The organism is Desulfosporosinus shakirovi (assembly GCF_020595055.1).
GTDB classification, from domain to species: Bacteria; Bacillota; Desulfitobacteriia; order Desulfitobacteriales; family Desulfitobacteriaceae; genus Desulfosporosinus; species Desulfosporosinus shakirovi.
On the sequence record NZ_JAJDOO010000002.1, the window covers coordinates 1 to 57671 of the forward strand.

The 57671-nt window shown below is 41.4% G+C and carries 51 protein-coding genes; 45 read left to right on the top strand and 6 right to left on the bottom strand.

Translation table 11 applies throughout. The features are described from left to right. The 6 genes from hcp to LJE72_RS02160 form a co-directional block, all read left to right on the top strand. Positions 1 to 633: hydroxylamine reductase (hcp, locus tag LJE72_RS02135; RefSeq protein WP_229245952.1), on the top strand; the 633-nt coding region annotated here is incomplete at its 5' end. A gap of 207 nt (positions 634 to 840) precedes the next feature. Beyond that, positions 841 to 3411, top strand: a complete 2571-nt coding sequence (locus LJE72_RS02140) for a molybdopterin-dependent oxidoreductase (RefSeq protein ID WP_229245954.1) — start codon at positions 841 to 843, stop codon at positions 3409 to 3411. Further along, on the top strand, positions 3408 to 4094 hold the full coding sequence (locus LJE72_RS02145; RefSeq protein ID WP_229245955.1) for a 4Fe-4S dicluster domain-containing protein: 687 nt from the start codon (positions 3408 to 3410) through the stop codon (positions 4092 to 4094). Before LJE72_RS02140 ends, LJE72_RS02145 begins: the two co-directional genes overlap by 4 nt. A gap of 14 nt (positions 4095 to 4108) precedes the next feature. Beyond that, positions 4109 to 5362 carry an NrfD/PsrC family molybdoenzyme membrane anchor subunit gene (nrfD, locus tag LJE72_RS02150; RefSeq protein WP_229245957.1) on the top strand — a complete coding sequence of 418 codons (1254 nt, stop codon included), beginning with the start codon at positions 4109 to 4111 and terminating at the stop codon, positions 5360 to 5362. A gap of 110 nt (positions 5363 to 5472) precedes the next feature. Beyond that, positions 5473 to 6123 (top strand): superoxide dismutase, encoded by a 651-nt coding sequence (locus LJE72_RS02155; RefSeq protein WP_229246222.1) that lies wholly within the window; start codon positions 5473 to 5475, stop codon positions 6121 to 6123. Positions 6124 to 6325: 202 nt separating this feature from the next. Next, positions 6326 to 6505: a hypothetical protein gene (locus LJE72_RS02160; RefSeq protein WP_073030075.1), complete on the top strand. Its 180-nt coding sequence runs from the start codon at positions 6326 to 6328 to the stop codon at positions 6503 to 6505. Between the two features lie 63 nt (positions 6506 to 6568). Here LJE72_RS02160 and LJE72_RS02165 read toward each other — a convergent pair whose 3' ends face one another. Next, positions 6569 to 8320 (bottom strand): aldehyde ferredoxin oxidoreductase N-terminal domain-containing protein, encoded by a 1752-nt coding sequence (locus tag LJE72_RS02165; RefSeq protein ID WP_229245958.1) that lies wholly within the window; start codon positions 8318 to 8320, stop codon positions 6569 to 6571. Further along, positions 8320 to 8730 carry a 4Fe-4S binding protein gene (locus LJE72_RS02170; protein WP_229245960.1) on the bottom strand — a complete coding sequence of 137 codons (411 nt, stop codon included), beginning with the start codon at positions 8728 to 8730 and terminating at the stop codon, positions 8320 to 8322. Before LJE72_RS02170 ends, LJE72_RS02165 begins: the two co-directional genes overlap by 1 nt. Positions 8731 to 8982: 252 nt before the next feature. On the opposite strand from LJE72_RS02170, the gene LJE72_RS02175 reads away from it, so the two are divergent. The 3 genes from LJE72_RS02175 to LJE72_RS02185 all read left to right on the top strand — a co-directional run bounded on the left by LJE72_RS02175 (position 8983) and on the right by LJE72_RS02185 (position 11356). Then, positions 8983 to 9303, top strand: coding sequence for a heavy metal-binding domain-containing protein (locus tag LJE72_RS02175; RefSeq protein WP_229245962.1), 321 nt, complete (start codon positions 8983 to 8985; stop codon positions 9301 to 9303). Positions 9304 to 9427: 124 nt separating this feature from the next. Beyond that, positions 9428 to 10369 (top strand): metallophosphoesterase family protein, encoded by a 942-nt coding sequence (locus LJE72_RS02180; RefSeq protein WP_229245963.1) that lies wholly within the window; start codon positions 9428 to 9430, stop codon positions 10367 to 10369. A gap of 108 nt (positions 10370 to 10477) precedes the next feature. Further along, positions 10478 to 11356 (top strand): Fpg/Nei family DNA glycosylase, encoded by an 879-nt coding sequence (locus tag LJE72_RS02185; protein WP_229245965.1) that lies wholly within the window; start codon positions 10478 to 10480, stop codon positions 11354 to 11356. Positions 11357 to 11710: 354 nt separating this feature from the next. On the opposite strand, the gene LJE72_RS02190 is transcribed toward LJE72_RS02185, so the two are convergent. Beyond that, a complete protein-coding gene (locus tag LJE72_RS02190) occupies positions 11711 to 12016 on the bottom strand; it encodes a LapA family protein (protein ID WP_229245967.1) in 306 nt (101 codons plus the stop codon). A 171-nt stretch (positions 12017 to 12187) separates the two neighbouring features. On the opposite strand from LJE72_RS02190, the gene LJE72_RS02195 reads away from it, so the two are divergent. The 10 genes from LJE72_RS02195 (at position 12188) to LJE72_RS02240 (ending at position 24193) form a co-directional block, all read left to right on the top strand. Then, positions 12188 to 13249, top strand: a complete 1062-nt coding sequence (locus LJE72_RS02195) for a GerMN domain-containing protein (protein ID WP_229245969.1) — start codon at positions 12188 to 12190, stop codon at positions 13247 to 13249. Between the two features lie 34 nt (positions 13250 to 13283). After that, positions 13284 to 14444: a metallophosphoesterase family protein gene (locus LJE72_RS02200; protein ID WP_229245971.1), complete on the top strand. Its 1161-nt coding sequence runs from the start codon at positions 13284 to 13286 to the stop codon at positions 14442 to 14444. Further along, positions 14434 to 16860, top strand: coding sequence for a coiled-coil domain-containing protein (locus LJE72_RS02205; protein WP_229245972.1), 2427 nt, complete (start codon positions 14434 to 14436; stop codon positions 16858 to 16860). Before LJE72_RS02200 ends, LJE72_RS02205 begins: the two co-directional genes overlap by 11 nt. Positions 16861 to 17125: 265 nt before the next feature. Beyond that, on the top strand, positions 17126 to 18553 hold the full coding sequence (locus LJE72_RS02210) for a LysM peptidoglycan-binding domain-containing M23 family metallopeptidase (protein ID WP_229245974.1): 1428 nt from the start codon (positions 17126 to 17128) through the stop codon (positions 18551 to 18553). A 476-nt stretch (positions 18554 to 19029) separates the two neighbouring features. Beyond that, positions 19030 to 19914 carry an ectoine/hydroxyectoine ABC transporter substrate-binding protein EhuB gene (gene ehuB, locus LJE72_RS02215; RefSeq protein WP_229245976.1) on the top strand — a complete coding sequence of 295 codons (885 nt, stop codon included), beginning with the start codon at positions 19030 to 19032 and terminating at the stop codon, positions 19912 to 19914. A gap of 76 nt (positions 19915 to 19990) precedes the next feature. Further along, entirely contained in the window at positions 19991 to 20632 is a 642-nt protein-coding gene (gene ehuC, locus LJE72_RS02220; RefSeq protein WP_229245978.1) for an ectoine/hydroxyectoine ABC transporter permease subunit EhuC, read from the top strand. 2 nt (positions 20633 to 20634) lie between these two features. Further along, on the top strand, positions 20635 to 21285 hold the full coding sequence (gene ehuD / locus LJE72_RS02225) for an ectoine/hydroxyectoine ABC transporter permease subunit EhuD (RefSeq protein ID WP_229245979.1): 651 nt from the start codon (positions 20635 to 20637) through the stop codon (positions 21283 to 21285). A gap of 36 nt (positions 21286 to 21321) precedes the next feature. Then, positions 21322 to 22167: an ectoine/hydroxyectoine ABC transporter ATP-binding protein EhuA gene (gene ehuA, locus LJE72_RS02230; protein WP_248286173.1), complete on the top strand. Its 846-nt coding sequence runs from the start codon at positions 21322 to 21324 to the stop codon at positions 22165 to 22167. A gap of 201 nt (positions 22168 to 22368) precedes the next feature. Further along, a complete protein-coding gene (locus LJE72_RS02235) occupies positions 22369 to 23445 on the top strand; it encodes a 4Fe-4S dicluster domain-containing protein (RefSeq protein WP_229245981.1) in 1077 nt (358 codons plus the stop codon). Continuing rightward, positions 23426 to 24193, top strand: a complete 768-nt coding sequence (locus tag LJE72_RS02240; protein WP_229245982.1) for a formate dehydrogenase subunit gamma — start codon at positions 23426 to 23428, stop codon at positions 24191 to 24193. The genes LJE72_RS02235 and LJE72_RS02240 overlap by 20 nt, the downstream gene beginning before the upstream one ends. 77 nt (positions 24194 to 24270) lie before the next feature. Here LJE72_RS02240 and LJE72_RS02245 read toward each other — a convergent pair whose 3' ends face one another. Continuing rightward, positions 24271 to 25053 (bottom strand): enoyl-CoA hydratase/isomerase family protein, encoded by a 783-nt coding sequence (locus LJE72_RS02245; protein ID WP_229245984.1) that lies wholly within the window; start codon positions 25051 to 25053, stop codon positions 24271 to 24273. Between the two features lie 544 nt (positions 25054 to 25597). Here LJE72_RS02245 and LJE72_RS02250 point away from each other — a divergent pair. Together LJE72_RS02250 and LJE72_RS02255 are read left to right on the top strand one after the other, a co-directional pair. Further along, the gene (locus LJE72_RS02250) at positions 25598 to 25939 is read left to right on the top strand and encodes a toprim domain-containing protein (protein WP_229245986.1); all 342 of its coding nucleotides are present in this window, start codon (positions 25598 to 25600) and stop codon (positions 25937 to 25939) included. Positions 25940 to 26047: 108 nt separating this feature from the next. Further along, positions 26048 to 26512: a C-GCAxxG-C-C family protein gene (locus LJE72_RS02255; protein ID WP_229245987.1), complete on the top strand. Its 465-nt coding sequence runs from the start codon at positions 26048 to 26050 to the stop codon at positions 26510 to 26512. 96 nt (positions 26513 to 26608) lie between these two features. On the opposite strand, the gene LJE72_RS02260 is transcribed toward LJE72_RS02255, so the two are convergent. Beyond that, positions 26609 to 26995, bottom strand: coding sequence for a YtxH domain-containing protein (locus LJE72_RS02260; protein WP_229245989.1), 387 nt, complete (start codon positions 26993 to 26995; stop codon positions 26609 to 26611). 165 nt (positions 26996 to 27160) lie between these two features. Next, entirely contained in the window at positions 27161 to 27634 is a 474-nt protein-coding gene (locus tag LJE72_RS02265; protein ID WP_229245990.1) for an NfeD family protein, read from the bottom strand. Positions 27635 to 27840: 206 nt separating this feature from the next. Here LJE72_RS02265 and LJE72_RS02270 point away from each other — a divergent pair, with 206 nt between their 5' ends. The 24 genes from LJE72_RS02270 (at position 27841) to LJE72_RS02385 (ending at position 57478) form a co-directional block, all read left to right on the top strand. Further along, positions 27841 to 28554 carry a nickel/cobalt transporter gene (locus LJE72_RS02270; protein WP_229246224.1) on the top strand — a complete coding sequence of 238 codons (714 nt, stop codon included), beginning with the start codon at positions 27841 to 27843 and terminating at the stop codon, positions 28552 to 28554. Between the two features lie 548 nt (positions 28555 to 29102). After that, on the top strand, positions 29103 to 29861 hold the full coding sequence (locus tag LJE72_RS02275) for a carbonic anhydrase (protein ID WP_229245992.1): 759 nt from the start codon (positions 29103 to 29105) through the stop codon (positions 29859 to 29861). Between the two features lie 289 nt (positions 29862 to 30150). After that, positions 30151 to 30789, top strand: coding sequence for a DedA family protein (locus tag LJE72_RS02280; protein WP_229245994.1), 639 nt, complete (start codon positions 30151 to 30153; stop codon positions 30787 to 30789). A 188-nt stretch (positions 30790 to 30977) separates the two neighbouring features. Continuing rightward, positions 30978 to 31436, top strand: a complete 459-nt coding sequence (locus LJE72_RS02285; RefSeq protein ID WP_229245995.1) for a helix-turn-helix transcriptional regulator — start codon at positions 30978 to 30980, stop codon at positions 31434 to 31436. A 6-nt stretch (positions 31437 to 31442) separates the two neighbouring features. Beyond that, positions 31443 to 32423, top strand: a complete 981-nt coding sequence (locus LJE72_RS02290) for a UbiA family prenyltransferase (RefSeq protein ID WP_229245997.1) — start codon at positions 31443 to 31445, stop codon at positions 32421 to 32423. A 155-nt stretch (positions 32424 to 32578) separates the two neighbouring features. Further along, on the top strand, positions 32579 to 33784 hold the full coding sequence (locus LJE72_RS02295) for an NADH:flavin oxidoreductase (protein WP_229245999.1): 1206 nt from the start codon (positions 32579 to 32581) through the stop codon (positions 33782 to 33784). 66 nt (positions 33785 to 33850) lie between these two features. Then, on the top strand, positions 33851 to 34099 hold the full coding sequence (locus tag LJE72_RS02300) for an acyl carrier protein (RefSeq protein ID WP_229246001.1): 249 nt from the start codon (positions 33851 to 33853) through the stop codon (positions 34097 to 34099). Between the two features lie 49 nt (positions 34100 to 34148). After that, on the top strand, positions 34149 to 35324 hold the full coding sequence (locus LJE72_RS02305) for an aminotransferase class I/II-fold pyridoxal phosphate-dependent enzyme (protein WP_229246002.1): 1176 nt from the start codon (positions 34149 to 34151) through the stop codon (positions 35322 to 35324). After that, the gene (locus LJE72_RS02310; RefSeq protein WP_229246003.1) at positions 35321 to 36286 is read left to right on the top strand and encodes a diacylglycerol/lipid kinase family protein; all 966 of its coding nucleotides are present in this window, start codon (positions 35321 to 35323) and stop codon (positions 36284 to 36286) included. Before LJE72_RS02305 ends, LJE72_RS02310 begins: the two co-directional genes overlap by 4 nt. Positions 36287 to 36306: 20 nt before the next feature. Further along, positions 36307 to 37308 carry a thiamine-phosphate kinase gene (locus LJE72_RS02315; RefSeq protein ID WP_229246005.1) on the top strand — a complete coding sequence of 334 codons (1002 nt, stop codon included), beginning with the start codon at positions 36307 to 36309 and terminating at the stop codon, positions 37306 to 37308. Between the two features lie 129 nt (positions 37309 to 37437). Beyond that, the gene (locus LJE72_RS02320; protein WP_229246007.1) at positions 37438 to 38778 is read left to right on the top strand and encodes a beta-ketoacyl-[acyl-carrier-protein] synthase family protein; all 1341 of its coding nucleotides are present in this window, start codon (positions 37438 to 37440) and stop codon (positions 38776 to 38778) included. Further along, positions 38771 to 39814 carry an NAD-dependent epimerase/dehydratase family protein gene (locus LJE72_RS02325; RefSeq protein WP_229246009.1) on the top strand — a complete coding sequence of 348 codons (1044 nt, stop codon included), beginning with the start codon at positions 38771 to 38773 and terminating at the stop codon, positions 39812 to 39814. The genes LJE72_RS02320 and LJE72_RS02325 overlap by 8 nt, the downstream gene beginning before the upstream one ends. 30 nt (positions 39815 to 39844) lie before the next feature. Continuing rightward, a complete protein-coding gene (locus LJE72_RS02330) occupies positions 39845 to 41137 on the top strand; it encodes a radical SAM/SPASM domain-containing protein (RefSeq protein ID WP_229246011.1) in 1293 nt (430 codons plus the stop codon). A gap of 126 nt (positions 41138 to 41263) precedes the next feature. Further along, positions 41264 to 42055: a lipid II flippase Amj family protein gene (locus tag LJE72_RS02335; RefSeq protein WP_229246013.1), complete on the top strand. Its 792-nt coding sequence runs from the start codon at positions 41264 to 41266 to the stop codon at positions 42053 to 42055. Between the two features lie 907 nt (positions 42056 to 42962). After that, positions 42963 to 43790, top strand: coding sequence for an amino acid ABC transporter substrate-binding protein (locus LJE72_RS02340; RefSeq protein ID WP_229246014.1), 828 nt, complete (start codon positions 42963 to 42965; stop codon positions 43788 to 43790). A 213-nt stretch (positions 43791 to 44003) separates the two neighbouring features. Further along, on the top strand, positions 44004 to 44645 hold the full coding sequence (locus LJE72_RS02345) for an amino acid ABC transporter permease (protein ID WP_229246016.1): 642 nt from the start codon (positions 44004 to 44006) through the stop codon (positions 44643 to 44645). Between the two features lie 77 nt (positions 44646 to 44722). Next, positions 44723 to 45373: an amino acid ABC transporter permease gene (locus tag LJE72_RS02350; protein WP_229246018.1), complete on the top strand. Its 651-nt coding sequence runs from the start codon at positions 44723 to 44725 to the stop codon at positions 45371 to 45373. Positions 45374 to 45384: 11 nt separating this feature from the next. Beyond that, positions 45385 to 46143: an amino acid ABC transporter ATP-binding protein gene (locus LJE72_RS02355; protein ID WP_282437816.1), complete on the top strand. Its 759-nt coding sequence runs from the start codon at positions 45385 to 45387 to the stop codon at positions 46141 to 46143. 514 nt (positions 46144 to 46657) lie between these two features. Next, a complete protein-coding gene (locus tag LJE72_RS02360) occupies positions 46658 to 47236 on the top strand; it encodes a glycerol-3-phosphate acyltransferase (protein WP_229246020.1) in 579 nt (192 codons plus the stop codon). 4 nt (positions 47237 to 47240) lie between these two features. Then, a complete protein-coding gene (locus LJE72_RS02365; RefSeq protein ID WP_229246022.1) occupies positions 47241 to 48860 on the top strand; it encodes an aminotransferase class V-fold PLP-dependent enzyme in 1620 nt (539 codons plus the stop codon). 339 nt (positions 48861 to 49199) lie between these two features. Then, positions 49200 to 53015, top strand: coding sequence for a phosphoribosylformylglycinamidine synthase (locus LJE72_RS02370; RefSeq protein ID WP_229246023.1), 3816 nt, complete (start codon positions 49200 to 49202; stop codon positions 53013 to 53015). A gap of 118 nt (positions 53016 to 53133) precedes the next feature. Then, complete coding sequence (locus LJE72_RS02375) at positions 53134 to 53448, top strand: hypothetical protein (protein ID WP_229246025.1); 315 nt, start codon at positions 53134 to 53136, stop codon at positions 53446 to 53448. Positions 53449 to 53466: 18 nt separating this feature from the next. Further along, positions 53467 to 54633, top strand: coding sequence for a DNA polymerase IV (dinB, locus tag LJE72_RS02380; protein ID WP_229246026.1), 1167 nt, complete (start codon positions 53467 to 53469; stop codon positions 54631 to 54633). A 607-nt stretch (positions 54634 to 55240) separates the two neighbouring features. Further along, positions 55241 to 57478, top strand: coding sequence for a YcdB/YcdC domain-containing protein (locus LJE72_RS02385; RefSeq protein ID WP_229246028.1), 2238 nt, complete (start codon positions 55241 to 55243; stop codon positions 57476 to 57478). Positions 57479 to 57671: the final 193 nt, after the last annotated feature.

The window sequence follows — 57671 nt, forward strand, 5'->3', positions numbered from 1 at the left end:
GACCGGGCAGACGGAAAGGCCAAAGATTTCTCCGCCTTGATTGCCCATGCCAAGAGCTGTCCAGCACCGACGGAAATTGAAACCGGCGAAATCGTTGGAGGATTTGCCCACAATCAAGTTATGGCATTGGCTGACAAAGTTGTAGCAGCCGTGAAATCTGGAGCGATTAAGCGTTTCTTCGTTATGGCAGGCTGTGACGGCCGCATGAAGAGCCGTGACTACTACACAGATTTTGCCAAAGCTCTGCCTCAGGACACCGTGATCCTAACAGCAGGATGTGCTAAATATAAATACAATAAACTGAACCTAGGGGACATCGGCGGTATTCCAAGAGTGCTCGATGCAGGACAATGTAATGATTCCTATTCCTTAGCTGTGATTGCCTTAAAACTCAAAGAAGTCTTCGGACTCGATGATATTAACCAACTTCCTATCTCCTATAACATTGCCTGGTATGAGCAAAAGGCAGTCATCGTGTTACTGGCCTTGCTCCACTTAGGAGTAAAGAACATTCACTTAGGACCAACCCTTCCGGGTTTCTTGTCCCCGAATGTGGTCAATGTTTTAGTCGAAAACTTCGGCATTGCTGGTATCTCCACAGTTGAAGATGATGTCAAAATGTTCATGGCATAAAGAAAACTTGGCTGGTGCCAAGAGGACAAGTTTTAGTTAAAATGAGTATGATGGGACTGCCTTCCACCGTGAAGGCAGTCGTTTTACTAACATGTAAGTTTCTTATACTGCTTTTGGAGAAAAGTTTCACATGATTATATTCCTAAGTTTCTCTCAGAGCAAATGATGAGTAGTTAAGAAGGGAAATATCAAGTGGAGGTGCCCTTAATGGAAAAAAAGAATCTAAAGCTTTCTCGCAGGCAATTTCTTAAAGTAACAGCGGCTACAGGAATCTTGGCAGGGACAGTAGGAACAGCATCATTTATTCGACAAACCGTGGCCGCGCCTAAACAGGTTGACCCTAATATAAACTATGTACGTACCACATGTTCTCCAAACTGCACTGGGGCATGCGGGATGAAGGCCCTGGTAGAGAATGGCCAAATTAAGTCAATTATCCAAGCTGCAGATTATCCGGAAGCTGAGTATAATCCTCGCGGTTGTCTGAAAGGACTTTCCATGACCAACCTGATCTATGGTCCTGATCGTTTGCAAAAACCCCTTATTTTAAACGGAGTGCCAGGCTCAGGTGATTTTAAAGAGGCTTCTTGGAATGAGACGTTGGATTATACTGCCCGTCGATTAAAAGAAATAGCTGATAAATACGGACCGGAATCTATTGGAGTACTCTTCCAAGTAGGGGGAACCGGATACGTTCAAAAAGGGGCAGTGAGCCGGTTAGCTACTTTAGCAGGCTGGACTATGCATCACGCTTATGATCAAAACGGAGACTTACCGATGTTTTGGCCCATGACCTTTGGGGTTCAAAGTGAAGAGCTCGAGCCACGGGAATGGAATAATTCACGTTATATTATGATTTTTGGTTCCAATATTTTAGCAACTCGGATTCCCGATGCTCACTTTCTTCTTGAAGCGAGAAATCGTGGTGCTAAGATCTTAACATTTGACCCTAACTTTAGCCCTACTGCAGCCAAAGCAGATGAATGGGTCCCGATTAAAGCAAGCAGTGACGCAGCCGTTGCCTTAGGCTTAGCTCGAGTGCTGATCGAAGAAACGCTGTATGACTCTGACTTCATCAAAACCTTTACAGACCTGCCGCTCCTCGTTCGCGTCGATAATGGCAAACGACTAAAAGCGGAGGAGGTCAATGGTCTGGAAAAATTGTCTGATGTTCCAGCCTATCGAGAAGCCTATGTTGCCTATAATGGTCAGTTTATCGCTGTACACCCGGAAAAACTCGATCTTCCTTTAGATGTAATGATCGAAGGTGAAGTGAATGTAACTTTAAAAACTGGCCAAATGGTGAAAGTCAAACCCGCCTTTCAACTCCTCAAAGAAAGCCTTAATCAATACACACCGGAAGAGATTGAGAAACTCACAGAAATACCTAAGGACGATCTGGTGAGGATCGCCCGGGAAATGGCAGGCAACAAACCGCTTCACGTCATCTATGGAGCCGGTAATTATCAGTGGTATCATGGAGACCTCAAGGGTCGAGCCTTAGCCTTATTGCCGGTTCTCACCGGGAATATCGGCAAATCCGGTGCGGGAATTTCTACTTATGCAGGTCAGTATCGAATTCGTTTTAAAGTCGCAGAATGGTGGGTTCCGGAAGGTAAGAAGCAAAACTGGCTGCCTTTTCTATATGTGCTGCATGGTCCGACCAAAACGATGAAAGCTAAATGGCCCAAAAATGGGATTAAAGCGCTTGTAGTGGGTTGGGGAAATCCCTTTGACCAGCATAACATGTCAAATAAACTTCGTGAAATGGTGGAAAAAGAGGAATTGGAATTTGTCATAACCACAGATTTTCAAATGACAACCACATGTCGGTACAGCCATGCTGTTCTTCCTGCGGTGTCCTGGTACGAAAAAACGGATCTTGTGGCTACGCCTGTTCATCCCTATCTTCAATTGCAACAGCCGGCTGTCGATCCGCTTTATGAAGGGAAACCGGAGTTTTGGATTGTGCGAGAACTGGCTAAACGGTTGAATCCGGATTTTGAAAAGTATTTTTATCCTGACCTCGAACCGAATCAGGCGGCGGAAAAAGTCATCGAGCTTTTACTCAAAACCGGAGGACCTGAGGTCGCCGGTATCACTCTGGAACAACTTAAAAAAGGCCCGGTGCGCTTAAAGTCAGAAGTTCCCGGAGGGCGTCAAATACCGTTTTATGAACAAGTCCAACATAAAAAGCCCTTTCCACCGGTCAGCCTGCCTGCCAAACTTGAGCAAACTGCTCAGTTTGTGAAGAGTGGACGGATAGAATTTTACAAAGACGAAGATCTCATGCTTCAGGCGGGTGAGGCGCTCCCAATGCATAAGCCTCCTTTTGAGGAAAGCGAGTACGCCTTAAATCCGCTTGCTAAAGAAAAGTATCAGTTTTGCTACGTCACCCGTAATGCCATTTACAGAGTACACTCTACCCATTCGAACAATGTTTGGATGAACGAACTTCAAGATGGAAAGCCGAGAGTTTGGCTTAGCCCGGAAGATGGCAAAGCAAAGGGAATCAAAGAAGGGGACGAAGTTGAGATCTTTAATGATCGAGGGACGCTTAATGCATATGCGATTATTGATCCGGGAGTAGGCCGAAAACAGGCAGTTTTTGAGCAAGGATGGTGGAGCAGATATTTAAAAGGAGCATCCTATAATTCCTTAACTTATCCCTTTATAAAACCGACTCACGAATTATACTTTGTTCCGGGAATGTGGTCTCCAAATACTGCTTGGAATGAGTGCCTTTGTGATGTAAGAAAGGTTGGTGAGGGTTTATGAGACTTGGGATGGTGATTGACCTGGATCGTTGTATTGGTTGCCGTTCTTGTGCGGTAGCCTGTAAATCTCACAATGCACAGCCGCCTGGAACCTGGTGGAATAGAGTATTTACCCCGGGAGCTTCCTTTCATCAAGCTGCTGTGGGTAAAGATGGGGCCTTGCAAATGGAATATCTGCCCGTTTCCTGTCAGATGTGCGATAATCCGGCTTGCCAGAAAGTTTGTCCTTCCGGGGCCACTTATACGGATGAGCGGGGTGTGGTGTTGATAGATTATGAACGCTGTATTGGCTGTCGGTACTGTATTGCAGCCTGTCCTTATGGAGTTCGTCAATATAACTGGGAAGATCCGAAAAAAGCTAAGGCGCGGGCAGGGTACGAAAAAGGGTATGAGTATGGATATCCTGCCGATTTTCGAGATAAGGATGGCAGGTTGGTTTACACGCCTAACCGACCCGTCGGTGTCGTTGAAAAATGTACATTCTGTGTGCAATACACCTCTGGTGGAGAACAACCGGCGTGCGTTAAGGGTTGTCCCGGAAAGGTCCGAATTTTTGGAGACCTCGATGATCCAAGCTCAGAAGTTAGTAAACTGGTTCGGAAACGGCAGACAGTTCGTCTAAAAGAAGAATTGGGTACTTCACCTAAAGTTTTCTATCTGGCAGCCACGAAGCTGATACGCTAAGGAGGTGGATTAACGTGAAAAAAAGTAATATTCTCTTAGGCTTGGCAGGTAGTTTAATCCTGATTAGTTTAGTCGCTTGGGGATACCAAATATATAATGGGTTAATCGTGACAAATATGCGAAATTCATTTAGCTGGGGCTTATATATTGCAACCTTCGCATTTTTTGTAGGGGTTGCAGCCGGAGGATTGATTGTTTCCTCTACCGTCTATCTTTTTAATATTGAAAAACTAAAACCATTTACCCGTATTGCATCTCTATCAGCATTTGCCAGTATCTTAGGCGCCGGTGCCATGATTCTGCCGGATATGGGCAGGGTGGATCGGATCTGGAACATCTTTGTTTATCCCAATTTCAGATCTCCTTTGGTTTGGGATGTTATGGTCATCTCGGCCTACCTGCTGATCACGTTCTTAAGCGTCTATGTTCAAATTTTGCCGGACCGGAAAAAGGAAGGAAGCAGGTTCCTTAACGGGTGGACAAAAGCGCATTCTCAAGAAGAGGTTGAGGCATTCTCGAAAAAATGGTCTAAACGTATTGCCCTGGTTGGCTTACCTGTGGCCATTTTAATTCATACGGTGACAGCTTTGATCTTTGCCACGCAAGCTTCCCGAGGGTGGTGGAACACGGCGGTTTTGCCTCCGGACTTCGTTTCTGTAGCAGTTGCCTCTGGAACCGCTCTGGTCCTGGTAATTTCTCTTCTCGCAGTGGGAAAAGAACAGTTTGATCAGCATAAGGGCGCATTCCAAATAATGGCGTTAATTGTTGCAGGTTCTTTGGTTGTGCATTTTTTCTTCGTATCAGTGGACTTGATTATCCACGGCTGGTGGGGGAGCAGGGAAGCAGAGGAAATTCTGTCTCTTATTTTCGGTCATTATGGATATCTCTATGCGACGGAGCTTTTATTACCGGCCTTCACCATGGTGCTCTTCTTTACGGAAAAGGGTAAAAGAAGTTACAGGGCATTGATGATCGGAAGTGTGTTACTTTTTATCGGGGTTTTTGCTCATCGTCTGATGTTGATGTTTCCCGCCTTTAATGCTATTCCGCTCTCTTTGTCTATTCCAGGGGCGGGAATTGAAAGCTGGGCCTATCCTGTGGCCCTTGGTCAGCTCCAAGAAGGTATGCCGGTGTTTGTAAGTTCTTGGGCCTACATGCCAACCTTAGTCGAGTATGGTGTTACACTTTTGCCATTTGGCTTGGTACTCTTTGTTGTAACGGCAGCGCTAAAAATGTATAACTTTCTGCCTCAAAAGCCCTTCATGTAGGTATTTCTTTAAGAACTCGAACATAATGAAAACTATAATATCTTGTTAAAAGAAACTTGGATTTTACGGAACTTGGAGAGGAAGGGATTGGAGAGGAAGGGATTGGAGAGATGGAGTACTTAACCGTACCACTTGGGCAGCACAGGTTACCAAAATTACCTTATTCATATAACGCACTTGAACCTGTGATCAGCACTAGAGTACTGGAAATTCATCATAGTCAACATCATAAAGCTTATGTCGAAGGTTTGAATAAAGCTGAATTAAAGCTTGCCGAAGCGCGCCAAAGGAGAGATTACAGCCTAGTTAAACACTGGGAACGAGAAATTGCATTTCATGGATCAGGTCATATTTTGCATAGCATTTATTGGACGTCAATGGCTCCTGCCGGGAAAAGATGGGAAACTCCGGGTGCACAAACCCATAAATTAATCATTGATTATTTCGGAAGTCTCATTGCTTTTCAAGAGCAGTTCAGTGAAGCCGCCATAAATGTGGAAGGGTCCGGTTGGACATCGTTAGTATGGCAACCTGGTTGGGGACGTTTAGAAATCCTAACAATCGAGAAACATCAGGACTTTTATCAGGCAGGGAGTATCCCCCTGCTTGTAATAGATGTATGGGAGCATGCGTATTATCTGGATTACCAATCAAAACGCAAGGACTATGTCAGGTCTTGGTGGCAGATTGTTAACTGGGCTGCAGCAGAAAAAAGATTGATCCTTGCTATGTCAGGACAAATGCCCCTAGTTATTAATTAAGAGTTATCAATATTCTGTCCCGGACCATCATCTATTAATAAACCTAGGAATCCAGTTTAGGAATCCTAGGTTTATTTTGATTAGCCTTATAAGCTAGAAAAGTATCAATTTGATTACTTACTTATACATAGAAAAATAGTTTAACTCAAAAGCTATGGACTAAACAGATAACTGTTTTTAAAGAATATGGAGGTGTTTGCTTGTGCGCAAATGGGAAGAATTAACGAGAGATGAGAAAGAGATCATTACTACGATGAAAACCCAGGGGATAGGCCCTGATGAACTGCTCGAAAGGATGCGCAACTCTGGAAGAATGAGTGAGGAAGCGATTGAAGGTTTAAGGAAAGCCCTCGATGATGTAAGGCCGTTTCTTGTGCACTAGACATCGGATGTATAAAGAAAGGGGTGTCCTCTCTGGACACCCCTTTCTTTATTATGATAAGTTTTAGATTTTTTCAGCAAGTAACTCCGAACATTTCTCTGTATACCGATTAATCATTCTTTCAACAACAGACGATTCCAGCAGACCATTCATGCTTGGAGTTTTAAAGAATCTTTGAGGTAATTTAACTTGCCGTGGATCGAACCCTAATTTTTCTTTGAGGCGCAACTTCATTGAGTAAATCCGTTTGGCAATCGTAGTCAGTTCATCATCTGTAAGAAGATAGCCTGTAGCATTGAGAGCTTTCAGTACGGTTTCCCGGGTGTATAATTTTCTAGCGAAGAGGCAGATAACGAGTGAATTTAATAGGCATCGTTCAAGCTCCTCGTCAAAAAGGGTATTGACGGCTTTGTTTTCGTCGAAAGTTTTCAGGGATTGGTCAACTGAGTAACCAGCATTGCATAAATGTGAGTGCCGAGCCCCTACGGTAAGACCGACTAAGTTGGCATATCCGGTGTGGTACCCAGGGATTTCATTCCCTGCAACCTGGAGGGCAAACCCTTCGCCGCCGAACTTTGCCCCGGCAAATCGGGTTCCTTCTCCCAGAGCTTGGTAAAAGGCATTTTTTCGAGCCGATAAATATAGGAGAGCCTGATAATAGTTTTCGGTATTTCCATAAGTGAGAGGAAGAAGGGTTTCCGCTTCGGTTACGATTCCCTGAATTAAGCTCTCAGTTGCCCATGCCAAGGCGACCCCTGCGGAAATGGCATCCATGCCTGTTTTTTCGACCGCTTCAATAAGCTGTAATACCTCATCAGTCTTGCTTATCCCAAGTAAGGCGCCCAGGGAATAAATCAGTTCATAGTCATAGGCAACGCTCACGGATTCATAGTCATAGCCGTCGTCGAATTTTCTCCGGAATTGACCAATGTGGATACATCCAACCGGGCAACCGGTACAAGCCAACTTCCTGACGAGGTTTTCTTCTGCAAAGGTTTCTCCACTTATCTGCTCGGCGTCATCAAAATGATTAGCTGTCAAATTCTTCGTGGGCAAAGCACCTAAGGCGCTGATTGACTCTACATTGATCGATGTGCCCAAGTCATGATATTTTGCCATCAAGTCAGTTTCCGTAACTGATTTGAAAATTGTTTGGTAGGAAAGAAAATACTCTTTAAAGTCTTTGATTTCGGTTGTCTTATCCCCAGTAACGGTAACTGCTTTGACGAGCTTGCTTCCCATTAAGGCACCAAGGCCAAGTCGGCCAAAATGTCGATAGGTATCAACGCAAACGCTTGCGAATTTGACCATCTTTTCACCGGCTGGTCCGATCCGCAAAATGCTGCGTTTGCCGCTTCCTTCTTCCGAATCCCGAAGGAACTGGCCAACAACATCCGAATCCATACCCCAGATTGGACGGGCGTCTTTAATTTCAACCTTCCCCCCGTCAATGGCGATGTAAGAAGGGCGGGACGCTTTACCGCGAATCACAACCGCATCATATCCGGCCATTGACAAAGCTAAGGCTAGTCTGCCTCCTGCGTAGCTTTCCCCTAATTCCCCTGTCAGAGGGGAAATGAACATGGCAACTGTCTTAGTTATAAGTGGGTAGATGCCGGAGATTGCGCCAATTGCAAGAACTATAGGTTGTTCAGGGGATAGAGGAGGGAGTTCCGGTTGCATAGTTTCATCGAGCAATTTAGATGCTACTCCGACTCCACCTAGATAAATAGATAGATCTGTACGCTGCTTGATCTCGATTTTACCTGTAGCCAGGTCTATGTATAACACCTTAGTGGCTTTTTCATATAACATTACTGACCCTCCTCTAATAACCGTAAACATCCATGGGGGCAAAAGCGTGCACAAACACCGCAATGTTTACAGACAATGGGCCGCTTTGTGTCGAGGTCGAAATAGATTGCATCAACTGTGCAGGCTGCAACGCAACGTTCGCATCCCACACATTTTTCTTTGTCTAACAAAACTCCTCCTGCTTGACGTCTTACAAGTGCTCCCGTCGGACATGCTTCTGCGCAGGGCACATCATCTTTACACGCTTGACAAACTATCGCAACAAACTTTCCCGTAAGTCCTCCGCTTGTTTTAATTCGAATGGCACTTTTCATAATGGAATGGTCCTGCTGATTGACTGCAGCACAGGTTATCATGCATGAAAAACAGCCGATACAGCGGTTCATTTCAATTGCCCTTAATACTTTCATTGTCAGCCTCCAGTATAGTTCAGGTTTAAAGTAAAGGATAAGTCTAAGATAACCTCCATTTATAGAAGTGGAAGTCACATGATGGGATAAAGCTCTTATGATTCAAGTATACTACAATATTCTAGGTGCTTTATAGTTAATTGTTTCTTATTTCAACAATTAATTGGATTAATAGGTAATCCAATCAATTGTTAATACATGGATTATCGTCTATAATTATGAGGTATTAGAAAACATAAGGGGGTTCAGGACATGATTCTAACAACCACACCGTCAATTGAAGGCCATAAAATTACAGCCTATTTCGGCGTAATTACTGGGGAAGCTATTATGGGTGCTAATATCATGCGCGATATTTTTGCCAGTATTACAGATGTCATCGGAGGGCGTTCCGGGGCTTATGAAGAAAAACTGCAAGAAGCGAGACATATTGCTCTTAAGGAGTTAGAGGAACGTGCTGTAAGGTTAGGTGCCAACGCAGTTGTCGGTATAGACTTAGATTATGAAGTGATTGGTCAAAGCGGCAGTATGCTAATGGTTAGTGCCTCAGGGACAGCAGTAAACATAGACTAGTGATGTAAATTGGATATTTCAAAAATCATCAATACCGGTTAAGGCATGTATTTCACATCTTAACCGGTATGTTACGTTATAGCAGACTTTATTATAGTCACTTTCGTCAAAGGATGGATACAGTATGAAAAAAATATTGCTTATACTATGTTTTATCATCATATCTGGATTAACGCTATTTAATAATAAACAATTCATACCGCTAGACAAAGTTGCTAATTCACAGCAATACGAAGATGATCTGACGTTTGCTGTTTTAGGAGATGTTCATGGCAATAATGACAGCCTTCATAGAGCGATTAGAGATCTATACAGTATAAATCCTGGGTTGGACGTCCTCATACTTAATGGAGACACGGTAGATCAAGGGATTAAAAAGCAATATGATGGGATAAAGCGAACTTTGTTTAGAACTAATTCTATCTTGCCTAAAACTATTATTAAAAATATCGGAAACCATGAATTTTTTAACTATGACATAGAAGTAAACAGTCCACAAGATGTAAAGATCTTTATAGATCGATACCTCGAATTCTCTGGTGAAGAAAAAGTATATCATGACACTTGGGTTGAAGGTTATCATTTTATATCCTTGGGGTCAGAGGACGGCAATTCTGAAACTCTCGACTCTATAAGAGCTTACATTTCTAATGAACAACGAAAGTGGCTAACGGATAAACTGGCAGAAAACTATGAAAAGGGCAGGCCAATGTTTGTCTTTCTTCATCAACCACTAAACAGTAATCCTAACAGCGGATGGGTTGGATCTGATCAAAGTGAGGAACTTAAGAAAATATTATCCCTGTATCCTGAGGTCATACTATTTTCATCACATACCCATGCTGATTTAACAGAGAAGGGTATTGTACTTAATCAACCATTTACTAAAGTACATACAGGTGCAGTACACTATACCATTGTAAGAAACGTTCAAGACCAAACCAGAACGAGAGAACCCTTTATTAAAGGCCTATATGTTGTTGTCAATGGTAATCGTGTTGTTATCAAGGGAAGAGATCTGAAAGAGGGTTCTTGGATCTTTACTCAAGAACTCAATAGTCATTAATGTGCATAATTGATTTGCCAAATTAATGGTATCAACCAGAATGCATTAATCCAGTTAACCGGTGGAATCATAAAGGAGCAGGAAAGGTGAAAGGGGATTGAGGACTTTATGCCTGAAGCTCCTGAAATGGAGATATATAAGAACTACTTGAACCAGTGGGTTAAAGATAAGAAAATCAATCAAGCTAATGTTTATCGAGCTAAAAGCGTTAACCTGGAAAGTAAGGAATTTTGCACGACAGTTATAGGTAAACAAATTAAGGGTATTTTACGTCAAGGTAAATATCTTATATTTCAGCTTGATGATGGTCATTTTCTTCTCACTCACATGATGCTGGATGGAAGACTCTTTCTCATGACAATTGACGCTGAAAATCCGCAAGAAACTGAGGTGATATTGCAAAGCAATGCCGAGGATTTAAAACAAAGATTCCAGGATCTGCCGGGAAAAGCAAGTGTGGTATTGGGATTATCAGATGGGTTGGTGCTCTTTTTCTGTAATCTTACGTTGGGCTATTTACACTACCTTGGACAGGATCAACTTCAGACGAAATTACGGGAATTAGGTAAGGACCCGCTAGATCCAAACTTCAGTGCCCAAAATTTCGCTCAATTACTAGAGGGGAAAAGAGGGATGATCAAGCCGTGGTTAATGAATCCTAAAAATATATCCGGAGTAGGCAATGCCTATTCAAATGAGGCATTGTTTAGCGCGGGCATATTGCCCACGCGGTTAATTTCAGCAATAAGTCTGGCTGAAAAAGTAAAGCTATTTGATTCGTTAGTTAACAGTATCAGAGAGTCTATCCGCCTTGGCGGGGACATGGAGGAACCATTTGCTTCTTGGGACAATTTAACCGGAGGTTATAATGCATATTTCAAAGCTTATGATCGGGCTGGAAAACCATGTTTAGTATGTGGAGAAACTATCCAAAAATCTGAAGTGGGGGGAAGAAATGCATTTTTTTGTCCTCACTGTCAAAGGTAGGATTTCTTAAGTAACACCCACTTACAAGAAGTGGGTGTATTTGTTGAATTGATAACACTGTCTGCAGTAGCAACAATTTATTATTCAAGGGGATGTTATACACTGCAAAGGAACAGAAGTGTTCAGCCTGACAAACACGGGAGACAAAGATATGTCGTGTTTTGTCATATTGGCCCCGAATCCATCAGCCGCCTATTCAATAGAAGTTTGAGTATCCGACAACAAACGAGACAGAAACCTTTAGGGTATCTGTCTCGTTTGAATGTCATAACCTCCAGGATAATTCGACAGCCATTGATGGCTTAGTGCCACAACTTGCCATCCATTTTCCGCCCCTCTTTTTCGACATCGAGATTAGACTTCTTTTTTATCCGCACCATCAGTTGATTTCAAGGTTGAATTCTCTTGCAGGACAGGAAGGTCGTTATTCAGACTTTGATCCTTCGGGTGGTGTTTAGGCTTAAGCCTTAGTCTCAGTTCGCGCCAGATAGCTAAGAGGAGCATTATTAAAGCTCCCGCAAATGCCGAACCCAAGATTACCAGGACTAAAGGAACATCTTTAGTAACCCATAATAGCTGAATCGTTACTAAGCTTGCATTTTGGACAGCAAAGACAGCAATAAGTAATGAACAAATTAGGGATAAGATGAGTACAAACAATCCGTTAACCTCCTCGCTTATTATGATTTATTCGACTGCTATCTTCCGGATTCCTGCAGATATTTTACAGAATTCAACTTTATCCACTCTACCTTTCATCCTTGCTTCTGAAGTGTTACTTTTAGGATAGCTTCGTGCTATACTTACATCAAATAACCAAGGAGGCAAACAATGAAAAAGATAATTTTCGTCATGAGCTTATTATTTACGCTTGTTCTTTTAAACGGTTGCGCAAATAAGAACGATACTAAGCCAATTACTGAGGATGTTAAACCGCAAGAGAATAGTCAACCACTTACTGTCCGGGATTATTATCCCATTCAAGAAAATACGAATTATGTTTATGAGGGCAAAGGAATTGAATATGCCTCTTACAATGTTATGGTTGATTATATCGATGGAAGCCGTGTCCAGATAAGGTTAAACAATGGTGGAACAGAGACGGTTAAAGTACTTGAGATAAATGATGACAAAGTGACGGTTTTGTTTGCGAGAGGGGAAAGTTATCACCGAGATAATCTAATCAAAAGTCCCGGCAATACTGAAGACGTTCTGTTGCAAGAGCCATTAGTTGTGGGAAGTTCTTGGATTTTGGCGGATGGCAGAAAACGGTCAATAACAAGTTTAGAGGCAGAGATAACCACCCCTTTGGGTACGTATAAAACCTTGGAGGTTACGACTGAAGGCAAGGATGATAAAACTCAAGACTATTATGCCCCAAATATTGGTCTCGTAAAATCTTTATTTACATCATCTGATGGATTCGAAGTTTCTTCTTCATTAAGCAAAGTGGAAAGTAATGTTCCACTGACTCAAAACGTTAAATTCTTTTATCCAAATGTAAAGGAAGATAAGATCTGTTTTGTAAATAAGAAACTTATGTTTAAGACGAATGATCTAACAAAAAGTGTTTTGGAAAAGGCGTTCAAAGATTTACCCAATGGGGAGATATCAAAGGTTTTAGGCCCCAATGCTAAGATCAAAAGTTTATACTTAAATAAGGACAACGTTGCCTATATTGATTTCACTAAGGAATTTACAAGTGAAATGAACGCCGGTTCCAGTTATGAAAGCATGATTTTACAAAGTGTCACAAATACAATCGGAAACTATTACGGGGTTGATAAGGTATATTTAACCGTCGAAGGCACTCCATATGCATCCGGACATTATATCATGGACGAAGGTGAGTTCTTTTCGGTAGATTTAAATAATACTGTAGAACTCCATTGAACGATTCCTTTTAATGGGGTGAGGTGAAGAAGTTATGACTTCATGTCTGCGTTTCATACAGTGTGCGGGTTTTCGTTTTGACAGTCCTTTCTGGGATGGGCCTGAGAGTTGGACGACATTTCGAAATCTAGATTTATGGCAGTCGTTTCAAGCTGTTCTTGCACTTTGTCAATCAGAAAAAATAGAATTTCTCTTTCTGACCGGCGATTTATTTGAACAGGAATATGTTCGCAAGGAAACTGTCGAGCGGGTAGCCAAATCGCTGGCTAAATTAGAGGGGACGAGAGTTTTCATAACCCCAGGCAGAAGGGACCCGCTGATTATCTCGTCTGCCTATCGACTAACGGTCTGGCCCAGCAATGTTCATATATTTTCAAGCAGAGTTACAAGTGTCAGAATTCCCTCTCATAATGTCACTATTCACGGAGCGGGATGGACGGCTTATCATCAGGAAAGCCCTTTCCTTGATTGTTTTCAACCGCTTAATGACGGTACGCTTCAGCTTATGCTTCTTTACGCAGTGGTAGATTCCAATCGGAAGACTGAAGGCTTTATTCCGATTGGACAAGAACAGGTTGCTTCCAGTGGTTTGAATTACTTAGGGTTAGGATCTAGTGAAGTTTGGAGTGGAGTACAACAAGCTGGAAAAACAAACTGGGCAGATTGTGGATCGCTTGAAGCCAGAAGTTTTCAAGATCATGGTCCTCATGGCGTGCTTCTTGGGGAAATTCAGAAAGAATCTTCTTGTTTTGAATTTCGAGAACTGGGCCAACGTTGCTATATTGAAAAGAATCTAACAATCCGGTGCCAATCTTCTATTGAAGGAATTGCGGAGAAAATAATAGCTGAGACTAAGGTTGAAGAACGGCAGAAGAATCTGTATAGGATCAAGTTATCAGGAAACTTATTAGACGTTGAAGAGTTGGTTCAGCCTTTGCAAAATCTTCTTATGACTCAGTTTCGCTTTGTTACCGTTCTCCCTTTAGAAGAGAGAACTCAGTCTCAATTAGAATTTCCGGTGCTTTCTGGAGAGAAGAGTATGGAGGGCTTTCCGACTCTTGCGAAAGTATTCGCTAATAAGCTACAAGCACGCTTGATTAGTGCCGATGAATCGAAAAGCAGTGATTATTGGGAGATAGTACAAAGAATCGGATTAACAGCGCTAGGGCAGGGACGGACAATTGATGAGGATTGAACGAATTGGGATTAAAAATTATGCCAGTCTGCGGGATGGTGATTGGATATTTCCGCTAGGTCCGGTAGTCATTATATTTGAAGATCTAAGTTGTCAGAAGTTATTTCGTGATCTTCTGCTGACCTTATTTTGTGATCAGAAGGAATCAGAATTATTAGGTCAAGGACCTGACTCATTGATGGAAGTGTGGATGTCTGGAGAAGGTGCTCGCTATCATATTCGGGTTGAATATCTCCAACAAGAAAATGAATTGAAGAGATATTCGAAAATATTAGATGAAACTGGACAGACTGTTTGCCTACCGGAAAATATGACCCTTGGAGAATATTTATTTAATGCTCAATTACAGGCTTTTTTGCAAGGAGGAATTGTGGAATGGCCGGAAAGAGACCACCAGGATGAACTTATCTCACGCATTAGCAACTTGAGCCAAGGTGGAGACGAGAGTCTTTCGTTGAGGAAAATGCGGGCTTCTCTTGCCGGAGCTCAAAAGAGAGTGAAAGACCAAAGAGAAAGTATGGAACTTATAAAGGCTGAATATGATGACCTCAGGCTTGAATGGGAGACCATACATCGCCAACAAGAGGATGAACGGTTACTCCAAATAGAAATTAAAAATCTTCAAGAAAAAGAAGCAATTTTAATCGAGAGTATCGCCGCGACTACAAATATTCAAATTCGTATAGAGTTGCTTAAGCAAAATCCTGATTATCGTGAATTACGTCAACTACAAGATGAGATAAAGCAGTTAGAAGATCGTCGGCAATGCTTAGAGGCTGAATTGAAGGCTATTTCTTGTGAGTCATCAACGGATCAGATAATCGAAACCTTTCGTGAAGAATGCATGGAGTGGGCTTGTATTCAGAAAGAGGCGGAAAGCTTAGCTGATGAGGTACAGTTGCGCTCAAAACTAATTGATGAGACCCAAAAGCTTCTTCTTACATCCGGCTATCAGAGATTTAAGGAAGACCAGGATCTGCAACTAAAGCTGATTAAAGAGGAACGGAATGTTGCACAAGATAAGCTGAATAAGCTTATTCTCATAAAGCAAGAGCTTGAACAACTTAAAATATCAGCCTCGCAGGAAAATAGTCTATTGACTGATTTGGCGATAATGTCCGGCGTTACCGAGGGGGATATTAACAGAATCGCGAAAAAAGAAAAGAAATTAGAATTGTGGCGGAAATCTAAAGTTTTTTGCACTTTAGATCGGCTTTTGTGGAAGCGTTTAGGGATGAAAAGGTATGATGAAATCTTATCATCTCATCTTCTCGATTATTACCAAAGGTATCTTGTATCAGACTATCAGGAATTCACTTATAAACTTAAAGAATTTCATAATCAACAAAAACGGTTTCAAATAGTCCAAAGACAGATGGAAAAATTGCAAGAAAAAGTTGATCAAGAAAGTAAATTAGGCAAAATTGTAAGTTCCCGCGATGAGATCTTAAAACAAGCGTTTACCGCGGTTAATGTTGCTGATTTTTCAGAATGGCTGCTAGGTTGGGCAGACTATCAGCAGAAGAAAAAGCAACTGTCGTTGGAACTTAACCAGATGAATATAACATTAGATAAGAAGTTAAATCAAGAAAAAAATTTAGAGGAATACTCGGAACGTATGATCGAAAATTTAAAGAATTGGGGAATTCCGGCGACTGATCGAAAGGAAGTACTTGAAGCAGTATTCAAAGTGGCTAGACAGCTTCAAGAGAGAGATGAAGTTAAGAGAGAAATTGCTTTTTTATCGGAGGGTTTTGAAAGAAGACTAGGGGATCGAGATTTGGAGAAAATTTCAGTTATCTTGGAACCTTTAGCGGAATTGGAACGTGAAAATCTTCTTTCTAATGAAGAAAGGCAGATGGAACTGACTTCTTGGGATAAAAGGCGAGTGGAAATGCGCCAAGAAATAGAAGATCTCAAGCAACGACTTCAGGGCATGCGCCGGAAAATCACTTCTTTGTCTGTTCTTGAGAAGAACATAGAACTCAGGAAAAGTCAGTGGACAGGGTATGAAGACTTACGCCATGCTTTAGACGATGCCCAGACTTTGCTGGAATCATCTTGGCAAGAATGGCAAACTAAATACGAAAAGATCCTGAGTGAAGAAAAGCAGTGGATTTTCGAGCATAGTTTCTCTTCAGTCCCCTTTAAAATCGAAGGGGAGAGTGCAGCGAAAAGGAACTATTTTTCTTACCGTATGGCGGTTGCACAATTAGCGCTTACTCCTAATACCGAAGTACCCTTATTATTCTCGTTTGAAAAAATAACGAATGAGGATCAAAATTTTTGGGAAGATGTAATACGCTATCTTTATAATCTGTCATTTTCCAGACAAGTGGTTATTAGTACCACGGATCCTGATCAGATTGAAAAACTTTCAAGTAAAGGTTGGCATTCTCTGTGCTTTGGAGCTTGAACCAATGTGTATAGCAGCAAAACACAGAATGTTAGAGATAACAAAGGGGGTGGGTTACAATGAGAACGCTTCCCTTTTTTTATGTGGAAGAAGGAAATTCATAGCTTGTTGTGGTTCAAACTGAAATAGTATTTAGTATTCGCCAGATTAAGTTGACAATCAAGGCAGAATAATAGAGAATAAAAAGGGATTAAGTCAATAAGAATGATTGCCAATTGTGACATTCAAATTCGAATTTAACCCAAATATAATTTAAGGGGGTTCTATGAAAAAAGTTGGCGATTTACCCGTAAAGCAATACTTAGAAAATCTGAAAGCTAAGATTTTCACAATAAAGAATATACCTTGGAAATCTCCAAGAGTTATAGGCGGATCTCTTGCTCTGTTGCTCCTTATGGGGAGTGGAATAGTTTATCTGAATTCAACCACTTCGGCAGTTTTTATTGTTTTAAATGGAGAAAAGATTGGACTAGTCGCTAATCAAGATCAAGCTGGAGAAATGATCAATCAGATTCTCACTGAAAAAGGAGAACCATTCGGCATTGCAGCTAAAACTCATGATAGTATTACTTACACTTCAGTTCGAATAAAGAATGCAGAGTTTAGATCTCTATCTAAGTCAGACTTAGCGGAAGATATTTCTTATTATGTTGATGGAGTTATGTTAAAGGTCAATCAAGAGCCAATCTTTGTCCTGGCCAATGCTGAAGACGGAGAGAAATTACTTAAAGATTTTCAAGAGTACTACACAAAGCCGAGTGATAAAAATCAAGTATCATCTGTCTCTTTTGAAGATAAAGTTGAGACACAACAGGTGGAAGCTCCCTTGGAACAAATTATCTCCTATGAGCAAGCCTTAGAAAAGCTTAAGCAAGGCAATTTACAAAAGGTGGAATATATTGTTCAGGAAAAGGATTCCTGGTGGCTCATAGCACGGAAAAACGATATGAAGACAAAAGAAGTTTTAGCCAGTAATCCAGGGACAAATGAAGATACCATTCTTAAACCTGGGGAAAAAATAATGCTGGATAAAATTTCGCCTTACATAACAGTCGTAAGTGAAGGAATCCGCACGGATACTGAAACGATACCTTTTGATGTAGTCACTAAAACTGACACAAGTTTGCCGAGCGGAGAAACGAAAGTTAAGCAAGCCGGAAGTGATGGACAAAAGGAAGTTCAATATGCTTACGTCCAAAAAAATGGTCAGGTGGTTACCCAAACTGTTAAAGATGAAAAAGTACTAAAAGAGGCTGTTTCCCAAATAATTGAGAAAGGACCGCAACGTGTTACGGTTGCCTCTTCTCGAGGCAGTGGGAGCATTGTTTCCGGGCTGTCATGGCCGCTAAGAGGACCGATAACTTCTTACTACGGATACCGTCAATCTGAGTTTCATACAGGAATTGATATTGATGGTGATCAAGGCGATCCATATACAGCTGCAAGTGCCGGTAAAGTTGTAAGTGCTGGATACAGTGGTAATTATGGTTACACCATTACTATTGATCATGGCAATGGTGTTATGACACGCTATGCCCATTCTACTAAACTTTTAGTTTCCTCAGGGCAGAGCGTATCTAAAGGACAGACGATTGGTTTAGTGGGGTCAACTGGGCGCTCAACTGGTTCACATCTCCATTTTGAAGTAATTGTAAATGGAGACACAGTTAATCCACTTAATTCTTTGCGATAGCATTTTAACCGGAAATATAAAAGTCTTAGGCACATTTAAAGTAGTGCCTGAGACTTTTTTTGTGTTATGCTCAACTTTGAAATCATGTCGCCCTTTATGCTTAAGTAAGCACTAATCTTGATGGCCTGTTCGGGTCGCGGACAGTGCATTGTGTGGAAGTTTAACCTTGACACCCCGACAACTTATCTGTTATCATTGAGTTGTCAGTAAAGTATTGTTTGCCTTTAAGGCTGAATTTCTCAAAAGGAAAACGAGGGAACCGCTTTAGGGTTAGGCACCTAAGAATTAGGTATTTAATGCTTAAACCCCTGAGCCAATCGACTTCGTAAGCGGTTTGAATTATTTTGATGCGTTTTTATCTTTTGGGAACCGAAAATGGTTCTCTTTAATTTTGCCTTTGCTGCCATGCTTTATTTATGGCAAAGGGCAGGGAATCAACACCCTTAATCTGGTATAATTTGGAAGGAGATTGAATGATGAAACGATTTAAAAGACTTCTCGCAGTTACCTTAGCTTTATCCCTTTTTGGATTAGCAGGTTGCGGAGCATCGGAGACTGAGAGTAATGCTAAATCTGCCTTAGAAACCGCAAAAGAAAGAGGATATGTGGTTGTTGGATTTGCCAATGAAAAGCCTTATGCGTATCAAACACCAGACGGAAAGCTCACTGGAGAAGCAGTAGAAGTTGCAAGGACAGCTCTCGAAAATATGGGTATTAATGAAATGAGAGGAGAATTAACTGAGTTTGCTTCTCTGATCCCCGGACTTAATGCCAAGCGCTTTGACATGATTACTGCTGGTATGTTCATTAATCCGGAAAGGGCAAAAGAAGTAGATTTTGCTAATCCTGAGTATAGTATTGGAGAGGGGATTGCCGTTAAGAAAGGAAATCCCCTTGATATTCACAGTTACGAAGATATCGCAGCTAATCCCGAAGCAAAAATTGCCGTTCCCGGAGGAGCGATTGAGTATGATTATCTCCTGAAATCTGGAGTTCCACTGAAGCAAATTATGACTGTTCCAGATATGCCGGCTGCCTTATCCGCTCTCCAATCCGGACGTGCTGATGCCCTTACTGCCACTGGCCCATCTGTCCAAGCAACTCTTGAAACTGCAAACAATCCGGATTTAGAAAGAGTCATGGACTTTAAGCAACCGATTATTGACGGCACCGAAGTCCTTGGTTATGGTGCTACAGCCTTCCGCAAAGAAGATAAGGATTTCCGTGAGGCTTTTAACAGTGAACTTGAAAAACTTAAAATATCCGGTGAGTTGCTGAAGATCATTTCTCCCTTCGGATTTACCGAACAAGAGCTACCTGGTGATAAAACGGCTGAAGAATTAAGCAAAGCCGTAAGCTAGTTGATTTCTAGCCATAATTTCTAAGAGTGGAAAAAGTGGTATCTAAAACCTTTCCGAAAGGGGTCGGTGTGAACCTATGTGGTTTGATATTCTCCCTTCTTTCTGGGAGGGAACAAAAATAACGATTGAACTAACGCTATTCTCCGCTGTTATTGCCTTTTTTCTCGCTTTTGCGGCAGGATTTGGTCGGCTTTCAAAATTCAGAGCAGTCCGTTTGTTAGCTGCAACCTATGTCGAGGTTTTTAGAGGAACATCTTTGTTTGTTCAACTCTTCTGGATATACTTTGCTTTGCCGCTGTTTGGAATTATGTTGCCAAAAATGGTCGCCGGTGTATTGGCGCTCTCCCTTAATGCAGGTGCCTATGGGTCTGAGATTGTGCGCAGTACTCTTATTTCAGTGCCTAAAGGACAATCGGAAGCAGCTATCGCCCTTAATATGACTCCTTGGCAAAGAACCCGGTTGGTTATATTGCCACAAGCTTTAGTAATGATGCTTCCGGCCTTCGGCAATCTAATAATCGAATTGCTTAAAGGCACTGCACTTGTGTCCCTGATAACCCTTTCAGACTTGACATTTGTTGCTACAGTTCTCAATTCCTCAATTATGCGACCAACCGAAATATTTTCAGTCTTGTTAATCATCTATTTTGTCATCTCCCTGCCCTTCACTAAAGGGATTCAGTGGATTGAACACAGGTTATCTGCGGGGAGGTATTAAGTATGTGGAACTGGGAATATGCTATCAAGATCTTACCCGAAATTTTAAAAGCATTGAAAATAACTATTTCTGCCACTTTTGTCGCCTTTGTTGTTGCTTTAGTTGTGGGGCTGATGCTGACTCTTGCCCGCAGATCCAATTTTAAACCGCTCTCCTTATTTGCGGGTGGGTTTGTGGGGTTTGTCAGAAGTACTCCTCTTTTAGTGCAACTATATTTTATCTTCTATGTCCTGCCTGAGTATGGACTTTCCCTTACTCCTTTTGTTGCTGGGGTTATTGGTTTAGGACTTCACTATAGCACCTATCTTGCCGAGGTATATAGAGGAGGAATTGAGTCAATTCCTCCTGGACAATGGGAAGCGGCTAAAGCACTTAATTTTTCTACCCTCAATACATGGAAGAAGATTATTTTGCCCCAATCCATTCCGCCTGTAATACCTGTAATGGGGAACTATCTAATAACTATGTTTAAAGAAACTCCCATACTCTCAGCGATTACGCTAGTTGAGATAATGCAAACAGCTAAGATGCTTGGTTCTCACTCATTCCGCTATCTGGAAGCTTTTACAATAGTGGGAGTGCTGTTCCTGGTATTGAGTTATTCATCCTCGCTTATGGTGAGGCGCTTGGAAGTTCGACTAAATCTCAGATAGCCTTTAGTGAGAAAAACTTTGAAGGAGGTTAATCGTATGAGTGTACCACTGAAATTAATCTATAATGAGGACCCAACCAAAAATATTGGAAGCGAAGTTCGTAAGAATATAGTGCGTCCGATTGTCACTTATAACAATATCAGTAAGTCATATGGTGATCTTCAAGTTCTAAAGAATATCGATCTTGAGATTGCACCCGGTGAAAAGGTAGCTTTAATTGGACCCAGTGGATCGGGTAAAACAACTTTAGCCCGTCTGCTCATGACCTTGGAAGAACCAACTTCCGGTACGATTGAAGTTGAAGGGGAAATGCTCTGGCATCAGAGAGTGAACGATAAACTGATTAAGGCCAACGAAAAACATCTTCATCAAGTACGGGGTAACATCGGTATGGTCTTTCAGCACTTTAACCTTTTCCCACATATGACAATTTTACGCAACGTCATGGAAGCCCCTCGAAATGTGCTGGGACTAAGTAAAGATGAAGCTAAAGAACGGGCTGTGAAGATGCTTGAACAAGTAGGGCTCTCGAGCAAAATTGATGCCTACCCTGCACAGCTTTCCGGAGGACAGAAACAACGTGTAGCAATTGCTCGTGCTCTGGTTATGCGCCCGAAAGTGATGCTTTTTGATGAGCCAACTTCGGCACTCGATCCGGAGTTAGTCGGTGAAGTTTTGGAAGTGATAAAAGCGATCGCTTCTGAAGGAGAAATGGCGATGCTTTTGATCACCCATGAAATGGACTTTGCAAAGGACGTAGCAGATCGAATTTTGTTCTTTGATCAAGGGAAGATTATTGAACAAGGCCCACCGAAGAAGATATTTAATAATCCTGAAAGCGAACGATTACAAACATTTTTAAGCAGATTTAATAGGCATTAAAATTAAATAATTAAAAAGCGGGCCATTTATTTGGCTCGCTTTTTAATTATTTTGTCCTGAAAAATGTACGCTTTTTACTAATTTCGACAGTTATAAACATTGAAGTATATAACCCCCTATAGGTATGTTGAAACTTTCCTATTGTCAATTGCCCCGATTTATGATACATATATAATATAATACGTATGGGGGGTATGGGGGATGAAGGATGATGGTATTATTTCTCGCAGAACATTTTTTAAGCGAACTACGGCGGCCGGTTTACTTGGAGCATTAGCAGCAACCGGTCTTAACAAGCCTGTTCAGGCCGCAGGTTTAAGTAACGGAAAGTTGGGTACTCTGATTGATCTATCAAAGTGTGACGGGTGTAAAAATTATGGCACACCACTTTGTGTCGAAGCATGTGGTAAGCATAATCAGGAACGATTCCCGGAGCCGCAAAAGCCTTTGAAAAAATACTGGCCACAAGATAAAGTTGAAGACTGGTCTAATAAGCGAGATCTCAAAAGCCGCTTGACTCCTTATAATTGGACGTTTGTCGATCATGTTAAAGTTAAGCATAACGGGGTCGAGCAAGAAGTCTATGTTCCAAGACGATGTATGCATTGTGATAATCCGACCTGCTCAAAGTTGTGTCCTTTCAGCGCGATCACTAAAGATACCACCGGGGCTGTATCCATTGATGATGAAATATGCTTTGGAGGGGCAAAATGTCGTGACGTATGTCCATGGGGCATTCCCCAACGTCAAGCCGGAGTTGGAATTTACTTGGATATTGCACCGGACTTAGCTGGTGGTGGAGTCATGTATAAGTGTGATATGTGTGTTGATCTTTTGTCAGAAGGCAAAAAACCCGCTTGCGTAAGTGCCTGCCCCACAGGTGCCATTTCGATTGGTCCCAGAGATGACATAAGAAACCTTGCTTACGAAAAGGCTAAAGAAATTAATGGTTATGTCTATGGGGATAAAGAAAATGGAGGAACCGCAACTCTTTATGTTTCTGCAATTCCCTTTGAGATGATCGATGCTGCGATTAAGGCGGACAAAGCGACCAAAAAAGATACTGCCCCAGGTCGTCCTGGTATGCCTGTTAATGTTGAAAATTATCTTTCTACAGGAAAAGGAATGTTTATCAGTACGCTAATGGCTCCATTCGCTGGGGCGGCAGTTGCCGGTTTGACTGCTTATCGAACTATAAAAGGGGATAAAGCAAAACGAATACAGCATAACTCGACCAATCAAGGAGGGGAGAATAACGATGGCGAAGAAAATATCTAACACAAAGCAAAATAAAATTTCACGACAAAGTCTTGCCAATCGGTTTGTCCACTGGACAACTGCTCTCTCGGTTCTATTGCTTATTATCACGGGCTTAGGGCAACTTCCCTTGTATACTCGGTACAATGTCACAAAGTTGCCGGGTGCGGAATGGCTTGGAGATTATTTTATTACCATTAATCTGCATTATCTGGGTGCGCTTGGGTTATTGTTTGCCGCATTTTTCCATGTTGTATATGCATTTGCCCGCCGAGAGTTTGATATCTTCCCACGTAAGGGTGATATGAAAGAATCTTATCTGATTATTAAAGCAATGCTAACCAAAGGTAAGGAGCCCGCTTCGGATAAATACCTAGCCGAACAACGTGTAGCTTATTTGTTTATCGGGATAAGTCTTCTCTTATTGATTGTTACGGGTTTAGTTAAGACTTTTAAGAATGTTCCAGGTACAGAACTTTCACATTCTTTCTTGTATTGGAACACTGCATTGCATAACCTGGGTACGGGCTTAATTATCTTTGGCATAATTGGGCACTTAGCGGCATTTTTGCTTAAAGAAAACCGCCCGCTTCTTCCGGGAATGTTCACGGGGTCAATTAACCGGGAGTATGTCAAACATCGTCATAGTCTTTGGTATGCAAAACTCCTTCGCGATGGAGAAATCAATGAATCTCATCTCGATGTATCAGAAACTCGTATTCCCTCGGTGGATTCGAGACACGATAATTATAAGAATCAGTCCCAGTAGTCGGATTAACACAAAGGAAGAACTCCTCACAAATAGTCGTGAGGAGTTCTTTTGACAGTGTGGAGATGCTTCTAAGATTATCTGCCCGTGAAGACAGGTTTTCTTTTTTCGAGAAAGGCTGTAACTGCTTCGCGTAAATCTTCCGTACCGCAACAAAATGTAGATTGAGACTGTTCGAAGAGCAATCCCGTCTGGACGCTGCTTTCATTAGCTAAATTAATCCCTTTCTTAGCAAAACGAACTCCTGCTTGAGGGAAGCCAGCCATTTTATGGGCAAGCTTCATCGCTCGTTCATTAAGTTCTTCTTTTTTTACTAAAATTTCAACCAAGCCAATTCGCAATGCTTCTTCTGCATCAATTTCTTCACAGCCCATAATCAGTCGCTTTGCTTGTCCTATACCCACCAGATGGGTCAAGCGGGTAGTTCCTCCCATATCGGGAGATAAACCAAATCGTACTTCAGGAAGAGAAAACTTAGCATTATCAGCGGCTATTCTAATATCGCAACCGAGAATCAGTTCAGTAGCAGAACCATAGCACAGGCCGTTTATCGCGGCAATAACCGGGATAGGAAGCTCCTGCCAGAAAGAGTACAAATTTTGCAGCCATACAAGGTTATCCATTATAAACTGGGAACTGACACTTTGTAAGAATTTAAGGTCAATTCCAGCAGAGAAGTTTTCACCATTAGCGTTTATTATGATTCCTGCCAGGTTATGGTCATTTAGGATTTCTTTTTGGATTTCCTCTAATTCATAAAGAAAATCTGAACCAACTAAATTGAATCCTTTGGCATTATCAAGAGTTATTATTCCGATTTTGCCATCCCTATTAAAGGCAAGACGTTTTCCATAGCTCATTTTTTTATTCCCCCATTTCTATTGCATTCTTGTCTATTTGTACTGTAATATATTTTAACTGGAAAATCTATGCTATTTGGGACTGATTAAGCAAATAAATGAATTAAAATTCATTTGCTAAGTATATATTTAAGACAAATCGTACAAGTAGTTATCCCGTTTCAGCTAAAGCTGAACATCGAGACTTCGGTGACGTAAGTCTCCGGTGGAGACTTACGCCGAAGGCGCAGATCCACATACAAATACTTCGCGCCCTAGGATGGAGTCTACCTCCTTCGCGCCAAGTGATCTGATTGGGAAAGGCGCTCGGCGGTACTCTCCACCGGAGACTATCGTCACCGAAGTAGAATAACGAACACCCACTTGAAGAAGTAGGAGTATAGGAATTGATTAAATAAACTAAGTATATTTGCTTAGTAATGAGTAGAGTCTAGTTAGAATGGGGATTAAAAAAATAAAGTGATGAGTATTTGTTGGATCGAGCTAAGATAAGTTACGAGTAGTAAAATGATAAGAAACAGGTTATAGAAAGAAAGGGTAAAATATGAGAGTCATTATTGTTGAAGGGAAAACCGATAAACAACGTTTGCTTCAGATACTGGATGAACCAGTCGAGATAGTTTGTACATATGGAACCTTGGGTTTGGATAAATTGGAAGAGTTGATAGCGAATTATAGTGATGATGAAGTATGTGTGCTCTTGGATGCAGATGATGCAGGGGATAAAGCCAGGCGGTTATTTAAACAAGAATTTCCTAATGTTCGGCACTTATACACCCACCGTATGTATCGAGAGGTGGCGACCACTCCGTTTAGTGTTTTGTCCAGGATTCTGGAGGGTGCTTATTTTGCTGTAAAGATACCAGACGGTGAAGAACTATCTTGACAGTCATGAAATAACTCCACCTCTAAGGAATATTATTATTCAGAATAGTAGGAATTCGGTCGTTGGTGTAGAATAACTAGATTATATTACTTGAGAGGGTGGGGATTTATGAATGACTTAGCGTTGGAAGCTCGTTCGCGTGCAGGTAGTAAATTCAGAAATGGCCTAAATTGTTCTGAGTCAATTGTTCATACTTTTAATGAGATGCTCAACAATCCAGTGAGTTCAGAGGCTTTAAAAATGGCTACTGGTTTTGGAGGAGGATTAGGGCATGCCGGTTGTATGTGTGGTGCCTTAACAGGCTCCGTCATGGTATTAGGAATTTTGAAGGGTCGATTTGTACCTGAAGAAGCTAGAGAGCCTGCTTATAACCTAGCTCACGACTTTCACGATCGATTCCTTAAAGAATACGGAGCAACTTGTTGCAGGGCTTTAAATCCCCATGAGTTTGACTCACAAGAGCATTTGCGCGGTTGTTTAAAACTTACCGGAGGGACGGCTAAGTTGCTGATGGAGTTCATTCGAGAAAAGGGATTAGTTGATACTGATTTTTCTTGGCCTACTATAGCTTAAGAGATATCTTAGGTTGTAACAGTACCCGTAATAATAAGAGCAAGCAATTATCTTATGAACGATAAAATGCTTGCTCTTTGTATGTCGCCATTTTCTCTAGTTATCTAGAAGCTGTGATTCAGGTTCTGCAGAAACGACCTCCACTTTAGGTTGGACCGGTTCATCACTTTGACTCACTATGATGTCAGTTTTTTTAGCCTTTAGAGATTCTTGAATAAAGGATTGAAGATCATCTGCTAACCGTTTTCCTTTTGTTGCGAGATCGGTTCCCTGATGTTTTAAGGTACCAGCATGATGAAGGGTGATGTCCCCGACACGTTCTAAAACAGTATCGGTTTTTTCATGGATACCTTGACGTAGTGCTTTTCCGCTTTTAGGGGCAAACATTAGGCCGACAACGGAGCCTACTAAGCCTCCAACAAGGGCGGCAACTGCGATCGTGCTGAGAGAAGGGCTCTGATTAGTTCTTAGAATCTTTTTCATATTCTCATCCTCTCCTTACGTAAAATACATATTATGGTATGTGTGTATTTTTAATTATATCATGAGTTAATTCAGATCGTTACTTTTTAAACAAATTAACGTTTAATAATTAGACATAGAAAGTAGAGTATGTATTTCATTTTGATGCTTTGTCAGGAGTTAAAACTAAATTTGCCGGACAACAACACGTGTACCTTCAACAGCTATTACTTTGACCCTTGATCCAGTGGTTACATACACTCCCTCTGTAACAACGTCAAGTCGTTCGCCACTAAAATCAGCTGTCCCGGCAGGGCGTAATTGACAGAGTGCAATTCCGTGTTTGCCCAAGAAGATTTCGTAGCTTTGCAGGGGCGCTGTGTAGCCTTCCTCTTGGGTTTGGCAAGTTTTCAGAGAAAATCTATCCCAAATAAAACGAGTTTGAGGCAGGCGGAAACTCAAGGCGAATAGTCCTGCGAAAGAAAGCAGTAATAAACATATCAGAAAAAAGCCTAGAGCAAAAGAATCAACCGAGTGCATAATTGCTATGCTCAGAGTAATGATACCAAATAGACCGAGAATGCCTCCGGGAACAAAAATCTCCAAGATGAGGAGTAGGATACCGATTACAAATAAAGTAGCAACTAAGCCAGTCCCCAACGTTTCCACCTCTTTCCTTTATAGAAACCTTTACTAGATTATATAACATGTTCCTGCTTAATTGCCAATTCTGGTTACGTCTCTCAAGATCCTTGTGTATATTCTGAAATTTTCTTTTAATTAATACGTTAAGGGTGGAAAGTAATAAGACAGGCTTGCATATAAAAATAGTAAGCTTTATTTGGGAGGAATCTACTTTGGAATTAATGTATACTTTTCCAGCGGTTATTGGCTTAGGGGCCCTGCATTCCTTAGAACCGGGGCATGGAAAAGGAGTGATTACTGCTTATTTAATTTCTTCCGGTGCTAAAATGAAAGAAGCTATTATGATTGGGTTGATTTCGGCATTGGCTCATACACTCTCAATTGTCCTTTTGGCTGTTTCGGCATCGACTGCGGTAAAAGTATTTGTACCGGAAAATTTAATCCATTGGCTCCAACTTATCTCTGGTATTGTCGTTATTTATATAGGGCTTAATATAATTACTCAAGGACTCATTAATAATCATGATAAAAAGCAAAAATACCACAACACCCTACACAGCCATTATTGCCATAGTCATTGTAATCATAATCATGTTAAGTTGAAGGCTGATCCTTCCAGCCGATTTGATTTGTTTCTGACTGGTTTTTTTACTGGAATTGTTCCCTGTCCAAGTGCCCTGGCGATTCTTCTTGCGGCAGTTTCGGCAGATAAAATTCCTTTAGGATTAGGATTGGTTGGAGCTTTCTCAATGGGGGGTGCTATTACTATGGTAGCCATTGCACTATTTGTTGTTCGAGCCAGTCATACAATGAAGAAACTGGAAAAATGGCAGGTGGTTAATCGTTTAGCATTGGTTTCTTCTTGTTTGATCATATTTCTAGGTGGGGCAGTAATTTTCCAATCGATTAATCATATAAGGGTATCTGCATTCTAGATTAATTAATCTGGGGTTTAGCGTCCTTTAGGTCAGGGGTCAGGAAATTTCCAGCGCATGTGCAGTGTCTCGATTGTATTAATCGATTCCGAGGAGGGGCCGTAACGAAACTTGAGATTTTTTCAAACTGGTGGTGTGTTATCTCAAAATAGAGGACTGTACACCTTTGAAGTGGTGAACAGTCCTCCAATATATAAGGGGTTACAAATAGATTAATGAGTTTAGTCAATAAATAGATATAAATCTTGAGCGTGAAAATTGCATAACATAATACTGGTATATATATGAAAAATGCAGAGAGGTGTATATGTTGTTGAATTTAAGTATTAGACAAAATTGGATTCCATTGATTTTTGCAGTAATAATGGTATTGATCGGTCTCGTATTTAAAGATACTGGTTATTTATTCACCTTACTAATCGTAAGTATTGTTGGTTTAATCATTATTATCCATATTAGAAAAATTAGAAAGGATGATTAAGATACTCCTTATTATGGTAAAATGGGAATGTATTGTTTTATGACCAGAAATAGTAAGGAGAGATTTTGTGAGAAAACCATTAAACCTTCTTAGTTGCTTTTTCTTTATGCTAGCTCTTATACTTAGCGGCTGTGATAGAGAGATCTCACCTACAGCCGTGGAACAACTTACAGAGTTGGAGAACACTGCCGCTAAGGAAGCACTGGCGGCGGCGCCAGTCTACAAACGAACAGAAATTATTTCGTCGCCAAATGAAGCAAAACAACTTCTGCTTGATGGAAATGAGCGCTTTACTGCAGGTAAGCCTTTAAGTAAGGATTTAAGTTTTGCGAGACGAAGTGAATTGAGGAAGAACGGTCAGCATCCATTTGCGGTTATTTTAAGTTGTTCAGATTCGAGGGTTCCTCCCGAACTTCTTTTTGACCAAGCCTTGGGTGATTTGTTCGTTATCCGAATCGCTGGAAATGTGGTTACCCCAGTTGAATTAGGAAGTGTAGAGTATGCTGTTGAGCATCTGAATACTCCTTTAGTCGTAGTTCTCGGTCATGAAGAATGTGGTGCGGTAACTGCTGCTGTGCAGAATGGGGAAACACATGGCAGTATCACTGCCATTCTAGATAAAATAAAGCCTGCAGTGGACAGAGCTACGGCTATGGGCGCTGGTGAGAGCGATCTGATTGAAAAGAGTGCAGAGTTAAATGTTCAGAATACTAAAATGGAGATCCTAAAGAGTCCGATTATTGATGAGCGTTTGAAAGCAAACCAAGTAAGTGTATTAGGGATTATGTATGATCTTGATGAGGGTGTACTAAAGTTGATTGATTAGTAAGCAATTAAGTAAGTAAGGTAGGTAGGTAGTCTTTTATGTTAGTTCGGTCAAACAAATAATTTTAAGCCCTGAGAGAATCCGAAATGTTAAAACATAATAATCTGAAGAGGTCTAAATGTATTAAATGGCTCCCTAAATAATGCAGGGGAGCCTTTTGCAGGTTTTAACCTAAATCAAACAGCCTGTGGAAAAATAAGGTGTGTACTTAATGAAGGACTTTAATAGAGTTCTGTCGAATGACAAATAGTTATGACTATCTAAAAAATAGGATTTTAAAGGAGCTTTTATGGAATTAATAGCCTTACTAATTAATTTTATTCTCCATATTGATCAACACTTAGTTGAGATAATTCAGAACTACGGGACTTGGACCTATTTAATTCTTTTCCTAATTATTTTTAGTGAGACCGGATTTGTGGTTACACCCTTCCTTCCGGGAGACTCGTTACTTTTTGCGATTGGAGCCTTGGGGGCAAAAGGTGCGTTAGACTTTAATGCAGCAATTGTACTTCTCATCCTTGCTGCGGTTGGTGGCAACACATTAAATTACTTTATTGGTAAAACAATTGGACATAAAATACTAGCCATGAGAAACTCTCGCATTATTAAGAAGGAGTATCTTAATAAGACTCATGCTTTTTATCAGAAACATGGCGGAAAAGCCATAATACTGTCTCGATTTGTACCGATAATCCGTACTTTTGCTCCCTTTGTTGCTGGATTAGGGAAAATGAGCTTTACCAGATATAGTGTCTATAACGTTATCGGCGGTGTTTCTTGGGTCTGTCTGTTTATGTTTTCCGGGTATTTCATTGGCAACATAGAAGAGGTTAAGAACAATTTCACCTATGTAATTTTTGCGATAATCTTTGTTTCTTTGTTGCCAACAATTGTTCCGTATCTTCAAAGTAAAAGACGAAGATAGGTGTAGGTGTAATATATTAACTCTTTAAAAGAATTTGCTTTTCTTAAAGCCCAGCATTTTCACAATTTGTGATTAGGTTGAGCTTTTTTGCTTTTAGCCAATTGGGGTTTTGTTTTTCTTTCTCATTTTGATTGGATTCCAAAATAGATAGGAATGGTGTAAAATTACACTGAAAGGGTGTATTTTCCATGACGAGAATAGAATTTATTAATAAAGTCTCAGTGAAACTAAAGTTAATCCGCCTTGAAAGGGATTATACCCAGGATAAGATGGCTGATATAGTGGGTATATCCAAAAAGACCTTAGTTCAGATTGAGAAAGGTCGGTCCCTCCTGGGTTGGTCTGGTACAGTGACCTTATGTACAATTTTTAGGGACAGTGAAGTCCTGGAGATGACCTTTGGAGGAGATCCTCAAGATATTATCCTTTCTTTAGCCTTTACTGATTATGAAAGTAACGAAATAACTATGGGCGGGAAAATATGGTGGACTGATATTGAGGGGGAGGATCAATTTAGAATCCAACAGAATATTATCTCCAGGCATTACAGGATTCTTGATGGTCAAGACCGCAGGATTTCCTCTTCCTTTGATGATGCTTATATTAGAAAAAGATATCGAGAGCTCTTGAAGAAAGCGGAGGTTTAATAAAAAGTGTTAAATTTTATTAGGGCTTATATTAAATCAATGAGGCTTTACTATGCATTTGTAACAGGGATTGCAGGTTGGATAGGAATGGCCTTTTATGAGTACATCGCCAAGTCTCCATTTCAGACCGTAGAAATAGTTCCTATGACTGAAAAGAAAGCCCTTGTGCTGGTCGTGCTTTTTCTCAGCTGGGGCATAAACCAGATAATTAACGACTACTTAGGGTTGAAAGAAGATCGTGTAAATGCACCCCATCGCCCCATGGTTAATGGTGAACTGCATCCGCAAAAGGCGCTGACCTTAACAGGGATACTGCTGGTTAGCTCTTTACTGACTACATATATCTATCTGGAACCAATTGCCCTGTTTCCCGCAATCTTAGGAATTTTATTAAATATTATCTACGAATACGCTAAAGCCCATGGGATTCTAGGGAATATTGTCTTTGGTCTAATGATTTCCACCTGCACCGCCTATGGTTTCCTTGCAGCCGGTCCGACAAACTCTCCCTATTTTACATATAGTCGTGTTTCAGTACTAATTCTAGTGGCTGTCATGAACGGATTAATGACTTTCTATACTTATTTTAAAGACTACGAAGGGGATAAGGCTGCAGGCAAAGGGACAATAATCGTGCGTTTAGGGGTTGACAAGTCCAGATATCTGGCTGCTATTTCCGCTCTGCTTCCTGCAGGAATCTTTTTAGTGCTCTATATGAATAATTTTATCGAAGCTAGAGTTAACAATATGTTTCTGATTCTGGCTGGATTAACATTTTTTCTGGAATTGTGGACGGGATATCTATATTTTAAGAATCCTCAAGGAGAGAGAACCTATTACTCACTGGTGGCTAATTTCCGCGCATGCATCTGCGGTCAGGCAACCCTTATTGCGTTATTCAATACCGAACTGGCTATGCTCCTATTTTTAGTATCCTATATGTTTGTTGGCTTCTTATTTGACCTGCACACAGATCCTAAATCCTAGGATGCTCAAGTATAAGTTTCCCCCAAGCCTTCTCCTTTAGAGTGTTTCGAAGCTAAGAGAACTTATACTCCCACTGAAGCAAGGTATAGAATGCAACTCATTGAAGCAACAATCCTGAAATGATAAAGGGGTTGCCAAGCAAATGGAGGTTTTTAATGAAACTGTTCGAATCAGTAAGAATTGGGCCCTGCAGTTTAAAAAACAGGATCATACGGTCGTCAACTTTTGAGGGAATGTGTGATTCCCAAGGCCATCCTTTACAAGCATATGAATATCTATATAAACAGTTGGCTTCAGGCGGCGTGGGCGGGATCATTACAGGGTTTGCCTATATCTCTCCTGAAGGAAAAGCAATGCAACCAGGCCAGGCCGGAATTGACTGTGAGGGAATGATTAAGTACTTTTTGCCTGTTACAGAGGGAGTTCACGAGTACGGTTGTAAGATTTTTATGCAACTGGCTCACACCGGCAGGCAGACCAGGAAAAAGGAAACTAGTCAAGATGTCTGGGGGGTATCCAATAAAAAGTCTTTATACTTTGGAGGAACTCCTCGGCAATTAAGCACAGAACAAGTATATTTACTGGTTAAGCAATTTGGAGAAGCCGCTGGCTACGCCAAAGCTGCTGGATTCGACGGAGTACAAATCCACGCGGCCCATGGCTATCTGATCCACCAGTTTATATTGCCTTCGACTAATAATAGAAATGATGAGTTTGGAATTTGTGAAAATAGTAAGATAGGCACAAGATTCCTAGGGCTGGTTCTCGAAGAAATCAGAAATAAGTGCGGTAAAGATTTTGCTCTATTGATTAAGGTAAGCGGCAGCGATGATTATTTTACTAAGTTTACGAGCGAGCAGTTTGCCAGCCTCATAAGCTTCCTAGATGCACAAAAAGTGGATGGTATAGAGATTAGTTATGGGACAATGGATAATGCTCTAAATATCTTTCGGGGAGATATCCCTCTTAAAGTGATCCTAAAGCACAACCCTGTCTTTAAAAGCAGTGACAACATGCATAATATCCTTAGATTACTTTATAATGGCCTTATTTACTGCCTGATGAGGGCAAGACTTAAGCCATTTACGTCGGCTTATAATCTTGACTATGCTAAATTGGCCAAGGTTCTTACGGATATTCCCATTATGAGTGTTGGCGGTTTCCGAAAGGGAGCAGATATGCAGAACTGCCTGAAAAATGGCTTTGCAGATTTCATCAGTTTGTGCAGGCCGTTAATTTGTGAACCGGATTTCGTTGATAAACTCCAGCGAGATGAGAGTTATACTTCCAAATGTGTCAATTGCAATATTTGTGCTGTTATGTGTGATTCAGACCAGCCGACAAGGTGTTATAAGAGATGATTTTTTATACTTTAACTATCAAATTTAGGTTTTAGTTTAGGGAAGGAAGGGAGATTTGAGATAAAAATGGAAGACAGGATTATTATGACTATCCAAAGCGTTTTAGATAAACGTCCCCTAATCACCTTGGACAGTCATTTGCTGGAAGATCTAAGGGTAGATTCCTTAGACAAGCTAATGATTCTTTCGGCTTTGGAGGATGAATTTGCCATAACTATTTCTGAAGATGATTTTGCTGATGTGGTTACCATTAAGGATATTGTAATGAAACTTAAAGCTAGAGGGTTTTTCGCAGGGGGGGCCGCTACCATTTAAAGTGGAAGTTTTACGATTTAGATCAAGAATTCGTTCACAAGGAGGAAATATGGATCTGAGAGATTTTTACACCAGGTTAAGTGTGGATGAGAGCCTTGCCGAAGTCATGGGGTATAACCCTTATTACCAAAAGATAGATTCGGGTCTGAATGCTAGAATTTTGGTAAACGGGCATGAAATGATTGACCTGGCTTCGAATAACTATTTGGGCCTGGCTGCGGACAATAGGGTAAAGCAGGCAGCGATGGAAGCCATTAAAAAATATGGAGTTTCTCTTTGCGGTACTCCCATCGCGACTGGATATATCGATTTATTCCAACAACTGGAGAAAAAGTTGTCGCACTTTATTGAGCTGGAAGAGACCATTATTTTACCCTCGTGCTACCAAGCTAATAATGGGTTATTTAACTGTATTGCCGGTCCTAAGGACCTGATTATCGTCGATCGATTAGTTCATTCGTCTTTGATTGAAGGAATTAAATCGACAGGAAGTAAAATCAGACCTTTTCTGCATAATAATTTAGAGCACTTAGAAGGGATCTTGCAGCGATCAATGGGTTATAGGCAAGTCTTCGTTGTGACAGAGTCTGTTTTTTCCACAGAGGGAAGTATTGCCCCCTTTAAAGAGATCGTCCAGCTGTGTGAAAAATACGAGGCCATGCCAATAATCGATGATTCACATGGTATAGGAGTGTTGGGGAAATCAGGTCGAGGTATACTCGAAGAACAGAGGATAGCAGGGTACAGAGGGATTTATACCGCCTCCTTGGGAAAAGCCTTTGCAAATTCCGGTGGAATGATCAGTGGGGAAAAAAAGCTGATAAACTATCTCAAATACTATTGCTCCCACTTGGTTTACTCTACAGCCCTTACTCCGGCAGTCCTGGCAGGTATTAGTTCAGTTCTGGATATTATTCATTTTGAGTTCAGTGGAATTAAGAAAAAGCTGATCAACAAGCAACGACAAATTTATGAAGCTCTTCTTGAAGGCGGATTTAAGGTAGTATATAGTAAGGCTCCCATGAATTCCATTCAAACCGGCAGTAAAGAAGCGACATTTATTCTTAACCGAAAGCTGTATGAAAAGGGGATTCTTTCCACGCCCTTCATTGAACCTGCTGTTCCTATCAGTGAAGGACGAGTTAGGTTGATTGCCGGTGCAAGCCTATCCCAAGATACTGTAGATGAAGCTGTCGCGATCATCAAAAGGATAGGCTTTTCATGAGATATTTGTTCATATTAAACCCGGGTTCCAAGGGTGGGAAAAGTAAAGCTAAGTTTGAAGAGATTTTTGCTTTTCTACATAATAGGCAGGTGAAGTTTGACTATAAGTTGACCAAGACCCTTGAAGATGCTTACACCCTTTCTATAGAAGGAAATAAAAATGGCTATGATGTCATTGTCGCTGTGGGAGGAGACGGAACGATTAACAGGGTAATCAATGGGTTTTATGATTCTATGGGCAAAAGAATTTCTAATTCTAGGCTGGCAGTTATTCATACCGGCACAAGTCCGGATTTTTGCAAGAGTTACGATTTGCCGCTGGAAATCGATCAAGCTCTTAACGCAGTTCTTAAGGGGAAGTATATTGAGATACCGATAGGTAAGATTTCTTATATTGGTGAGTATGACAAGAGGTTGGATCATCGTCCCCTGGGCATGACTCATGAAAATCTGCAAACCGGTTATTTTGCCTGCTGTGCTAATATCGGAATGGGAGCAACCGTGGCTAGGGGAGCAAACGGTGGGATCAGAGACTCTATCGGGGATTTTGCAGGGACGTTGGTATCCCTGATCAAGACTTTGTTTAGTTATCGGCCTGTCAACTATGCGCTCTGTCTTGACGGGAAAAACCAAGTCTATAGGAAGGTTTACAATATATTTGTGGGGAAAACCACCTATATAGCTTCGGGGATTAAGGTGAAAAATAAGCTAACTTTAAGAGAGCATCGATTTTATGCCCTAACCATCAAAAACATAGGTTATGCTAATTGGTTCAGCGTATTGAGTAAGTTATACCGTGCAAAGGAGTTTGCAAACAACAACACAATGTCCTTGGAATATGCTCAGAAAATCGAAGTATTCGGAAGCAACAGAAATAATGAATTGGAGTTTGACGGTGATCCAAGAGGATTTTTGCCTTGCGTGATTGAGCCTGCTCAGGACCCTTTAGACGTAATAAGATAAAATATGTAAGAAGGTTGATGATGAATAGAGAACAAGAAATAATCGAAGTAATTAATAGACATATGCCCAGGAGTACCAGTCAAGTTAACAATCTCTTTGAATCAGACTCGGAAATCGTTGCTTTTCACGGTAAGAGTCTTCTTTATAATATCGATGAATTTTCCGAAGAAGACTTGTTGAGAGAAGATGACCCTTATATGCTGGGTTGGAATATGGCAACAGGCAGTATCAGTGACATTCTGGCTTCAGGGGGCAGTCCAAAGTTCTATGCCCATAGCATGGTTATCCGAGACTCTTGGACGAAGGACTTTGTTGAAAAACTATCTCTTGGAGTTGCCCAGGTCCTGAAGAAAGTGGGGGCAACCTTTATCGGTGGAGATTTTGGAATCTCTAAGACCTGGAGATATACCGGTTCGGTCATAGGAGATCTGGAGAGACAGGCCATGTTAAGGAGTGGGGCCAAGGTTGGGGACGGGATTTTTCTTACCGGGCCAATTGGCAGAGGGAATGTGGAAGCTGCGCTCAAACTGTATGAGCAAAACTTATTAGTCAAACATTTAGGGGGGCGATGGAACAATTCCTTCCGGTTGAGAAGCAAAGAGGCCGAGGTCATTAAGCGCTACAGCCGTTGCTGCATTGATACTAGCGATGGAGTTTTTAATGCTTTAGGCTCAATTTCTGAGATGAGTGGAACAGGTTTTGTCGTTGGCAGTCTGCCCTATGTTAAGAGCGGATTATTATTGGCAAAAACTCTTAGCCTTCCTAAAGAAATGCTCTTTTTGGGAGAATGCGGAGAGTATGAATTACTCTTTACCCTTGGTAAAGAAGCTGAAGAGGATTTTTTAGAAGAAGTACGGAAGAAGAAGCTGACATTTTATAAAATCGGAGAAGTTAAAGACCAGGGTAATAAATCACTCTGGGAAAATGAACGAGAGATCGATTTAAGGACTTACGCTTTGCGAGGGAGGAACTATAAGGATACTAAAGACTATTTGCGGAACGTTGTAAAGTTCCTTACTTGACCCTAATTTTCGCTTTAGGGCATACCCAGGATGAAAATAAGCTTACAATGCCTTTGATCCGGTAAGTAAAACTTGCCTTCGAACCACGTACATCAAACCACGTACCTCGATTTTTGGGAGGTGGCTTAAATGAAACGAAGAGTTGTTATTACAGGGATTGGTCCGGCCACAGCCATAGGAATTGGCAAAAAGGATTTCTCCGCAGGCATATTCGGTTTAAAAACATGTTTAGCAGAGATCCCGAAAAACTATGAGCAGAACTATAGGTTTAAATCTCGTTACTTCGTGCCTAAACCCAAATTCTCTCTCACCGATTTAGGATTTCATAAATCAGTGGTAGGGATGATGGAAGAGGTCTCCAGACTTTCGGTATTGTGTACTATGCTTGCATTGCAGGATGCTGGGTTTAAGACAAGCAACGGAGATAAATATATGCAAGTTGAAGGTCTGCAAAACTGTGGCACCATTATCGGTATTGGAATGAGCAGCCTGCAGACAGCCTTCGATTCATATACGGCTCATATCGCCGATTCGAGGGTGTCGGCATCTGAGCCTCCCTCGACTTTAGAATCCAGCCCTAACTCTGACCCTGACCCAAGTCTTAATACGAACTTAAATCCGAATAAACCCAGATTCAATCGAATGGTTATTCCCATGCTGATGACAAATTCACCTGCTGCCTGGATATCCATTCTCTTCGGACTTAAAGGGTTCAGTTATACTCTCAATGCTTCCTGCGCTTCAGGAAGTTATGCTCTTGGTGAGGCTTACAGAACAATTTCTGATGGCAGATGTGATATGAGTCTAACGGGCGGTGTTGAGGCCTTGGCTGAAAGGAACGGGGCAATAATGAGGGGCTTTGATATGCTCTCCACGCTCACGAGAGCAAAGGATGGGAGGCCCCAACCTTTCTCTCCCCAAAGAAGTGGATTTTTATTTAACGAAGGGGCAGGTTGTGTTCTCGTCTTGGAGGAGCTAGAAGGAGCTCGAAGCAGGGGGGCGGAAATTTATGCTGAGGTTGTCGGGTATGAAGCGTGCAGTGACAACTATAACATTGTCCAAATGGATCCAAGTGGAGATAATATCGCCAGTCTTTTTGATAAGATTTGCCGAGGGATCAAAGTTGACTATCTGAATGCTCATGGAACAGCGACTCCAACAAATGACGACATAGAAAGCAGAGTGATTCAAAGAATCTTTGGGGATAAAAGCACCCAGCCATTGATTAATTCTACCAAAGGAATCTTAGGGCACAGCATCGGTGCCAGTGGAGCTTTGGAGGCAGCTGTAACTGCTCTATCTATTAAAGAATCCAGAATCCATGGTAATTTGACCTTTGAATCTATGGAAAATTTAAATCTCCCCATGGAAACACTTAAGACTCCCATTGAATATGCACTGTCCGCTTCCTACGGCTTTGGAGGACATAATGCTTTAATTCTTTTCAAGAGGTACCTGGAAGATGAGTAAGAATAAGAATGGAGTCATGATCACAGGCGCGACAGGATTTATTGGCAGTCACCTTACTAGGGAGTTTTGCAATAATCAGGTCAGAGTTGGTTGTCTGATCAGAAATGACAGCAACCTGACTAACCTTGAGGGGCTGCCCCTAGAGTTGAAGTCTGGGGATATCAGGAATGTTGAGGAATTGACACGAGCTTTCAGCGGCTATGATTGGGTTATTCATAATGCAGCAAAAGTAGCTGACTGGGGGGATTATAAGGAATTCTATGAGACAAATGCGCTAGGTACGGTCAATGTCTTAACCGCCTGTGTTCGCGCAGGGATAAAAAACGTCCTCATGACAGGGTCCAATTCTGTTTATGGAGAAGAAAACTGCTTTATCGTCAAGAATGAACAATCCCCCTATAATGCCCATTATCAGTACTTTGGAGACAGTCTTTTTCCTTGCCAGTTAAATTACTATCGTGATACCAAAACCCTGGCTAAGAAAGAGGCCTTAGCCTTTGCCGCAAGTCATGACCTGAACCTGACTATTTTAGAGCCTGTTTGGGTTTATGGAGAGAGGGAATTCAAAACAGGTTTTTACGAATACCTAAAAACAGCCAAGGAAGGAATACCCTTTGTCCCAGGAGCAAAGCAGAATAAATTTCATGTCATCTATGCCGGAGACTTAGCTAGAGCTTATTACCTGGCTTATACAAAAGAGCTGACTGGCATACACTGTATTCTAGTCGGCAATGAAGATCCTGAAAACATGGACAAGATTTATGAGTTGTTCTGTTCTGAGGCAGGGCTGAAAAAGCCCAGAAATCTTCCCAAGGGGTTGATCTACCCTCTTGCTTTCCTCATGGAACTTCTATTCAGTCTATTCAAATCTTCCAGGCCTCCGCTCTTAACCAGAGGAAGAGTGAATATGTTCTACGACAATATTGAGTTTTCCGTGGAAAAGGCCAGACAAACCCTAGGTTTTAGAAACTCTATAAGTCTGGAGGAAGGGGTCAAAAGAACGGTTTTTTGGTATAAACAGCAAGGGCTGATTTAATAAGTCAGTCTTGAGATGGGGGGATAACCTGTGATAACAGTCAGCAATGTTACAGGTCTGGGAAAAATAGTCTTTAATCTGAAATTAAAAATGAGCATTTTTTTTTACTTTTTCCCAGCGCTCTGGAAAGAGGAACTTTCCCTTAAAAGGTTTATTGCTCTAATGAAAAGGCTTCTGCTTTTTGTATCTAGAATGAGACATAATAAATTTGTAAAAATAGGGGAGAAGACTCGCTTAGGCTTGTATATCCCCGGTTTTCCGTCTCCGGCTTTTTACACTGCCTGCCAGAAATTCAGTCAATTTAAAGAAAGAATGCCCTGTACCACGGTCTTGTTATCGATTACATCCGCATGTCCTTATCATTGCAACCACTGTTATCAGAAGCTTGACAGGGGCAAAGATGTTGATATCAATACTCTGATCGGGATCGTCAGGAGGTTGCAGGAGATGGGAATTGCCTTTTTCAATATCGAGGGAGGAGAACCCTTCTTTGCTTATGAGCGGCTGAAGGAGGTTTGCTCAGCTATTGATTCCAGATCGGAAATCTGGATAAATTCTACGGGAGCCGGTATGACAGACGAGAGGCTTGCGGAACTAAAAGAGCTAAATGTGACCGCAGTCATGTTTTCTCTGCACAGCCCCGATCCAGACTCTTTCAATGGCTTTTTGGGCAAAGAATCTGCTTGGGATACTATGGAGGCAGGGGTTAAGATGTGTCAGAATGCGGATTTGGCGGTCGCCTTTAACACATGTCTGATGCGAGACGATTTTTACAATGGTATTTTTGAACATATCATGGAGGCAGCCAAGGACTTTAAGGTTTGTCTGATCCAAATTATAAAGCCCAAACCTGCGGGAGGGTGGCTAGAGAAAGAAGACCTCGAATTTACGCCCCAAGACATTGAATTTATCAAAGCTAAGGTAAACCGATACAATTTACAAGAAGAGTTTGCAGAATATCCAGCCATATCGGCTCAGATAATTGAAGAAGATGAGTCTGTTTTTGGCTGTACTGCCGGAGGAACAGACAGATTCTATATCAATGCCAAGGGAGACCTGCAACCCTGTGAGTTTCTGAATATTTCCTTTGGTAATATCATGATAGATAGATTTGAAGATATCTATCAAAAAATGCGTAATTGTTTCCCTTGGGGTGGGGAGTGTTATCTGTGCGAAAATTGTTCCCAAGAGATTCATAGGCTTTATCAAGAGAATAGCTTGAATTCCCTTCCACTGACCCCGGAGCTTTCGGAGCAGATCTATAGTTCTTGGGAGCGGGGGAGGCGAACGGATTTATATGATAGGTTGGAGAGGGTGAAGTAATCCACACCTAAGGATTACTTTGCGGGCATATTCACCAGAACTGGGAAAGAGGGGAAAGAAAAGGGTTGGAAGTTCTAGTTTACTGAGTAGGATAAAACCGTCAGATGGAGAAAGGATGGTGGGTCAGTGGAAAGAACGTTGGTTGTATTGATTATACTAACATCTATTATTCACCTTGTTGATACCCTGGCTTATTCGGTAAGGTTGAACTCTGTTAAGAGTGGGCAAGTTGCGTTATCCTTTTCGCTATTTAATCTCATCGCACTTGTGTCGCGTACTGCAAATACCTTTCTAGCCCCATTAATTGCTGGTATCATTGCCTTAAGTATTAGACGAGGATTAGATCCAATAATGGATATGCGTAAAGTAATTCTTGCTGCAACATTCGGAACTCTAGCGGGGGTAATTTTAATTCCATCATTCCTAAGGATTTTTGAGAAAGCTGTAAACCGCTTAGAAGTAACCGGGTCTGTCCCTTCCCTTGTTGTTGAAGCCTTACAGATAAACAATATTAAACGGATCGTAAAAAATGTCACTAAACCCTCCAAGACAATGCTAGAAAGATTAAGGTATAGAGAAATTCCCAAGCGATTGATTATTTTAAATGTATTAGTCACAGGAATATATACAATTGGCGTCCTTTCAGCAAGTTATGCGGCAACATTGGTTTCGGGGGAAGACAGACTTGAGGTTATTGCGTCATCGGGGATGATTAATGGGATTGCGGCAATTTTACTAACGCTTCTCATTGATCCGAAAGCAGCTATGATTACTGATCAAGCCTTAAGAGGAAAGAGACCTTATGGTGATGTCAAGGCCCTAGTGGTATTGCTTATTTCTTCGAAGGTTGTTGGTACTTTGTTAGGCCAGGTGTTGTTTTTACCTGCAGCTCGTGTAATTGCTTATTTTTACAGCTAATCCTTGAAGAGATTTTTATTGAGGGACTCATTCATCTCAAAAGGAAGATTCCAACGGGTTTCATTTACACAATGGTTTAAATTGGGCGTTAGATTAACACAACAAGCCCTGAAATAAAATATTACACACAAAAAAGCCACTGTGACCAGTGGCTTAACATTTCTATATATAAGAGCACGTAATGATCTATCTAACACCAATATAGATCGCTGATTACCTAACTAGGATCTTCCGACCATAATCAAGCAAGTTACCACCCATAATAATGATTCGTTCGACCTTACAAGATATCTACCCAGCTATATACAACCTCACGGCTGCATATAACCGAACTTCTTACACATGCATATATCATGCGACATATGGTTGCGTAAGAAACTCAACACCCGGCAAAATCTTAGCTCGACCCTTTAGGATAAGTTAGAACCCTAAAACAATCTAAGAGACTGCCCTAAAGCTTTTCCCCACCTCTAAAAGATCTTCCCTCCGACTATATACAAGCGTTTTACCACCTGAAGATAATCTTTGGCCGACCCATATACACCCGGTAAAGAGCATATATAAATCTTGGCTCAACCATTACGTACCCTTATGAACATATTATGGCTTTTAAGTTCTTGTTTTATTCTTGGAAATTTTAACCAATTTACCCGCTAATTGCAGCAAAGCGGATTCTATATTGATATATATCACAGACTGGAGATTACAGATTCTAATCAGGCACAGATGTCTGAGATCTAGCCAAAATGGTGTGTATTCGTGTATAGTAGTAGTGGTAGGAGGGATGCCATTGATATAAGAGATGTGTTAAAAATTGCACTTATTTATTGAAGGTTACAGAAACATAATTTAAAAAGTGTGGGTTCTTTAAAGACTATATGTATTAGTGAAGGGAAGGATAGTAAAGATGAAAAGAAGATGGTTAACACTTTTTGTGGCTATCTGTACAGTTGCTCTTTTAGTAGCAGGCTGCGGTCAGAAGTCTACAGACAAGAACCAAACGGGTGATCAATCCTGGAATAAAATTAAGGAAAAAGGGGAATTTGTCGTTGGTCTGGATGACAATTACCCGCCAGCAGGCTTCCGTGATAAAGCAGGAGAGTTGGTTGGCGTTGATATTGATTTAGCTAAAGAAGCGGCCAAGCGTTTAGGTGTTAAGGCTGTATTCAAACCAGTTCAATGGGATGGAGTTCTCTTGAATCTAAAAAGTGGGGAAATAGATCTCATCTGGAATGCTCTGGGTATCACTCCTGAAAGACAGCTGGAAATCGGGTTTACGGATAGTTATATGGAGGATCGGAATATTATCGTAGTAAAGTCCGGTTCACCAATCAAGTCCAAGGCGAATTTAGATGGAAAAACTATTGGACTTCAATTAGGCAGCACTGCGGAAGAAGCTGTTGCTAAAGATCCGATTTCTTCTAAACTTAAGGAAATCAGAAAGTTTGAAAGTCCGACGGTTGCCTTAATGGATTTAGAGGCTGGTCGCATTGACGCTGTAGTAACGAATGAAATGAATGCCCGTTACTTGATTACTACAGAAAAAACTGCAGATAAATATTATATTCTCACAGCAGAAGAAGGCGATTTTGACAAAGAGCCTTATGGTGTAGGTGTACGCATGGAAGATAAAGCCTTCCTCACTGAACTAAATAGAGTTCTCAATGAAATGAAGGCTGACGGGACTGCTGCCAAAATCAGTAATCAATGGTTTGGATCAAATATCATTAAGTAAGATTCAACTCCTTAAACCAACTAAACTTATACCTACATCCTTGGTGAGGGAGTCTGGGATTGGATTAAAAGGAATAGGAAGTTGACAAATCTCTTCCTATTCCTTGTTTTACACACAGAATGCTTGGCACTGGACAAGTTTTTTAACAGAGTATTTTCCTAAGCCTTGGTTTAAGGGGTATTAAAGACATTCATAAGGGGATTAGAGAAAACGATGGATTATGTTCTAACAATATTACCCGTTCTTTTAAAGGGTTTAAAGCTATCCCTAACGATTTATGGAATTGTAATTATCTTGATCTTTCCTCTAGCTATTTTGGCTGCCATCGGTAAAGTATCAGGCCCTCCAATTCTTAAAAAGATCTTATACTTATATACCTGGATCTGGCGGGGTACCCCCTTGTTGCTCCAATTATTTTTTATTTACTTTGGCTTACCTTACTTTGGCATTAATTTACCGCCATTAGTTGCAGTCATCATTGCCTTTGTTTTAAATGTAACCGCTTATGAAACAGAAATTATTCGGGCAGGTATTGAATCCATTGATAAGGGACAGTATGAAGCAGCTAAGGCTTTAGGATTGACTTATTTTCAGACGATGCGGCGGATTATTATTCCCCAGACGATTAGACGAGTGTTGCCTGCTACCTGTAATGAGGCAATCCTTACCTTTAAAGATACTGCCCTCGTTGCCGCGATTGGTATGGGTGATTTACTGCGCTCAGCCAAGGAAGTGGTCACATCTGATTTTAAAATTACAGCTTTTTTTGTTGCTTTTGGTTTTTACCTGATCATCTCTTCTATTTTACTTCAAGTCTTTAGCAAATTAGAAAAGAAATATTCTATTTACGAATAATAAGCCATTACTGTATGGGGCTATAATATAAATTATTAACGGTCTTATTTAAGGCAACGAAGGGATAAGAGACGATAATGGATCATATGGAATATGTTCTAAGTATACTTCCGTTTATTGCATCAGGATTGAAGTTAACTGCTAAGATTTATATAGCTACCTTAATATTCGCATTGCCTGTGGGACTTTTAGCAGCTATTGGCAAAGTGAAAGGGCCGAAGATAATCACTAAGATTTTATATTTATATACATGGATTTGGAGAGGCACGCCTTTGCTTTTGCAATTATTCTTCATGTTCTATGGATTGCCAATCATCGGTATTAGACTGTCACCTTTTGCTGCGGCAACTATTACCTATACCCTGAATTCTGGGGCTTATTTAACGGAAATTTTCAGAGGGGGTATAGAATCCATAGACAAAGGTCAATATGAAGCAGCTAAGGCTTTAGGAATGACTTATTCCCAAACGATGCGCCGGATCATTATTCCCCAAACTGTGAGAAGAGTTTTACCCCCTACCTGCAGTGAGGCTGTTAACTTGGTAAAGGAAACGGCACTGCTTGCAGTTATAGGAATGCCAGATCTATTACGGATTGCTACCCAGATCTTCACCAGGGATTTTAATATCACGCCATTTATCGTGGCGTTTGTTCTGTACCTAATTATCTCTTCTGTTCTTGTTAGATTATTTAGCACATTAGAGAAGAAATATTCAATTTATGAATAGGAGAGTAGAGAATGACGATGATACGGATGAGTAATATTCATAAATATTTTGGTAAACTGCATGTTCTTAAAGGCGTATCCCTAGAAGTCAATAAGGGAGAAATTATTTCAATTATTGGCCCCAGTGGCTCAGGAAAAAGCACCTTGCTCCGCTGTATGAATCAACTAGAAAAGATAGACCAGGGTATTGTCGAGATAGAAGGCATTGTAGTCGAGGCTGCAGGAGATAAAGAAGGAAAGGGTGTTGCTACTCCTCGGGAAGTTAGGACGGCCTACCGGAAAATGGGTATGGTGTTTCAAAGCTTTAACCTTTTCCCCCATATGACAGCACTGGGTAATGTGATAGAAGCGCCTATGCTTGTCAACAAGGCAACTAAAGACGACGCTTTAAAAATTGCTGAGAAGCAATTGGCAAAGGTGGGGTTGCTGGAGAAAAAAGATGCCTTTCCCTCTAAGTTATCCGGGGGACAAAAACAGCGGGTAGCAATCGCACGAGCATTAGCGATGAACCCTGATATTATGCTTTTTGATGAACCGACATCAGCTTTAGACCCCGAGCTAATAGGAGAAGTCCTAAGTGTTATTAAAAATTTGGCTCAGGAGCATATGACCATGTTGATCGTTACTCATGAAATGGGATTTGCCAAAGAAATCTCTGACCGGGTGATTTTTATGGATGATGGTAAAATCTTGGAGGATAGTAACCCAATAGACTTTTTTGATAGTCCTCGTCATCCCCGGATTAAAACCTTTTTAGAAAAGATGTTGTAAAAGATTCTGTAACGATGAGTGTGTGACCCAGATACCCACTTTAGAGAGTTATCTTACTTTAAGATCATAGTCGATTGCTCAAGAGATAAATTTATGGCGATAGCAAAAGAAGGAGGCTTTAGGTATAAAGCGATTAAATAACGCTTCGATTCATACCGGGCAAAATTATAAGTGCAGCTAGTAGTTCAACCAGTGAATACTAAATGAGAGTTATAGAGATATACTCTCTTTTTTTGTGTTCCTGAAGCTCAAAAAAGCTAATATGGATATTTATTCAAAATAACAAAAATATGTTAAGATTATATAATATTATTAAATTCCGAGACTCTCACTTCAAGCGGGTGTTCCTTATTCTACTTTAGTGACCATAGTCTCCACCCTAGTGTATCGTACCGGAGACTTATACCACCGAAGTCTCGATGTTCAGCTTTAGTTGAACGAGTTCACTAAATCGTACAGTTGCATAAATACATAAATACATAAATGCATAAACGTATAAAGAAACGAGAGGTGCTTGCTGATTGATATTCTGATGATCGTCATAGGTTATCTTCTTGGCGGAATCTCAACTGGGTATTACCTTGTTCTGTTGCTTTGCCGTGATGATGTTAGAAATTATGGTTCTGGTGCTACGGGTGCTACAAATGTTGGCAGGATTTTAGGCACAAAAGGTTTTTTGTTAACGTTTCTTGGAGATTTTTTTAAAGGCTTTCTAATTCCTGCTATAGCCATTTACCTAAAACTCTCAGACATAACTGTTGTCCTGAGCGTGATTGCCGTTGTAGCAGGACACATATGGCCGCTGCAACTTGGTTTTAGAGGAGGAAAGGGAGTAGCTGCTGCCTTCGGGGGAATAGTTGTGATTAATCCCTCACTAGCCTTGGTATTGTTTGCAATCACAATGGGGCTATTTGTACTGACCAGGAAATTTACCTTAAGCGGTCTTTTAAGTATTCTGGCATCCCCAATCATAGCATTCTTAATGTCACCGTCGGCAAATCAGGTTATTGGGATTTTGATCCTAGCAATTATATTACTTATTGCTCATAGAGGAAATATTGCGATGATACTGAAAGAGGTTTCAAGGAGGTAATAGCATGAGTCGTGGTTTATCCTTTAAAATTGCTACTGAGGACTGGGAGTTTGAGCAAATTCACGCTCTTAACTACAAAACATTTGTTCAAGAAATCCCCCAGCATGGTGTCAATAGAGAGAAAAAGTTAGTAGATAAGTTTCATGAGGAAAATTCATATTGCATTTGCCTTCGCGATAGGAAGCTCTTAGGAATGCTGGCGTGTCGAAGTAAACGTCCCTTTTCATTAGACTTAAAACTGGCCGATTTAGCTGCATACTTACCCCCACACAACGGATTGTGCGAGATTCGTCTCCTTTCAGTTGAAAAAGAGGTTAGGGGCGGTCGAATCCTTGTTGGATTGATGAACATGCTTATGGAATATTGTAACGAGCAGGGATACGACTTAGCTGTAATATCGGGAACGGTAAGACAGTTGAAGTTGTATCAGCATCTTGGCTTCATACCTTTCGGGCCACTTGTCGGCAAACCCGAAGCTATGTTCCAACCCATGTACCTTGCACGAGAAACTATCGTCCGGAATCTGAATAGTTTTCTGGAACAGCAACCTAGGCTAAAGACTGCTGTGAAAGATAGGGTTAACTTCCTTCCCGGACCTGTAAGGATTTGTGAAGCCGTTAAAGAGGCTTTTATTAAAACTCCGGTTTCTCATCGTTCCGATAGATTTCTGAAAGATATTGCCCAAATCCAGCATAAGCTCTCTCAATTGGTTAATTCGAAAAGCGTTCAGATCTTACTGGGATCAGGCACCCTCGCTAACGATGTCGTAGCTGCCAATCTTTCAAATAAAGGGAAGGGCCTAGTTGTCAGTAATGGTGAATTTGGCGAACGGTTAGTTGACCATGCCCAAAGGGCTGGGCTTGATTTCAAAGAGTTTAAGAATACTTGGGGGAAGGCTATTTACTATGATGAGCTAGAAATTATTCTTGATCAAGACCCCTCCATTAAGTGGGTATGGGCAGTACATCTAGAGACATCAACAGGGGTTCTTAATGATTTGTCAAAGTTAAAATACATCTGTAAGAAGCGAAATATTATACTCTGCCTAGATTGTGTCAGCTCTATCGGGGCCTTGCCAATTGATCTGAAAGGAGTTTATCTCGCGTCGGGCGTAAGTGGCAAAGCTCTATGTTCGTATCCGGGGTTAAGTTTTGTTTTCTATAATCACGCTTTAAGTGGACAAGGTCTGCCCCGTTATATGGATCTGGAATTATATAGTAAGTCAGAAGGAGTACCCTTTACCCATTCATCAAATTTTATCTATGCTTTGCAAAATGCTTTAAATTTAACCTTATCTAGGGACTTTTCTATTAATGCACAGTTTGCCGCGGGATTAAGAAGACAGTTAAGAGCACTTGGGATAAAAGTTGTAGCAGCGGAGGAATACGCGTCCCCCAATGTTATAAGCTTTGAGCTTCCCGAGGATCTCAGTTCTGAAACGATAGGGGCGAGGCTGGAAAATGAGGGCTATTATCTTAGCTATCGAAGCTCCTATTTACTTAAGCGAAATTGGCTTCAAGTTTGCTTGATGGGAGAATATGATCAGAGGGTTATTGAAGCCTTTCCTTCGATCTTAGCTTCATGCTTGACTATGGAAGAGGATAGGATTTTAAAGGTAAAATAAAATGGAGTCTGTTTTATGAGCAAACCAAAGGCTTTCGAAGTTAGGATGCACTCAATAGCGAACTTAGGCGGAAATATATGGAGTTTGATGGTATGCCGAAGTGCAGTGTATACCTTAAACAGCAAACATCAAAAATGGTAGTCTAAAGCAGGATTCTTTCATAGCTGCTCTTTAATTTCGATCAAAATCATGGTATTATGCAAACTAAGAGAATTCTGCGTCTACTATTTTGCGCGACAAGGCCATAGACAAAGTGCTATGGCCTTAAACATATTTTAAAGATCATAGATAAGGGCTAATTTACTTAATGTATCTAAAAACTAACTAATGGAGGATGATATGGGATTTCAAGCTGTAAAACGTATTTATGTGGAAAAAAGACCTGGCTATGATATTGAAGCCCAGGGTCTGTACAATGATCTTTTGGAAAATTTAGGGATACTAGGTTTGCAAGGGTTAAGAGTGATTAACCGTTATGATATTTCTGGAATTACGGACGAGGAGTATGCAAAGTCTCGCCCGATTATCTTTGCTGAGCCTCCATTGGATTTGGTGTACGACGAAAAAATTGAAATTTCCCCACAGGACCAAGTTTTTGCCATGGAATATCTACCCGGTCAGTATGATCAGCGGGCGGATTCGGCTGCTCAATGTGTACAGATTCTGACCCAAAAAGAGCGGCCAACGATTGCTTCAGCTAAGGTTATAGTATTAAAGGGTCAGCTTTCCGAGATGGATTTCCAGAAAATTAAAGATTACTGCATTAATCCAGTCGAATCTCGAGAAGCTGCTTTAGAGAAGCCTGAAAGCTTAGAATTTGAAGCTGTAACTCCGCCAAATGTCGAAATACTTGATGGCTTTATTGAGAAGTCGTCTGAAGAACTGAAAGTGTTCTTTAATAAAACGGGCTTAGCCATGAGCTATGAAGATTTAGCATTTTGTCAAGCATACTTCCGAGATACTGAAAAAAGAAATCCAACGATTACTGAGATTCGAGTGATCGACACCTACTGGTCGGATCATTGTCGGCATACGACCTTTGATACAAAGATCGAAGAGGTTGCTTTTCCGAAAGGGGATTTTGCTCACCCATTAACCAAAGCTTATCATGAGTATCTCATGTCAAGGGATTATGTCTATGGAAAAAATCCTGCTGATCGAGATGTTTGTCTCATGGACATCGCTGTTTTGGGTATGAAAGAGCTTAAGAAAAAAGGGCTCTTACCTGATCTTGACCTATCAGATGAAATCAATGCCTGCAGTATAGTAGTAAATGTCGATGTCAACGGTCAAAATGAAGAGTGGCTGGTGATGTTTAAAAACGAGACTCATAACCATCCGACAGAAATCGAACCCTTCGGCGGGGCAGCTACCTGTCTGGGTGGGGCCATTCGAGATCCCCTGTCTGGCCGTACCTATGTGTACCAAGCTATGCGCGTGACAGGAAGCGGAGATCCAAGGGCAAGGCTTGAAGAGACTCTGCCCGGCAAACTGCCCCAGAGAAAGATAACAAGGGGTGCGGCTGCAGGTTATAGTTCTTATGGAAATCAAATCGGACTGGCGACGGGTCAAGTAACGGAAGTCTATGATGAAGGTTTTGTGGCCAAACGGATGGAAATTGGGGCCGTCATTGCGGCCGCTCCCCGGGAAAATGTAGTGCGTGAAGCCCCTGTAGCTGGGGATGTTGTCGTACTTGTCGGCGGAAGAACGGGCAGAGACGGGTGTGGCGGTGCAACTGGATCTTCTAAAGAGCACACCACGGAGTCTCTACTGACTTGCGGGGCGGAAGTACAAAAAGGTAATCCTCCTACAGAACGAAAAATTCAGAGACTTTTTCGTAATGCCAAGGTTAGTAAACTCATCAAACGCTGCAACGATTTTGGCGCAGGCGGGGTATCGGTTGCAATCGGAGAATTAACCGATGGCTTAGAGATTAACTTAGATGCAGTTCCGAAAAAATATGAAGGTCTTGATGGGACAGAACTTGCGATCTCTGAATCTCAAGAACGAATGGCAGTTGTTATTCGCGCTCAAGATTTTGAAGCCTTTGCCAAGTATGCTCATGAGGAAAACCTAGAAGCAACCTTAGTTGCTAAGGTTAGTGCTGACCCCAGACTTATAATGGTTTGGCGCGGGCAGGCGATTGTCGATCTCAGCCGAGAATTTCTCAACACCAATGGAGTTAAGCAAACGACGAAGGTTCAGGTCACTCTTCCGGAAGGGAATCACAACTACTTTAGCAGGTTGCCAGAAGCTGTCGAAGAAAAATTAGCTTCTCATAATGTTCCGAACTCGGGCGCAATCTTAAAAGAGGCCTGGCTTGCTAATTTGAGCGATTTAAACGTTTGCAGCCAAAAGGGGTTGGTGGAGAGGTTTGACAGTACCATCGGAATGTCGTCGGTCTTGATGCCTTTGGGTGGCAAGTATCAGGCTACTCCGGCTGAAGGTATGGTGGCTAAGATTCCCGTCTTAGCGGGGGAAACAAATACGGCTACCATAATGACCTATGGCTATAATCCGCAATTGGCAAAGTGGAGTCCTTTTCACGGTGCCTTATATGCTGTGGTAGATGCGGTAACTAAGACTGTGGCCCTGGGCGGGGATTATCACAAAGTTCGACTTACTCTGCAGGAGTATTTCGAACGATTAGGAACAGATCCCGAAAAATGGGGGAAACCCTTTAGCGCTTTGCTGGGAGCTTTTTATGCTCAGAAAAAACTTGGAATTCCGGCGATCGGTGGAAAAGACAGCATGTCCGGAACCTTCATGGATTTGCACGTTCCTCCCACATTGGTTGCTTTTGCAGTCAATGTGGTCGAGGCTGATAAAGTTGTCTCCCAAGAGTTCAAAAAGCCTGGCAGTAAGGTTGTTTTAGTGAAAGCTACTCGGGATGAGCATGAAGTCCCTGATTTTGACCAACTAAGCAAAAACTATTCCAAAATTAACGAGTTGATCCATTCCGGAAGTGTCTTGGCATCTCATACTGTCAGGATGGGAGGACTGGCGGCGGCACTTAGCAAAATGTCCTTCGGTAATCGGGTTGGGATGACCTTAGACTGTTCAATAGATATTAATAGTCTGTTTACTGCTGATTATGGTTCAATAATCTTAGAAATAGCAGAAACGGTTGATCTGGCAAAGGCCTTCAGCGGGATAGACTTCCAATTGCTAGGTGTAACTCAGGAAACCCCGATCATTACGATTAAAGACGTGAATATTGAACTGGAAACCGCTTATCAGGCCTGGGAAAAGCCACTGGAAAAAATCTTTCCAACTCAAACGGAAAAAGCCGCCGAGCCACAAAAAGTGAGCTTCAACCTGAGAAATAATCAAACTCCATCAATTAAAGTGGCTAAACCAAGAATCTTTATTCCGGTTTTCCCGGGGACCAATTGTGAGTACGATTCAGCCAAAGCTTTTGAGAAAGCCGGAGGGATCGTTGAAACCTTGGTGATTAGAAATCTGACGGCAAATGATGTGGAGCAATCTATTCAAGAGATGGTTAAAAAGATACAAAAGGCTCAAATCGTCATGCTCCCAGGGGGATTTAGTGCGGGAGACGAACCAGACGGTTCGGGTAAATTCATTGCTACTATGTTCAGAAACCCTTGGATTAGTGAGGCGATTGAGGAACTTATGGATCAAAGGGATGGTTTGATGCTTGGTATTTGTAATGGGTTTCAAGCATTGATCAAACTGGGTCTTGTTCCCTATGGAGAAATAATCGATTTGATGGAAGATTCGCCTACCCTCACGTATAACAAAATTGGCCGTCACGTTTCCGGCATGGTCCAAACCAAAGTTGTTTCCGTTTTATCCCCATGGTTTAGCGGGGTGAATTTGGGAGACATTCATTCCGTGCCTATCTCCCATGGAGAAGGTCGGTTTGTCGCAGATCACGAAATAATTCAAACGTTAGTAGATAATGGACAGGTTGCGACTCAATATGTGGATCTTGACGGGAACCCGAGCAATGATGTTATCTATACTCCCAATGGTTCTTTTGAAGCGATTGAAGGAATCACCAGCCCAGATGGGCGTATTCTGGGTAAGATGGCCCATTCCGAAAGGACCGGTCTGGAAATAGCAAAGAATGTTCCGGGTAATAAATATCAACCGATTTTTGCCGGGGGCGTTAACTATTTTAGAGGATAGACCTTTAACGCAGGTCACTTGCCACCAGAGGTCAACTTAAGTTGCAGGGTTTTTAATATGTTTGTCGAATTCACTAATAGCTAACAGTTAATCATTACAACAATAGGAGATGAAATTTTTGAACACTCAATTTGAAAGTGCTGTTGTGACAGAACAAGGCAAAACCATTGCCGTTGTTTCCGTCCAACCGACGGTATTCCAAAATTCGTTTAACGCATCGATGGTAATCAAAGGGTTGCTTCCTGTTTTTAAAGGGATGCCTATTGTTCTTATGACTTTAGATCCCCAAGGGAATCCTGCCTATTTCGGCAGATCAGACCTTATTCTTCTTCTGGAAAATGTAAACATTAAAGAAGCACCTTGGAAAGAAATATCTGCAGAAATTGACTTAACAAATTCTTGTCCGATGAAAGAAGAAGCAGAAGAATCATAAGATTTTATTGAGGAAAACATGGACGTTTGGGCGAACTATCGAAAAATACTACATGTAGATATGGATGCTTTCTATGCCTCTGTCGAGCAGCGCGACGATCCGTCCTTAATGGGCAAACCGGTAGTGGTTGGAGGCAGATCCAATAGCAGGGGTGTAGTTTCTGCGGCGTCTTATGAAGCGCGTAAATATGGAATACGCTCGGCGATGCCTGTTGCAGAAGCTGCTCGGCGCTGTCCTTCTGCTGTTTTCTTGCCGGTAAATGGACAGAAATACCGTGAAGTATCCTGGCAAATAAGACAAATATTTTTGACTTATACTCCTATGGTAGAGCCACTATCTTTGGATGAGGCTTTTTTAGATGTTACAGGTTCTACGAGTTTATTTGGGCCTGCAGATTTAATAGCTTTAACAATAAAACAGCGCATCCAGCAGGAATTAAACTTAACGGCCTCTGTTGGCTTAGGGTGCAATAAGTTTTTAGCCAAGCTTGCCTCAGATCTGAAAAAACCTGATGGATTCGTGGTTGTGCATCCCAATAGAATTCAAGAGTTTCTTGACCCATTGACTGTGGAAAGGATATGGGGAGTAGGAGAAAAAACAGCGGAACAATTGCACAATCATAATGTTAAAACGGTTAGGGACTTACGCAGCCTGGAATTAAAATTCTTGACGAAGCTCTTTGGATCTTTAGGCAGCCAGCTTTATCAGTTGGCCCAAGGAATTGACGATCGACCCGTGGAAAGCGACCGGGTGGTTAAATCCATCGGTCGCGAGACTACGTTTGAAACTGATATTGCTGATCCTGATGTACTGGAGACAACTTTACTAAAGCTTGCCGTTCATGTAGGTCGGAGTCTGCGCAAAGAAGCACTCAGAGGTAAAACGGTGACCTTGAAAGTCAGGTACGCTGATTTCCGTACCCTAACCCGTTCTCGAACACTATTGCGGGCTACGGATCTTGACGACGTGATTTATCAAGAAGCCTGCAGCTTATTAAGAGAGTTATCTCTTAAACAACCCCTTCGATTAATTGGGGTTACCTTATCTAATCTGACCGATCAGATTCAAAATCAGCTGTCTTTGTTCGAAGGACCCCAGGTGGAAAAAGAGAATCTTACAAAGGTTCTTGATTCTGTAAAAGAGAAATATGGTGAGAAAAGTATTACAAGGGCTAGACTTTTGTAATTATAACGGTATAGGTCATTTGCCTTTTTCTAAGCAGATGGCCTATTTTCTTATACAAGTCAACTTACATGCCGCTACGCTACACAACATCACCGATCACCAGAACCCTTTTTTCCTAGGCAGAAAGTATAAGGTGTCGTTACATACTTTCTGTAAGGTCTCATGTCGACATTCCTGGTTAAAGCGACATTTGGCCATCCATGGCCAGCAGTCCATTCTCGCCATCAAATAGATGCTTAAATCTCCCTTCCATGTACGAGTCAGACTACTGGGGTCAGTGGTTTAAAGCTAGAAAAAGTATTCTGAATAGAGATTAATTTATTTGTCAGTTACCTCAATCCGCTTAATTTATTAAATAATGTCGAAAATATCTTTGTCAGAAACACTGCTAAACTACGTCTATAACTAATAGGTAACATACTTAAAAGCACAGCAATTGGGTCTAAGTGCTAGGAAACGAAAATATTCGCAGTTGAAGGAGGGAAACTGGAGAGAGAAACATCAGTCACGATGTTCAGCCTTGGCTGAACGAGTTCACTCTTATGTAAAAAAAGAGTTTGAACTACGAATATCGAACCCCGAGTAAGAAAGGAAGGTAGATAATACAATGAAGAATAATTGGCGTTCTTTCCTGAGCGTGATTGTAGTTGCCATATTACTAGTTCCAACGATTTTTGCTCCTTTAGCTTTAGCAGGAGAAAGCAGTGTATCATCTCCAACTGTTGAGTCTCTGGCTATGCCAGAAGTGAGCCTGGAAAAAGCTATTCAGATTGTAAAAACCAACTTTGACGTCCCAACTCAATATACGGATTTCAGTTCTTCTTACAACACCTATGATGGACGTCAAGTATGGGCTTTGCGTTGGAATGGTACAGCAGAACGACCAGGAGAGTTCGCTGCAGAGGTTAATGCCATAAACGGAGATATTGTAAGTATGAACTATTGGAAGAATGAAGATCAATTGGCCAATAGTCCGTCAGTCCCGACCATTACTAAGGCTGAAGCTCAAGAAATCAGCAACAAGTTACTAAGCCGTTTATTGGGCAAGCGAACTGAGGAATTGAGCTTAATTCCAAGTGAATTAGAGATAGTACCACTAAACTACGGTCCTTTCAATTATTCTCTCCAATATCAACGACTAATTAACGGTATACCCTTACTTAGCAATGGAGCCAATGTTCAAGTATCAAGTACAGATGGGCACATCACTTCTTATAATCTCAACTGGAACGATGTTAAAGCGCCTGAAGTAAAAGGTGTGATCAGTGTTGATCAAGCGCAACAGGCGTTTGTTGCGGCACCATTCTTTAAACTCCAATACTGGATTCCGGCATCCTATAGACCTATGCTTGCAGGGCAAAAGCAGGAAGCTAAACTTGTGTATCAATTAAGAGGGGAAAACAATGGAGGCGCAATTGATGCTTTAACGGGCTTGCCACTTCAATTAAAACAAGGAGAGTGGCTGGCAACAGATCAGAGCGGTGTTGGGGGAATGGGAAGCGCTAAGTCGAAAGGGGCCAATTCAGTTTCTGATGATGCTCAAGTTCTTACCCCTCAGGAACAACAAGAAGTGGAACGTACTGCAAAGCTTCTCAAACAAGATGAGGGGATTGCTGCTGTGAAGCGCTGGGTTGAGATTCCGGATAACCTGACGTTACGCAGTGCAAATTTAAGTAAAGACTGGCGCAACGATGACAAACGTATCTGGAGCTTTGAGTGGAGCATTATTGAGACCGATACAAAAGAAGGAAACTCAAAATATATTAACGCGAGGGTTAGCGCCACAACTGGCGAGTTGCTTGGTTTTGCCATCTCTACTCAACCAAACGACAAAGCCGAAGTCAAATTAGATCGGGCAGCAGCCCAAAAACTGGCTGAAGAATTCCTTGAAAAGGTTCAGCCTGAGCGATTTACTCAAGTTGTGTTAGACTCTGAAACGGATTTAATATCTAAAATGAGCACAGAACCAGAACCATGGAATAATCAAGCTTTCTCATATGGAAGAGTGGTCAATGGAGTTGATTTTCCTGAAAATGGAATGAGTATCAATATCGATCCTGTGGCCGGCATAGTTACGAATTTTGAACTTAACTGGTCTGAATATGATTTGCCTGGTCTCTCGGGAATTCTCAGCAAAGATAAAGCTGTGGTATCCTTTCTCAAGGCACGACCTTTAACCCTCACCTATGTTCGTATCTATTCCAATGGAATACCGGGGGATTTACACTTAGTCTATCTTCCGATTGCCAAAGACCGCAGTATTCCAATCTCTAACATCTTGGATGCAAAAAGTGGAGAATTACTTGATTACCAGGGTCAGTCGGTAGAAAAGGGGCCAAAGCCATACAGTTTTACCGATCTAGCCGAAGTTACGGGGGCAGCAGAGATAACAGTACTTGGTCAAGCAGGATTATTTGGCGATTATGGAAATAGCTTTAAACCTCATGAGAAGATGAGTGTTGCCTCAATGTTGCGTGCGCTGTACCTTAGCCGATTTGGGTTATGGGGAAATATGGGCCTTTCAGAGAAAGAAATTATCAATAAAGCGAAAGAGCTAGGATGGTTAACGGAAGATCTTAAGCCTAGTGATCCAGTGAGTCGTGAACTTCTTGCTAAAGTTTTAATGCGCTACATTCAGCTGAATAAACTGGCAGAACTCAAGGATATTTATCAAGTTAATTTCCAAGATTCTGATCAAATCAGCTCAGATGCTCTAGGTTATGTTGCCATAGCCAGCAGTACGGGGATTATCAAAGTTGAGGGTCAAGTGTTGGCCCCACGTGAAACGGTAAGCCGTGCCGAAGCTGCCACTGCTCTCTTCAGGGCTTTAGGTTGGCATAATTAGTATTTGGCAATTGCAAATTGTGAATTGCGAATTATTCACTTTTATAGTGCGTCTGATCACTAATATATAAATAACCATTAAGAAATAGTCTAGTCCCCTCTTTCAACAACAAGGGGGCTAGACTATTTGTATAGGAGATATTTAATAAAGATATATTAGAAAATTTAAACCTTGAAGTATTTAGATAGCTAAT

Excerpts from the sequence above, each read along its gene's own strand:
- LJE72_RS02140 (WP_229245954.1), top strand. The coding sequence starts at position 841 with ATGGAAAAAAAGAATCTAAAGCTTTCTCGCAGGCAATTTCTTAAAGTA.
- LJE72_RS02145 (WP_229245955.1), top strand. The coding sequence starts at position 3,408 with ATGAGACTTGGGATGGTGATTGACCTGGATCGTTGTATTGGTTGCCGT.
- LJE72_RS02155 (WP_229246222.1), top strand. The coding sequence starts at position 5,473 with ATGGAGTACTTAACCGTACCACTTGGGCAGCACAGGTTACCAAAATTA.
- LJE72_RS02165 (WP_229245958.1), bottom strand. The coding sequence starts at position 8,320 with ATGTTATATGAAAAAGCCACTAAGGTGTTATACATAGACCTGGCTACA.
- LJE72_RS02170 (WP_229245960.1), bottom strand. The coding sequence starts at position 8,730 with ATGAAAGTATTAAGGGCAATTGAAATGAACCGCTGTATCGGCTGTTTT.
- LJE72_RS02175 (WP_229245962.1), top strand. The coding sequence starts at position 8,983 with ATGATTCTAACAACCACACCGTCAATTGAAGGCCATAAAATTACAGCC.
- LJE72_RS02180 (WP_229245963.1), top strand. The coding sequence starts at position 9,428 with ATGAAAAAAATATTGCTTATACTATGTTTTATCATCATATCTGGATTA.
- LJE72_RS02185 (WP_229245965.1), top strand. The coding sequence starts at position 10,478 with ATGCCTGAAGCTCCTGAAATGGAGATATATAAGAACTACTTGAACCAG.
- LJE72_RS02195 (WP_229245969.1), top strand. The coding sequence starts at position 12,188 with ATGAAAAAGATAATTTTCGTCATGAGCTTATTATTTACGCTTGTTCTT.
- LJE72_RS02200 (WP_229245971.1), top strand. The coding sequence starts at position 13,284 with ATGACTTCATGTCTGCGTTTCATACAGTGTGCGGGTTTTCGTTTTGAC.
- LJE72_RS02205 (WP_229245972.1), top strand. The coding sequence starts at position 14,434 with ATGAGGATTGAACGAATTGGGATTAAAAATTATGCCAGTCTGCGGGAT.
- LJE72_RS02210 (WP_229245974.1), top strand. The coding sequence starts at position 17,126 with ATGAAAAAAGTTGGCGATTTACCCGTAAAGCAATACTTAGAAAATCTG.
- ehuB (WP_229245976.1), top strand. The coding sequence starts at position 19,030 with ATGAAACGATTTAAAAGACTTCTCGCAGTTACCTTAGCTTTATCCCTT.
- ehuC (WP_229245978.1), top strand. The coding sequence starts at position 19,991 with ATGTGGTTTGATATTCTCCCTTCTTTCTGGGAGGGAACAAAAATAACG.
- ehuD (WP_229245979.1), top strand. The coding sequence starts at position 20,635 with ATGTGGAACTGGGAATATGCTATCAAGATCTTACCCGAAATTTTAAAA.
- ehuA (WP_248286173.1), top strand. The coding sequence starts at position 21,322 with ATGAGTGTACCACTGAAATTAATCTATAATGAGGACCCAACCAAAAAT.
- LJE72_RS02235 (WP_229245981.1), top strand. The coding sequence starts at position 22,369 with ATGAAGGATGATGGTATTATTTCTCGCAGAACATTTTTTAAGCGAACT.
- LJE72_RS02240 (WP_229245982.1), top strand. The coding sequence starts at position 23,426 with ATGGCGAAGAAAATATCTAACACAAAGCAAAATAAAATTTCACGACAA.
- LJE72_RS02245 (WP_229245984.1), bottom strand. The coding sequence starts at position 25,053 with ATGAGCTATGGAAAACGTCTTGCCTTTAATAGGGATGGCAAAATCGGA.
- LJE72_RS02250 (WP_229245986.1), top strand. The coding sequence starts at position 25,598 with ATGAGAGTCATTATTGTTGAAGGGAAAACCGATAAACAACGTTTGCTT.
- LJE72_RS02255 (WP_229245987.1), top strand. The coding sequence starts at position 26,048 with ATGAATGACTTAGCGTTGGAAGCTCGTTCGCGTGCAGGTAGTAAATTC.
- LJE72_RS02260 (WP_229245989.1), bottom strand. The coding sequence starts at position 26,995 with ATGAAAAAGATTCTAAGAACTAATCAGAGCCCTTCTCTCAGCACGATC.
- LJE72_RS02270 (WP_229246224.1), top strand. The coding sequence starts at position 27,841 with ATGTATACTTTTCCAGCGGTTATTGGCTTAGGGGCCCTGCATTCCTTA.
- LJE72_RS02280 (WP_229245994.1), top strand. The coding sequence starts at position 30,151 with ATGGAATTAATAGCCTTACTAATTAATTTTATTCTCCATATTGATCAA.
- LJE72_RS02285 (WP_229245995.1), top strand. The coding sequence starts at position 30,978 with ATGACGAGAATAGAATTTATTAATAAAGTCTCAGTGAAACTAAAGTTA.
- LJE72_RS02295 (WP_229245999.1), top strand. The coding sequence starts at position 32,579 with ATGAAACTGTTCGAATCAGTAAGAATTGGGCCCTGCAGTTTAAAAAAC.
- LJE72_RS02300 (WP_229246001.1), top strand. The coding sequence starts at position 33,851 with ATGGAAGACAGGATTATTATGACTATCCAAAGCGTTTTAGATAAACGT.
- LJE72_RS02305 (WP_229246002.1), top strand. The coding sequence starts at position 34,149 with ATGGATCTGAGAGATTTTTACACCAGGTTAAGTGTGGATGAGAGCCTT.
- LJE72_RS02310 (WP_229246003.1), top strand. The coding sequence starts at position 35,321 with ATGAGATATTTGTTCATATTAAACCCGGGTTCCAAGGGTGGGAAAAGT.
- LJE72_RS02315 (WP_229246005.1), top strand. The coding sequence starts at position 36,307 with ATGAATAGAGAACAAGAAATAATCGAAGTAATTAATAGACATATGCCC.
- LJE72_RS02320 (WP_229246007.1), top strand. The coding sequence starts at position 37,438 with ATGAAACGAAGAGTTGTTATTACAGGGATTGGTCCGGCCACAGCCATA.
- LJE72_RS02325 (WP_229246009.1), top strand. The coding sequence starts at position 38,771 with ATGAGTAAGAATAAGAATGGAGTCATGATCACAGGCGCGACAGGATTT.
- LJE72_RS02340 (WP_229246014.1), top strand. The coding sequence starts at position 42,963 with ATGAAAAGAAGATGGTTAACACTTTTTGTGGCTATCTGTACAGTTGCT.
- LJE72_RS02345 (WP_229246016.1), top strand. The coding sequence starts at position 44,004 with ATGGATTATGTTCTAACAATATTACCCGTTCTTTTAAAGGGTTTAAAG.
- LJE72_RS02350 (WP_229246018.1), top strand. The coding sequence starts at position 44,723 with ATGGATCATATGGAATATGTTCTAAGTATACTTCCGTTTATTGCATCA.
- LJE72_RS02355 (WP_282437816.1), top strand. The coding sequence starts at position 45,385 with ATGACGATGATACGGATGAGTAATATTCATAAATATTTTGGTAAACTG.
- LJE72_RS02365 (WP_229246022.1), top strand. The coding sequence starts at position 47,241 with ATGAGTCGTGGTTTATCCTTTAAAATTGCTACTGAGGACTGGGAGTTT.
- LJE72_RS02370 (WP_229246023.1), top strand. The coding sequence starts at position 49,200 with ATGGGATTTCAAGCTGTAAAACGTATTTATGTGGAAAAAAGACCTGGC.
- dinB (WP_229246026.1), top strand. The coding sequence starts at position 53,467 with ATGGACGTTTGGGCGAACTATCGAAAAATACTACATGTAGATATGGAT.
- LJE72_RS02385 (WP_229246028.1), top strand. The coding sequence starts at position 55,241 with ATGAAGAATAATTGGCGTTCTTTCCTGAGCGTGATTGTAGTTGCCATA.